The organism is Bacillus sp. FSL W7-1034 (genome assembly GCF_038593365.1).
Classification (GTDB): Bacteria; Bacillota; Bacilli; order Bacillales; family Bacillaceae; genus Bacillus; species Bacillus altitudinis.
The window spans coordinates 3,283,094-3,340,764 of sequence record NZ_CP151989.1; the positions used below are offsets into that span (position 1 = coordinate 3,283,094).

The window sequence follows — 57,671 nt, forward strand, 5'->3', positions numbered from 1 at the left end:
GTTTTGATCAATTGGCACATTGATCGGCTGTTCAATCACGCGATGAAACAAATGGTCTGGAAAGAGCGCCCGCATTGTGTTTGGTGTGAAAAATCTCATATGTGTTCGATCTAAAATCCCCACATCTTGATACGTAAAATCACCTGCCATTAAAGGCAGCAGTACTTCCGCATGCATCATATTAGGTAAGCAGCAAATGATCACGCCTCCTGGTTTTAAAGACGCATGCGCTTGAGCAATCATCTGCCATGGGTCTGACACATGCTCTAACACATCAGAAAAGATCACAGCATCAAAAAAAGCTTCTTTCTCTGACCAAGGATACGCCTCCGCTTTTGTCTCAATCACTTCTTTGTAATACGCCTTTGCCATCTCTGCTTTTAATGCATCCGCCTCTACTCCGTACATGTCAACGGACTGCCGGTTGATCAGTTCAAGTCCTGTCGCCCCAGCACCACAGCCAACATCCAGCACACATCCGGCATCCTCAGGGAGCAGTGTTGCAAAATATGGATGGGGCGTTATCAGATTTAAATCAATGCCCCATTTATCTAAAAAACGAAGCCTGTTTTCCGCAAACAACGTAGAGATGTTCGTTTCTTCATTGGCATTGAAGGTAGCATGACCGTGATGATGCACAAAAGAATCATGGACGATTTGCAGCTGGTATCCCTTCAGCAACGAACGCAGACAAAGGTCATCATCCTCAAATGATCCATATACAAATCGCTCATCAAATAACCCTACATCCTCGATCAGCTCTCTTTTGACCAGCAGACAAAAACCAACAAGTCTATGCACATATGTTCTTTGACCTTTTTTCGAAGCCGTATATGCCTTCGCAAAGGCAGGAAGCTCCTTCACATCTGTGTAAGATGGCTGAACGAGCTGAGGACCACTCACATAATTGGAGACAGGGCCTACCATGCCAATACGATCTGATGCAAAAAGGGCTTCTCTTAAAGGCAAAAGCCAGTTTTCGGTCACAATCGTGTCGTTATTTAAAAAAAGAAGACTATCTCCTGTTGCTTTTTTCGCCCCTTGGTTACAGCCCTTGGCAAAGCCTTGATTCTTCTCGTTGTCAATCAACACGACATCTTCCAGTTGTCTCACATATTCCTTTGTTCCGTCTGATGAAGCATTATCCACGATAATGAGTTCATATTCATCACGCCGAGTATGCTTCTTGATACTGTCGATACATTTTTTCGTTAGGTGCAGTTCATTGTACGTCAGCATCACAATGCTCGTTTTTCCTTTCATCTCATTTCCACCTTTCGCCCGCCTGTTCCATATGTATGTCATAGGCAGCACGTTCAGAAGATGAGTGATTGTCCTTTCTTGATTAAACGTTTGTTTAACAAAGGAAGACCAGCTGCCTCATGCAGCTGGTCTTTTTTCATACCGTTTCCCCTTCGTCATTCACGACGGCACGGTTTCTCTTTTTTAAATCTTCTTCAATCTCTTCAAGACTTTTCCCTTTCGTTTCTGTGACTAAATATTTCACAAATAAGAAGGCACCTATGCCAATGGCTGCATAAATAAGGAAAAGGTTACTGATGCCAATTGCACTTAACAAGGTTGGGAATGTGAGCGAGATGATCAAATTCCCTGTATGCAGTAGGAAGGTCGATACCCCCGTACCAATTCCCCGGACATGTACCGGGAACAACTCCGGCAGCATCACCCATACGACCGGGCCCCAGCTGACAGCAAAAATGACGATGAAAAGTCCTAAACATATAATCGTTGTCCACCCTGCAGCTGTTGATCCCTCGAAAAAACGATTGACCACTGCTAGAACAATCAAACTAAGAACCATCCCTACATTTCCAAATAGGAGTAACGCTTTCCGCCCGACACGATCAATGATTTTAATCGCAACAAACGTCATGACAACATTGACTGCACCGATTCCTACAGTTCCTAAAATGGCTGCTGAATCGCCAAAGCCGACACTTGTGAATGTTTTTGGTGCATAATAAATGATCGTATTTGTCCCAATAAACTGCTGTAAAAAAGCTAAGCCGACACCAGCAATTAAAGCGGGGCGCACCCATGGCTCGAGTAATTCCTTAAGACCGCCTTTTTCTTCACTTTCTGCTTTTTGAATATCCGCAATTTCGTCTTCAACTTCTTGCTTACTTTGTCTAAGTTTTGACAATATTTCTTTCGCCCGGTCCGCCTGTCCTTGGACAAACAGCCAGCGAGGACTTTCTGGCATAAACAAAATACCACATAACAAGAGAACAGAAGGAACAACGGCAATTCCAAGCATCAGACGCCATGCCTCTGCATCTGCTAAAACGTAGTTCACAATATAGGCAAGAAGAATACCAAATGTGATCATGAGTTGGTTTAATGAGGAAAGTGCCCCTCTTGATTCCTTTGGCGCAAGTTCAGATAAATATAATGGAACAATCGTCGTCGAGCATCCGACAGCAAGTCCTAGCACGATTCGGAATAAGACCATGACCTCCGTATTCGGTGCAAGGGCTGTTCCAAATCCGCCGATAATAAATAAAATGGCTGCGGCGATTATCGCTTTTTTCCGTCCGAATTGATCTGTCAGTTTTCCAGAAAGAGAAGACCCGAGCATCGCCCCAATTAAGATCGAGCTGACCACAAGTCCCTCTGTAAATGCATTTAAACCTAAATCCTCTTTCATAAATAAGATAGCGCCAGAAATGACACCTGTATCGTAACCATATAAGGCGCCGCCAAGTGCGCCGAAGAAATAAAGCCACCCATTCCGATTTTTCATGATCATAACCCCTCTTTTATCTATGTAATGACTAGATGTTTCTCTATGAAAAATCATTTTCCTCACTTCCTGTCATTTCAAACATTTCGATGTTTTATGACAAATATATTTCATTTGCGTATCATTGAAACTTTTTTAGATAAGGAAACGTCAATTAAGCGTTAGTGAAAAAAATGTCGCACTATATCCCGTTTTAAGGTATATTTGTTTTAGTTTGTAAGCAGGAAGAAGGACATCTTTACTATAAAATCATAGCGAGGGTTTAAATATATGGATCAAACAAGAAGTAAACGCAAAGGCAAAAAGCGTTTAAAACCATGGGTGAAAGTCACTCTTTTTATTTTTGGTATTCTTTTACTGACAACCGCTTCTGTCACCGGCTATGCCTACTATAAAGTGACATCGGCTGCGAAAAAAGCACAAGTCTCTCTAGACCGCGGTGCACAATCTGTCAAACGGATTGAAGCATTTGATCCTGGGAAAGACAGCTTTTCTGTCTTGCTGCTTGGCATTGACAGCAGACCAGGCGAAACCGTCAAACAAGCACGAAGCGATGCAATGGTATTAGCGACAGTAAATCGTACGAATAAAACCGTGAAATTATTAAGTATTCCAAGGGACTCATATGTTAATATTCCAGGTCATGGTTATGACAAAATCACACATGCACACGCATTTGGTGATGCAGACCTCACGGTGAGTACAGTTGAGAATTTACTAGATATCCCTGTCGACTTTGTGATTGAAAGTAATTTCAAAGCATTTAAGGAAATTGTGAACGAATTAAACGGTGTTTCCGTTAACATTAAAGATGAATATGTTGTGAAACAGATTCTTAAAGATACAAAGGGCAAAGTTCAGCTGCAAACAGGTACTCACACACTAGATGGTAATCAAGCTCTCGCTTATGTGAGAACAAGAAAAGCAGACAGTGATCTCATGCGCGGACAGCGTCAAATGGAAGTTTTAAAAGCCATTTTCGATAAATCAAAATCAGTAACGTCTATTCCGTCTTATGACAATATCATAGATACTCTAGGTGATAACGTCTCAACTAACCTGTCAATGAAAGAACTAGTCGGTCTTTTCCCACTACTCACTTCATTGAAATCTGTTGATACGATTCAACTAAAAGGATCTGATTACCAGCCAAATGGCGTTTATTATTACCAATTGGATCAAAACCAACTGAACGAAGTCAAAACGGAATTGAAGAAACAGCTTGAATTATCATAAAACAGAAAGCGTCCTTTTGGGCGCTTTTTATGTGTCGAAAAAGGTGTTTGCGCTTTTTCTTCTTTTAAGCGTGATAGAAAACCTTTGCAGTCTAGGAAGGACGAGCACCGGAGCAGAGCGAATTTGACATTCGTGAGCACCGGAGCGCAGGACTGACAAAGAATGAGAGGGTTTGTCTACACGCTAAAAGCGTCCTTTTGGGCGCTTTTTCTTATATCCTTGATCAATTGACCATTTTTGTTTAGCCTTAAAGAGAGGAATCCACGATCCGACTCTTTCATGAGAATGAAGGAAATCGTACATACTTTGAAGAGGCTATTGCATGAATGAAGGAGGATATAACAGCAATGAAAAAAATGATTGCGATTGATTTAGACGGTACACTCTTAAATACGAAAAGTGAAATATCCGCTCAAAACCGGCAAGCATTGATTCGTGCGAAGGAAGCTGGATATATTGTGACCATTTGTACAGGGCGCGCGACTTTTGATGTAAAAGAGCTTCTTGGGGATTTGGACATTCCCATTATTGCGGCAAACGGAGGAACTGTCCATACAGAAGGGTACAAGCTCTTCAGCAGAATCACCCTTGATCAAGAAGCTGGAAGACGTGCTGCAAAGGAATTAGTGGAACGGAACATTTATTTCGAGGTCTATACAGACGATGCCCTCCTTTCCCCATTTGATGGAAAAGAAAAGCTCAAAGCTGAATTTGATATGATCAAAAGCGCCAATCCTCATGAGGATGTAGCTGATTTATGGGAAGGAGCGATGACTCAATTTAAACAGTTTGGCATCAAACCTGTCGATGACATCCGTCAAATTTTTGAGTCGAATGAACCAACCTATAAATTACTATGCTTCTCCTTTGATATGAATAAGCTGCAAGAAGCACGAGATCTTCTTTCTAAGATGCCTGAGCTCTCCTTGACCTCATCTGGAGAACATATCATTGAGGTACTGCCAAAAGAGTCAGGTAAAGGACATGCCCTCAAGAAACTTGCAGCCCATTATGGCGTAGACCGATCCGATATTTATGCGATCGGTGACAGCCCTAATGATCTATCCATGTTCGATGAAGCAGGACACAGGATAGCGATGGGGAATGCGGTGGATGTCATTAAAGAAAAAAGCACCTATATCACAAAAGGCAACCATGAAGATGGCGTCGCCTATTTTATTGATCTGCTTTTGCAGAATCAATTTCAAGAAAAAAAGACGCTTGTCTGATCAGCGCCTAGTGAGAAGTTGAGAAGTCCGATCCGAGCATTGATCGGGCTTTTTCTTTATTTTTTGATTCTAACGGCCGTCTCATATTTATCCTTCCAATACGTACTTGTTTTCATATTGGTAATGACAACGCCATTTGAAACCGTCACATGAATGACTTGATTTGAACCAGCATAAATGGCTGGCATCAACGAAGTCCCTTTAAAAAAGACAAGATCTCCTGGCTTTAGTTCCGATCGTTTCACAGGTGTACCTGCTTTAACTTGTCCCGGCGCATAGCGAGGCATCTCAATTCCAAGCACTTCTTGATAGATATACTGCGTGAATCCTGCTGTATCAAAGCCTTGCTTTGGGCTCGCACCACCTTTTACATAAGGTACTTCTCCAATATACGTAGCGGCTTTTGATACGACTGGGTCTTCTTTCGCTAGTTTCAGCTCAGTTAATCGTTTCGCACCTGTCCATTTCTCACGCCAATACGATTCAGACAAATAAGAAATCGTCACACTTTCCGAACGGCTCGCATGAATAAAGCGGTCTCCTCCGATGTACATTCCTACATGTGAAATTCCTTTTTTATACGTGTTGCTAAAAAAGACAAAGTCTCCAGGGCGAATATCGTCTCGTGCTACTTTCTCTCCAACCATCCATTGCTGCTCAGCACTTCTTGGTAAATAAATCCCAAGTGATTTTTCAAATAAATATTGTAAAAAACCTGAACAATCGAATCCTACTTTTGGATCTGATGCCCCGAATACATAAGGGATTCCTAAATATTTCATCGCATCTTTCACCAGTTGATCATCCGACATCTCTTGGGAGACAGGCAGCCGTTTGACCGCATAGAACCGATCGGTCCAATATTTACTTTTGCTGACATCTGTTTTCACCACCCCTTGACTGAGTGTGATGTGGATCACTTGATCATTTCCAGCGTACAAAGCAACGTGTGTCGGGATGTCTTTTGTTTCTTCAAGACTGCGAAAATAGACAAGGTCTCCGGGCTTCGCTTTTCCCCATGATACGTTTTCACCGATTTGGTATTGATCGATCACCTTTCGCGGCAAATCAAATGCACCTGTTGTTTTGTATACATATTGTATAAAGCCAGACGCATCAAAGCCCGTTTTCGGATCGATTCCTCCTTTATGATAAGGCGTACCTATCAGCGTTTCCGCTTGTTTTAAAGGAGTTGTTGTTTGAGCAGACACCTCTGTTTGAGACATAAACATGAGTCCTACAATGGCACATCCTCCAAGCAGTATTCCTTTCCATTTCATCCTCTCTTCCTCCTTTCTTTTATAGTTTCGACATGACCCCTTTCATTTTACACCTTTTTCCGTCAAAAAAGAGCACGCCTCGCGTGCTCTTTTCATCATCATTTCTTTATTTACTCGCTTCCGCTTTTGACTGCTTTTGCTGTTCAATTTTCTGCATTTCAACCGAGATCTTTTGTTTCTCATGATCTGTGAGGCTGTCACTAAATTTAAAAGCAGACATAAAGACAAAGACTAAAATTAACGCAACAAACGGCCAGCTTGCTTTAAGGAATTTCATTTTTTATCCTTCCCCTCGTTTTCTTTTAATGTTTGAACTTTATCAGAATGATCGACTTCAAAGAAAATATGTCCGTCTTTTTCTTTCCAATCCGCATTCGTGCCATTTGTCAGCATACGGATAATCGATTTTGATTCAAGAGATCCTGCTTTGACTGGAGCAGGTGTCGCTTCTTTGATGTACATTGGAACCACTTCAAATGTCGCTTTTCCATCTTCATTCAGATGATACTGAACAATGGCAGAATCACGTGTTCTTGACCAGCCTTGGTCAAAAATAAAGTTCCCCAAGCTATAGAAAATCGCTGTTCCGTTATAGACTTCCATCGGCTCAAGAACGTGCGGGTGTGCACCGATAATGATATCAGCACCAGCCTTTGACATCGCTCTTGCCAGCTCTCTTTGTCTGTCGTTTACTTCATTGTTATATTCCTGTCCCCAGTGCGCATGAACAACAACGATATCTGCCTTTTCAGCAGCTTGTGAAATCATCGGAATAAAGATAGATGGATCAGCTGGCAGAATACCTGCCTTGCGATTTGTTGCTTTAAAATCTTTTCCATATACATCTGTAAAACCAAGGGTAGCGATTTTAACGCCATTCACTTCTTTGTATGAAATGTTCTGCTTCGCATCTTTGACGTTGCGCCCTGCCCCTGTATAATCCATGTCAGCTTTTTCAAAGGCATCAATTGTGTTATTTAAGCCTTTTTCACCGTAGTCTGCTGCATGGTTATTCGCAAAGTTTAGTACAGAGAAATTCAAATCTTTTAACGCTTGTACAGAATCTTCATCTGTTTTCAAATGAATATTCTTTTGTGCTGCCTGTTCCTTATCTGAAGCCACTGGATGCTCAAAATTCCCAGTTACATAATCTGATACATCAAAATACGGCTTCGCATAGCGGAACAGGTGCTGCTTTCCATAGCGGTCTGTGACTTTCTCTACATTTCTTCCAAACATAATATCTCCGACAAACGAAGCGGTCAGGATGTTTTCTGGATTCTTTTCTACAGTTGGTACTTGTGCTTTCCCGATAAATGTAAATAGAAATGTACAAGCAATGACAATCGGTAAAGCAATCAGTACGTGTTTATTCGTCTTTTTCTTTTGGTTCTTTGTGATTTTCAGCAGCTTTTCCTGAAAGCTCAATTTTTTATTCATCATTGGACACACCTTATCTTAAAATAGATAGTAAACATACATGATGGCAAATGTTGCACCACTTAGAAGTAATGTGCTTCCAAGGGTAATCGTAAGACCTTGCTTTTGAATCGTATTCGCAATCAATCCAGGCACGATGATTCCAATTCCACGGAATTCTGCTATTTCAAACGGAACCACTGGATAGAAGAAATCAAATATGAGCTTTAGGGCAATTCCTGTAATCAGCATCGCCGCAAACTTTCTGCGTCCGTACAAAATCATAAATTTCGATAGACCAAAACGAACGATCACATATGTCAGCAAGCTGACAGATAAAACAACTAAAATGAAGACTGGCTGGTTAAAGACGAGCGCCAGATAACCTGGAACAACCAACCCAGCTGGTACGATTCCTGTTTTTTCTGCAAAGATTAAACTGAGTAGAACACCTAAAATTAACGAGATATAAAGATCTGATCCGAACATTTTCTATATTTCCTCCTAGCTGACAAGCTGCTTAATTTTGTATTCTTGAATTTTTTCGATTAAAGGTTCAGCGGCGCCGTGAATATTGCCGACTCCATAAACCACTCGATTATGAAGCTTTTTCTCAAGCATGTTCATAATTTGTTCTGTAGATTGATATTCAAGGTTGTGTAAGTGGTCAGCCGGAATTTTTCCATCCTCAAATGCCTTCACAATTGGATCTGTCGTTTCACCAATTAAGACAAGATCACTTGCTTCAATATAAGGAAGTACATCCTCCGCAAACTGGATCGTTCTATCTACGCGATCCGCACGACAGTTCATGATAATAATCGGTTCATCTGTTGGATATCCAATTTCCTTCACACGCTTCCAAATGTTCAATGTAGATGCTGCGTCATTAGCCGCAAATCCATTTACAAAATGTCCAGGTGTTTTTGCGTCCATTAATGGAAGAATTCTCATCGCTCCTGGATCAGGCGGCGCATTTAACATGCCTCTGAATGCCGTATCTTCATCAATTCCCAATGCTTGTGCGACACCAAGTGCAAGTGAAGCATTATCCGGGAACACCATGTACTCAAATTTCCGTAAATACTCATCGGTAATCTTGGAATTATCTGCAACAATCACTTCAGTATTGCGTTTTTTCGCAATCTCTTTAAAGAAATCTGTATATTCACTATCCGTAATAACCAAGTGCCCATTGTAAGGAATTGTCGCTGTAAAGGCTTCAGCTATTTCATCAAGAGTTGGCCCCATCACATCCATATGATCTTCAAGAACGTTTACGATCACGCCAATATTCGCTTGAAGCAGCTCTTCCTGAAAGATAATTTGGTAATCTGGATTCACCGCCATACATTCACTGACGATGGCATTTGCTCCTCTTTCAACGGTTTCTCTCATAACTTCTTTCTGCTCTCCGATATTTGGTCCTTGCGGTTTCCTTTTAATCGGTTTTTCTTCTGGCGTATCCCAATAAATCATTCTTGCATCCGTTCCTGTTGTTTTGCCGACAGTTTTATAACCTGCCTCCATTAAGATACCGGTTGTCAATCTTGTAACGGTAGACTTTCCGCGTATACCATTAATATTGACGCGTACCGGCAGGGCATCGATATTTTTCTGATGACGCTTCTTTTCAATAAAGCCAATCCCTAACATGATGACACAGGCTATAACGATTAACCACATCGCTTATCTACATCTCCTTTTTTTATGAGTGTGATATGTAAATTCAATCAACAGTATATAGGTTCAGCATAAAATCACAATCGGTATTATGTAACATAATCTTTCACTTCCTCGTATGCCAAATTCCTCTAATCAGAAGGCGTATTTGCCTATCTCACGCTCAAATGAAAAGGCCAAAAGACGGACAAAATGACGACTGAATTTCTGCTTCAAACAAGAGAAAGCGTTACCATCAAACAGTGAAAAATCTTTTGTCCTTTTCTCCCTAAATTTTTCGACAATTATTAAGATGTATTTTGAATCAATGTTTTAAAGCCCTCTCATCTCTACGAAATCAGTCATATCAGCGCTTTAAATGAATAGTGCGTGTTTTAGAATATTTTATATTTTTAAATGAACAGGTTAGAAAGTCATCCTCATTGGTCAGAACGCTATGTGTTGACCTATGACAAAGGTCACCTCTCAAAAAATCAAGTCATCTGCTTATTTTCAGGTCACAAAAAATTGGGATAAGATGTCAAAGATTAATCATTTTGTTATAGCCTCTTTTTACGATATTCACTCCTTATGACCTAAACAATGAAACATTATTCATTTCTTTTTATCAAGATTCATCATTTCTTAACATTTTTAATGTGATTTTAGTTGAAAGTTGTCGGTGCGTGTCATGCTTTCCCCAAAGATGACGCATAAAATCATCTTCTCGGCTTACACTATGGTTAAAAAATCTGTGAGAGGAGGCTAAAGATGCCAAACACGAATGAGCAAACACGCTTACACTTTTTATCAGGCGGTTTTGAGGAAAAGATTCGGATTCTGAAAAAAGCATTTCAGCAAAGCGCTGATTTTGAATACCGGGAATTAATGGTGAATGAAACGAAATCAGTGCTGTTTTATATTAAAACAAGAGTTGAAGAAAGCAAATTAAACGACTTCATTATCGGCAACTTGCTCGGTCCTCCTGGAGAGCAGAATTATACAAAATCACTTAGTACACTCGAAACAGGAGACTTGACGCTGATTGTCGACAGCATTATTGCAGGAAGCATTGCTTTCCTTGATGAAAAATCCTCACAGATCAAAATATTTGCCGTTGGACAGCCGCCGCTGCGTTCCATTTCTGAACCTTCTTCTGAAAGTATTATTGCAGGCGCACATGATGGGTTTGTTGAGAGTTTAGATACCAATTTATATTTGCTGCGTTCACACTTAAATGATCGAAAACTTGCAATCCAGTATCATAAGGTCGGTACAAAATCTGAAACAAAGGTTGCGACGGTTTATATTTCTGATATTGCCAATCAAGAAAAGATAGATGAGGTTAACAAACGAATTTCTTCTATTAAAGTAGACACGCTGCTTAGCCCCGGTTCTATTGTAGAGGCGATTGAGGATGATTCGTATTCCATCTTCCCGCAGCTTATTGACACAGAACGACCTGACAAAGTGAGATCTGCCATTCTTGAGGGGAGAATTGTTGTGCTGATGGATGGCAGTCCAATGGCTATCATTCTGCCTATTACATTCTTTAGCTTCTTTCAATCACCAGATGACTACAATAGTCGCTGGATTCCAGCTACGTTTATTCGTATTCTTCGTTATATTGCCTGTATCATCGCTGTGATTTTGCCTTCTTTTTATATTGCAGTCATCGGCTTTCATTATGAGGTAGTCCCGGATGAATTAGCGATTACGATGAAAAATTCCATTATCGGCATTCCTTTTCCGCCTTTAATAGAAGCTATGCTGATGGAGATTACAATTGAGCTCATACGCGAAGCTGGGGTGCGTCTGCCAAAACCAATTGGACAGACCATTGGGATCGTAGGCGGTTTGGTCATTGGAGATGCGGTAGTAAAAGCTGGGCTCATTTCCAATGTTCTTATCGTTGTGGTCGCCGTGACCGCTGTTGCTTCCTTTGTTCTTCCTTCGTTTGAAATGACGTCTACCATCAGGATGCTGCGTTTTCCGCTCATGTTCATGGCATCGATGTTTGGGTTTATTGGCATTTCATTCGGTCTGTCGATCGTCCTGATGAATTTATGCCGCCTTGAATCACTAGGTGTCCCGTATTTATCTCCAGTAACTCCATTTAACTGGCAGGATTTAAAAGACACTGTGATTCGATTACCAATGTGGATGTATAAAAATCGCCCTGTTTACTTAAACCCAAAAAAGAAAGAGCAAATTGAAAATTTGAGAGGATGGAAAAATCAAGATGAAAAATAAAATATCTCCATCTCAAGCTGTCTTTTTTATCATTCAATCTCAAATTGGTGTCGGTATTTTAGCCCTGCCTCATTTGCTCATGAAAGATATGGGGCATGATGGCTGGATGGCTATCATTTTGGCCTGTTTTTTTATCCAAATCATCAATACCATTTTTATATATATCATTCACAAATATCCTGAGACATCATTTTTCGAGGCGTTAATTGAGGTTTTTGGAAAATGGATTGGGCGAATCTTAGTGGCTCTTTATACAATTTATTTCGCCTCAGTCTGTATTGTCGTTCTATCTATTTTCACGAGAATTCTGGGTATATGGGTTTTACCACTTACACCCAATTGGGTCATCAACCTACTACTCATGATATCCATCCTTTACATCGCCAAGGAACAAATTACTGCGATTGTCAGATTCAACTTTATTCTGACTCCTTTTTTACTCTTGTTGTCTCTCATCATGCTGTATTCATTAAAAGGAACCAATATCGACTACCTTATGCCTCTTTTCCAAACGGACTTCTCTCAATTTCAGCTTGGATTGAAGGATGTTGTATTATCTATGAATGGATTTGAGATGGTTCTGATCATCTCTCCACTGATGAAAGGAACCATTAAAGCGCGATACAAGGTCATGACCATTGCCAATATATGCACGACTCTTTACTATCTATTTATCACAGTGATTTGTTTTATGTTTTTCAGCCCGATTGAGCTTAAAATCATTCCAAATCCTGTTCTTTATCTGTTAAAAACCATTTCGTTCGGTGTGATTGAGCGGACGGATTTAATTTTTCTTAGTTTCTGGGTATTTGTCATTTTAGCTACTCTCAGTAATTACCTTTACTTTTGCGCTAATGGCGTGGCAAGTATTCTTAAGAAAAAAGAACACAAAAAATATGTGTTATATTTTGCCATTTTGATTTATGCGGCTAGCTGTTACCTTGCAACCGATAATTTTAGAATTCAGCGTTTTAATGATTTTACCACCATCGCTCAATATTCATTTATTTACACACTCCCAATCTTTATGGCCATTATCATCTTTATCAAACATCGCAAAGGGAAGGTGAAATCACATGCGTCATAAGTACATACTGACGTTGCTCATGTGTGTTTCTCTCATATTCATGCCTGGCTGCTGGGATCAAAATTTATTAAAGAACATCTCTCTTGTGTTAACCTCCGCTGTTGATCAAGGAGAGGATGACAATGCGAAATACTCAATCACTTATCGAAAAGTGCAGCAATCTCAAAGTATGGAGCAAGGAAATACTGGCAGCTTTTTAACCACTCTTCTCACAACGGAAGCACCTACTTTAAGAAAAGCAAGAACCAACTTCAGCCGGATAGTGGATCAAAAAATAGACATGTCGAAAATGCGGGTGATGCTGATCGGTGATGAATTTGCCCAAAATCGTCTTCTTCCCTACTTAGATATGTTTTATCGTGATCCAAAAAGCCCCCTCCTCGCAAATCTCGCCGTTGTTCAAGGAGGGACCTGTGAAGAAGTGATTAACTCGCTGCTGAAGGAAAAGCTCATTGTGAGTGACTATTTAAATAACTTGATCACAACCGCATCACGCTCATCCCAAGTAGCACCTAAAAACATTCAAAGTATTCGATCTAAAATGCTCCAAACTGGAGAGGACTTCACATTGCCCTTAATCCATTTTGATCAATCGAAGAAATTAATCAGTGTAAAAGGTGTTGCCCTATTTGATAATGAGAAGAAGAAAGGCGAGTTGTACGGTCAAGATGCGATCTTACTCACCGTCATGGACGGAAAAATGGGCAAGTATGCCAACTTCACAAAAAAAGTGAGAAGCGACATGAAGTCAAAAGAAAACAATTACATTACGATTCAAGTCACTGATGTAAAGAGAGACATTGAGATTCTAAATCCTGATCATCGAAACTTAACATACTCACTCAAATTTGAATTTAATACTTCTGTCATTGAGTACCCAAAAGATAACCTTGATACTGACAAAAAAATTGAAATGCTCAACAAAAAGCTATCAGTCATTTTGACAAAAGAAGCAGAAAAAATTATCGCTGCCCTGCAAGATGCGAATTCCGATGTGCTAAGCCTCGGCAGAAAATACAGAGTCAGACATTATGATGAGTATATGAAAATGAATTGGGTCACCGATTATCCAAAAGTGAAAATCATTCCAAAAATCAAAGTGAACATTACACAAACAGGCATTATTAGTTAAGAAAAGGAAGACGTCCTCTTTCTTTTCTTTTTTTATTTTTTTAAGATTGTTTTTTCAATGCTTTCGTGATAATCTATCTGTGTAAACGGTTACACATCAAAGAAGGGAGGCACTCCATTGGCTACAATTAAAGATGTTGCAAAAGCTGCTCAAGTGTCTGTTGCAACTGTTTCACGCGTGCTCAATGATACTGGATACGTCCATATTGATACGAAAACCCGTGTGACACAAGCGATGCAGGAGCTCAACTACTTCCCCAATGAAGTGGCACGATCCCTTTTTAAAAGAGAATCAAGATTAGTTGGTCTCATCTTACCTGATATCACAAACCCCTTCTTCCCTCAGCTGGCTAGAGGCGTTGAGGATGAGATTCATGCAAACGGTTTTCGCTTATTATTCGGAAACAGTGATGAAGATCGGGAGAAGGAAATGGCCTATTTACAAACCTTTAAGCAAAACCAGGTGGTCGGTGTCATCGCTGTCACAAACGAACCTGAATCGGATTTGTACAATGATGATGAACTGCCTGTTGTCTTCTTAGATCGTACCGTTCCAAATGCGCCTTCTGTGTTTGCAGATGCTACGGCAGGCGGGAAAATGGCTGCAATGGAATTAATCAAACGCGGCAGTCAGCAGATCACATTGCTAAAAGGGCCCGCTCATCTTCAAACGGCGCGGCAAAGATTCAAAGGCGCACTTGATGTTCTGACTGAAGAAGGTGCTAACTTTCATGTGATGTCTAACGCTTCTTTTTCTTTTCAGGAAGCCCGAAAAAGCGCCAAGGCTCTTTTCAAGCTGTACCCTGAAACAGATGGCATCATTGCCAGCAATGACATCGTCGCAGCAGCCGTCGTACACGAAGCGCTTCGTATTGGAAAAGCCATTCCAGAAGACGTCCAAATCATTGGATTTGATGATATTCCGCAAAGCGAACTGCTCTTCCCTTCTTTATCAACGATTCGGCAGCCTGCCTATGATATGGGGAAAGAAGCCGCAAAGCTGATCATTAAAGCCATTCAAAAACAGCCAATAGATCAAGCAGTTATTCAAATGCCCGTCTCTTTTATTGAACGAGAGACCACAAGAAAGGTGGATTCACAATGAGTCAAATAGTTGTCGTAGGAAGTTGTTCCATGGATCTAGTTGTCACATCGAATAAGCGTCCCAATGCAGGAGAAACCGTCCTAGGTGAATCATTTAAAACGGTTCCTGGGGGAAAAGGAGCCAATCAAGCAGTAGCAAGCGCAAGGCTCGGTGCAGATGTATATATGATCGGCCGGGTTGGGGATGACGCATATGGTCAGGACATTATGAGCAATTTGCAAGCACAAGGTGTTCGCACCACCTATATGAAACCGGTTACCGAAATGGAAAGCGGAACAGCTCATATCATTTTAGCTGAAGGGGATAACAGCATTGTTGTCGTCAAAGGAGCAAACAATGAGGTAACACCTCATTATGTAAAAGATGCGCTTTCTTCTATTGAAAATATCGGAATCGTCCTCATCCAGCAGGAAATTCCTGAAGAAACAGTCGAAGCCGTCTGCGCCATTTGCAGCGAAAAAGGGATTCCAGTCATCTTAAATCCCGCACCAGCTCGCAAAGTCTCTCAGCAAATATTAGATCAAGCTGCCTACATCACGCCAAACGAACACGAAGCAGCTCTTATGTTTGATGGACTCACCATAGCAGAGGCTTTGCGCCAATATCCAAACAAATTACTCATTACAGAAGGAAAAAGTGGTGTTCGATACTTTGACGGATCAAAAGAAGTGTTGGTACCGGGCTATCCTGTGAAAGCCGTCGACACTACAGGCGCTGGCGATACTTTTAACGGCGCTTTAGCTGTAGCACTAACAGAAGGAAAATCCCTATACGACGCACTTGCCTTTGCTAACTTAGCCGCATCTATCTCAGTCACAAAATTTGGTGCCCAAGGCGGCATGCCAGCAAGAGAAGAATTGGAGAATAAGAAATGAAGAAAAATGGTATTTTAAATAGTCATATCGCCAAGGTGCTTGCTGACCTTGGTCATACAGATACGATTGTCATTGCAGACTGCGGCCTGCCCATTCCAGAAGGCCCGGTCAAAATCGACCTTGCATTATCCATCGGCACACCATCCTTTCAGGAGGTTACTTCCCTTCTTCTTGAGGAAATGGCCGTTGAACACATCACGATCGCCAGTGAAATCAAAGAAGCCAATGAGAGAGATCATTTATTTCTAAAGAAAGCGTTCTCACATCCGTTAGATGAAGTCGATCACGAGACATTTAAAGACATGACCAAGCAGGCAAAAGCAGTGATTCGAACGGGTGAAGCCACCCCATACGCAAACTGCATTCTTCATGCCGGTGTCATCTTTTAAAAGGAGGAGCCACTTATGAACATTGAAATGCATAACATCCATAAGGCCTTTGGAAAAAACACCGTTCTCGCCGGGGTCTCCTTTGACCTCGTCACAGGTGAAGTCCATGCACTAATGGGTGAAAACGGGGCAGGAAAATCAACGTTAATGAATCTGCTGACAGGACTCTATTCCCTGGATCAAGGAACGATTCAAATCGACGGAAAAGAAACCGCTTTCAAGAATCCGAAAGAAGCCGAGCAGAACGGGATTGCCTTCATTCATCAGGAGCTGAATATATGGCCTGATATGACGGTACTCGAGAATTTATTTATCGGGAAAGAAATCTATACAAAACTTGGTCTCCTAGACACCAAGAAAATGAAAACCCTCGCCCAAGCGCAGCTCGACCGATTGTCTGTCAACCTCTCGCTCGATCAAGAGGCAGGAAGCTGTTCTGTCGGCCAAAAGCAGATGATTGAGATTGCGAAAGCGTTAATGACCGATGCAAAGGTCATCATTATGGATGAACCAACAGCTGCTCTCACAGATCGTGAGATTGAAAAGCTATTTCAGGTCATTGAATCACTCAAAAAAGAAGGCGTTTCCATCGTTTACATTTCTCACCGGATGGAAGAAATCTTCGCCATTTGTGACCGGATTACGATCATGCGTGACGGAAAAACGGTCGATACGAAAGCGATACCGGACACGAATTTCCATGAAGTCGTCAAAAAAATGGTCGGCCGCGAATTAACCGATCGTTACCCTGAACGCACACCTTCTACTGGTGATACCGTCCTAGAAGTGAAGCAAGCAACGAGGAAAGGCCGCTTTCAAGATGTCAGTTTTTCCGTCAAAGCTGGAGAAATTGTCGGTGTTGCAGGCTTAATGGGTGCTGGCCGGACGGAAATGATGCGGTCGCTCTTTGGACTCGATCCCCTGGATCAAGGAGAAATTTGGGTTCATGGGAAAAAGGCTGTCATTAAAAAACCAAGTGATGCAGTCAAACTTGGCATCGGTTTTATCACGGAGGATCGTAAAGATGAAGGACTGATGCTAGATGCATCCATCCGGGAAAACATCGGGTTACCTAACTTAGATAGCTTCTCTCCAAAGGGGCTGATTGATAAGAAAAACGAGCAGGACTTTGTTGATCTGCTTATCAAACGACTCACGATCAAAACCGCTTCATCTGAAATCTCTGCACGCAGCTTGTCCGGTGGAAATCAGCAAAAGGTCGTCATCGCCAAATGGATCGGCATTCAGCCGAAGGTGCTGATTTTAGATGAACCGACAAGAGGTGTCGACGTCGGGGCGAAACGAGAAATTTATCAGCTCATGAACGAGCTGACGGATCGAGGCGTTGCCATTTTGATGGTCTCCTCTGAGCTCCCAGAAGTTCTTGGGATGAGCGATCGAGTGCTTGTCATTCATGAAGGAACCATCAGCGGAGAATTAAGTAAAACAGAAGCTACACAAGAACGAATTATGACACTAGCTACAGGAGGGAAGTAACATGAAACCACTTACTTCAAATGGACGATTTGACAACATCATGCAAAAGCTTGGGCCATTCTTAGGACTCATCATCCTTGTTGCCATTGTTTCTATTTTAAATCCGGCCTTTTTAGAACCATTAAACATTTTAAACTTACTCAGACAAATCTCCATTAACGCCCTCATTGCCTTTGGCATGACGTTTGTTATTTTAACCGGAGGAATTGATTTGTCTGTCGGTGCCATTCTAGCGCTGTCTAGTGCTCTGACTGCCGGCTTTATTGTATCTGGTTTGGACCCGATTCTTGCCATCATCGTTGGATGTATCATCGGTGCCATCCTTGGAATGATCAACGGTCTTTTAATCACAAAAGGAAAAATGGCTCCTTTTATCGCAACACTTGCGACGATGACGATTTTCAGAGGATTGACGCTTGTTTATACAGACGGAAACCCAATTACAGGGCTTGGCTCTAACTATGCATTTCAGCTATTTGGTCGTGGATACTTCTTAGGCATTCCTGTTCCAGCGATCACCATGCTTCTCACCTTTATCGTTCTTTGGGTCTTGCTTCATAAAACACCTTTTGGCAGAAGAACGTATGCCATTGGCGGAAATGAAAAAGCAGCCCTCATCTCAGGTATTAAAGTACCACGCGTCAAAATCATGATTTACTCATTAGCCGGCTTTATGTCTGCTTTAGCAGGTGCGATCTTAACATCTCGTCTCAACTCAGCCCAGCCAACAGCTGGTACGTCGTATGAACTTGATGCAATTGCTGCCGTTGTACTTGGCGGGACAAGCCTATCCGGCGGAAGAGGGCGAATTGTCGGCACACTCATCGGGGTACTCATTATCGGGGTCTTGAACAATGGTATGAACTTACTTGGTGTTTCATCATTCTATCAGTCTGTTGTGAAAGGGATTGTCATCTTGATTGCAGTCCTACTCGACAGAAAGAAATCTGCTTAAGGAGGCAGCTGCTATGAAAAAATATGTAATCTTGATCGTGACTCTCTCATTATTCATGCTTTCTGCCTGCTCGCTCGAACCGCCAGAGTGGGCCAAATCAACAAAGGATGGCAAGAAAAAAGACATTAAAATCGGACTGTCGATCTCGACTTTAAATAACCCATTCTTCGTTTCTCTTAAAAACGGTGTGACAAAAGAAGCGAAAAAGCTTGGCATTGAAGTTGTCATTGCCGATGCACAAAATGATTCAGCCAAACAAACAAGTGATGTAGAAGATTTAATTCAACAAGGGGTCGATGCATTACTCATTAACCCAGCCGATTCCTCTGCCATATCAACGGCTGTCGAATCTGCGAATGCTTCAGACATACCGGTCATCACATTAGACCGTTCGGCAGAAAGCGGAAAGGTCGAAGCGCTCGTTGCTTCCGATAACATCAAAGGCGGCGAAATGGCAGCTAACTTTATTATCGACAAAGTCGGTAAAGGAGCAAAAGTGGCTGAACTGGAAGGTGTACCAGGTGCTTCTGCGACACGTGAACGAGGAAAAGGTTTCCATCAAATTGCAGACAAAAAATTAGATGTCACAGCAAAACAAGCCGCTGACTTCGACCGGACAAAAGGGCTCAACGTGATGGAAAACCTTCTTCAAGGAAACCCTGACATCAAAGCCGTTTTTGCCCACAATGATGAAATGGCGCTTGGCGCACTAGAGGCCATCCAAAGCTCTGGAAAAGACATTCTTGTCGTCGGTTTCGACGGTAATGAAGATGCACTCAACTCGATCAAAGCAGGAAAACTATCTGCAACAGTCGCGCAGCAGCCAGAGCTGATCGGTCAACTGGCAGTCGGCGCTGCTGACGATGTATTAAAAGGGAAAAAGGTAGAGAAAAATATCGCCGCTCCATTGAAACTAGAACAAAAGAAATAAACACTAAACCCCCGATAGCCTCGGGGGTTTTAGATTGTAGACAAAGGCTGAAATGAACTTTATTTTAGCCTTTGTCTTCTTTTCAGCGTGATAGAAAACCTTTGCAGTCTAGGAAGGACGAGCACCGGAGCAGAGCGAATTGACATTCGTGAGCACCGAAGCGCAGGACTGACAAAGAATGCGAGAGTTTGTCTACACGCTGGACCCCCGATAGCCTCGGGGGTTTTAGATGTTATTCCGGCCTCTTCAGTACAAATGGCGTGCCTAAATGGGCATAATCATTACCTGCTAGGCGCGCGACTGGCTTTAATTCATTCGTAAAAATATATCCTTTTTCCGCATCATAGACGGATTCATCTAAATGCGCACACACCACCCGGCCAATGATATGATCGACTGTGATCTCCCCTTCATCATTTTGAAAGGTCAGATGTTTTTCCAGCTGACATTCAAAGCGAATGCGTGCTTCCTTGATTCCTGGCACTGACACCACGCTGCTCTTCACTTGATGAAGACCGGTACGAGTCAGCTCACTCTCTTCCTCTGGCAAAGTAGCAGCTGTTTCATTAATATCTTCAATCATCGCTTCATCACTCACATGGACAACAAATTCTTCCCTGTCGATGATATGTTTTGCTGTATCTTTCATCTCTCCTTGACGACGTCCAATAGAAACAGCGATCAGCGGAGGATGGCCGCTGATGACATTAAAGAAACTAAATGGTGCAGCATTGACGACTTCTTCTTTAGAAAGGCTTGTAATAAATGCAATGGGTCTTGGAACGACGGAACCAGATAATACTTTATATGCTTCTTTTCGTGACAACTGATCCATTTGTAATGTAATCACTTCAGACATGCCTCCTCTTGTATGTAACGACATCATACCATACCCCGTTCTCTCTTCCCTTATTCCGGCTCACCGCGATGGAGAATATGATGGACAAGATGAAACAATGCCGGATTATGATTTTCTCGTCTATAAGAAATGGTCCATTCCGCGAGTAGCTCCTCACCTTCAATTGACCGATACACCACATCTAAATTAAATAAACGCCGGGCCGATGTTGGAATGATAGCAATTCCGATTCCCGCTGTGACAAGCCCAATGACCATTTGATATTCTGCTGCTTCCTGCACGATATTGGGTGAAAATCCGTACTTTTCACAAAGTAGGACAAAATGCTGATAAAGGGACGGCCATGATTCCTTTGATAAAGAAATAATCGGCTCATCACGAATATCTTCAATCGTGACCGCTTCTTTTTCCGCCAGCGGATGGTTTTTCGGAATCGCAAAAATACATTCACTTTGCTTCATTAAACGACTGACCAATTCTTCTTGCGGTGATGTAGGATGCAAAAACCCAATATCAATCTCACCATTCAAAAGCGCCTCAAGCTGCTGCGGGACAGAGAGCTGTTGCAGCTCAATACTGACAGAGGGGTACCGCTCTCTGAATTCACGGACAACTGGCGGCAGAATATCATATGTCGCTGTACCAACGAAACCGATGATAATCTTCCCAAGCTCCCCTCTTGCCGTATGCCGGGCATGATCAACGGCTTTATCAAGCTGATGCAGCACCCCCCGGACCTCATGTAAAAAAACCTTTCCAGCAGCTGTTAACTCCACCACCCTTTTAGACCGGTGAAACAAAGGAAATCCCAATTCTTCCTCAAACTGCTTAATTTGCTGACTAAGTGGAGGCTGTGTCATGTTCAATCGTGCGGCCGCTCTGCCGAAATGTAGCTCCTCCGCGACTGTGACAAAATACTGCAAATGTCTCAGTTCCATCCTTTCACTCCTCAAACACTTATTCGTGAAACATATTAAAACTACGTTAAACATATATTGGAAAATTTATTTTGTGAAATGTATAGTAAATCATATCATGAAAATATATTTTCATAAAAAATTTTACTTACCGAAAGGAGTGCGGGGTAAATGAATTCTCAAACACAACCCCTAACAAAACGAGGAGCAGAGTTGATTGTCGATACGCTCATTGCCCAAGGTGTGACCCATGTTTTTGCGATTCCAGGTGCAAAAATTGATGCAGTATTTGATGTATTAAAAGACAGAGGTCCAGAGCTTGTGCTATGCAGACACGAACAAAATGCGGCATTCATGGCAGCAGCTGTCGGTCGTTTAACTGGCAAACCAGGCGTTTGTCTCGTTACATCAGGTCCTGGCGCATCCAATTTAGCGACAGGTCTATTAACAGCCAATACAGAAGGTGACCCTGTTGTTGCAATCGCTGGAAACGTCATCCGTGCGGATCGGCTCAAACGAACACATCAATCACTCGACAATGCGGCATTATTCAAACCAGTGACAAAATATAGCGTTGAAGTACAAGACGTAAACAATATACCAGAAGCCTTAACAAATGCTTTTCGCGCGGCACAAAGAGGTCAAGCTGGGGCAGCATTTATCAGCTTTCCACAAGATGTCGTGACCGAACACACCACACAAACACCAGTGTCTGCTCACCCTTCTCCAGAACTAGGTCCTGCACCGGATGCTCTCATCAGTTCGGCCATCGCCAAGATTCAAAATGCGCACTTACCTGTTGCAATTGTGGGAATGAAAGCTAGCCGTCCAGCTGCGGCAAATGCGACAAGAACATTATTAAAAACACTTGGTATCCCATTTGTCGAAACGTACCAAGGAGCCGGTGTTCTCTCAAGAGAGCTTGAGGCTCAATATGTGGGCAGAATCGGCTTATTCCGTAATCAGCCAGGCGACCTTCTCATTGAGAAAGCGGATGTGATTTTAACTATTGGCTTTGATCCAATCGAATACGATCCGAAGCATTGGAATTTGAAACCGCAGCAGCGTCAAATCATCCATGTGGATGACATGCAGGCAGATATTGACCATTTCTATGAACCGACGCTTGAGCTTGTGGGCAATATATCTGAAACGGTGCAACATCTAGCCCATGACAGCGTTCCACTTTCATTATGCAAAAAGAACGTAGATCTCGTCACAGAATTACAAGAGCTGTTAAGTGATATCGAAAAAACACCAGAAAGAGAAAGTCATTTATCACACCCGCTGGATGTCATTCATACGTTGAGACGTATCATCCCAGATGACACGAAAGTGACATGTGATATCGGATCGCACGCCATTTGGATGTCTCGCCACTTCCGTGTTTATGAACCGAACACGTTCCTAGTAAGTAACGGAATGCAAACACTTGGCGTGGCATTACCATGGGCGATTGCAGCCTCCATATTAAATCCAGATGAAAAGATCATTTCAGTCTCAGGTGATGGCGGTTTTCTCTTCTCCGCCATGGAATTAGAAACAGCCGTGCGCATGAAAACAAATCTCGTTCATCTCGTTTGGAACGACAGCACATACGATATGGTGGCATTCCAGCAGGAAATGAAGTATGACCGTACGTCTTGTGTTGAGTTCGGTCAGATCGACTTAGTGAAATATGCAGAAAGCTTTGGAGCAACTGGATTACGTGTCAACTCACCTGAAGAGCTTTCAACTGTCCTTCAAAAGGGTATAAACATAGAAGGGCCCGTTATTATTGATATACCGATAGACTATCAAGACAACCCAGACCTCGCCAGTCAAAAATGGCCAGAAGTCTTTCGTGAAAAACACACAACGAACGTCAGATAAGACTTCGATACATTACGTTAAAGGAGTGAGCGGACATGGGTATGATGCACCCAATGAATCAACAAAACAACACAATACCGCAGGACAAAAAGCAAGAGGTCTATCAAGTATCAACCATGACCTCCTTGCTGGAAGCCGTATACGATGGAGATTTCTCCCTATCACATATTCCCGAGCACGGTGATTTTGGCATTGGCACATTCAATCAATTAGATGGGGAACTAATCGGCTTTGACGGCGCTTTTTATCGACTGCGCTCTGATGGAACAGCCACACCAGTAACCGATCAAGATTATTCACCATTCTGCTCTCTAGCATTTTTTGAAACGGACATCGTTCATCGAATTGATGCACCGATGACGTCCAAAGAGCTAGAGGAAGAAATCGACCGAATCTTACCGAGCAAGAATGTCTTTTATGCGATCCGCATCGATGGGTCATTCAAAAAGGTTCAAACCCGTACGGTTGAAAAACAGGAAAAACCTTACGTTCCGATGGTAGAGGCAGTCAAGTCACAGCCTATTTTCGATTTTGAAAATATTCGCGGGACGATCGCAGGCTTCCGTACACCACAGTACGCACATGGCATTGCGGTAAGTGGATATCATCTCCACTTTATTGATGATGATCGAAGCTTAGGCGGGCATGTATTTGATTACACTGTGGATCAAGTGACCATCCGAATTTCCCAAAAACGTCACATGAATTTACACCTGCCAAATACGCAGGAGTTCTTCCAAGCAGACATTGATCGTGCTGACCTTGCACAGCAAATTGCCAGTGCGGAAAGCAGCCCAGAAAAATAAAATGAACACACCCCGGTGATACCGGGGTGTTTTTTTATACAAAAAGATATATTATCTTCTTTTATTATTTCATTTCGTTACTCAATTAAAAATCAAACATTCTATTCGTAATAAAATATGATAGAATATCAACAGAAGAAAGGTGGTTATACGGTGGCACATGAATATCGCATTCCAAACTTAACATTAGATGAAAGAGATAAACAAATTCTTTCCTTATTACACGAGGACGGGCGTATGTCCTACACGGATCTAGGGAAACAAGTCGGCCTTTCCCGTGTTGCTGTACAAGCCCGTATTCAGCAACTCATTGAAGCAGGTGTCATTGAACGATTCACCGCTGTCATTAATCCAGCAAAGATCGGCATTCATGTCTCTGTCTTTTTTAACGTAGAGGTTGAGCCGAAATGTTTAGAAACAGTCGCCCTTCAGCTTGAGCAGGAAACAGCCGTCACAAGCCTTTATCATATGACAGGACCAAGCAAGCTGCATATGCATGGCATTTTTCAAAATGAACAGGAAATGGAGACGTTCCTGACAAAGAAGCTGTACCCGCTTGAAGGCGTCGTCAGTGTTGACTGTCAAATGCTCATTAAACGATATAAAAGCCGAATGGGCATGAAATTGTAGATAGGAGTTGAACCACTTGCAATCATATCTTGAACTCATGATCGCCATGGTACGAACCGGTATTCTGGGATTTGGCGGAGGACCTTCTGTCATCCCGCTCATTCGCCATGAAGCGGTCGTCAAATACAAATGGATCAATGATGACGAATTTGGAGAAACACTCGCCATCGCCAACGCATTACCCGGACCGATTGCTACGAAAATGTCGGCATACCTCGGCTATCGATTAAAAGGTGTATCTGGCGCCATTGTTGCAACAGCTGCACATATTTTACCGACATGTCTCGCTATGGTGGCACTTGTTACACTTGTCAGCGTCTTAAGCTCTTCAGTCATCATTCAAAATATGATCGGTGCTGTGACACCAGTAATTGCCGTTCTGTTAGGAATCATGGCATATGAATTTGGACAAAAAGCGTTGAAGGGCTTCGGCATGATCTTCGGAATCGTCCTATTCCTTTTGGCATTTGTCGGTCTTCAAGTACTCTCGATTCATCCAGGAATCATTGTCATCATCTTTTTATGTTATGGTGCCTTTCATTTCAAACTGAAAGATCGCTGGACTCGAACAAATAAAGAGAAAGGAGTGTCTTCGTGATGCTGATTCTCTTTTTATTCTGGGCATTCTTCTTATCCAATCTGTTAGGGTATGGCGGAGGACCTGCCTCCATTCCGCTCAATTATGAAGAAATCGTCAATCATTTTCATTGGATGACGAACGAAGGGTTCTCCAATATGCTCGCATTAGCCAACGCACTTCCAGGTCCAATCGCTACAAAAATTGCGGCTTATGTAGGCTATGATGTCATGGGATGGCCAGGCTTTATCGTTGCACTGCTTGCCACGGTCCTGCCGTCTGCTATCGGATTGATCTTACTGCTAAAACTCATTGACCGTTTTCGCCAATCTTCTGTCGTCAAAGGCATGACTTTATCTGTGCAGCCTGTCATTGCGATGATGATGCTTTTATTAACATGGGAAATTGGCGGAGATGCCGTGAAAGCCATTGGCTGGACACAATCACTTGCCATTGCCGCCATTTCATTTTTCTTTATGACCAAATTCAAATTGCACCCTGCCTTTCTGATTGTGGCTGCATTTTTATATGGCGGATTCATTCTTCCGCATTAACGCAAAAACCGATAACACGTGAAGTTATCGGTTTTTCTCATTACATATAAATAGGAGAGACAGACCTGCGTCCAATAGAATGATACTCGACACCAGCTACTTCTGCCGCTTCAAGCGTATGACAATTCCGGCCATCAAAAATGATCGGCTGCCTCATGAAATCTTTATAAGCTGAAAGTGGAAATGACTGAATATCCGCCCACTCAGTTAATATACAGACAGCATCAGCATCCTTGATCGCCTCTTCAATCGTTTGAGCAAAAAGGACTTGATCAGGCAGTTCTTGAGCTGCATTGCGAGCGGCAGCAGGATCATAGGCTACGATCTCCGCTCCTAATTGATGGAGCTGATGAGCGATCGGGATTGACGGCGCCTCTCTCATATCATCTGTATTCGGCTTAAAGGAAAGGCCAAGAAGAGCCATTCTCTTCCCTTCCAAGTTTTCTCCCATCCGCTCCTTCACACTTCGAATAAAACTTGCTCGCTGCTCATTGTTGACTTTGATGACAGCCTTCAATAGCTCAAAATCATGGGACACATGCCCTGCAATTTGGACAAGGGCATTAGTATCCTTCGGAAAACAGGAACCTCCGTAACCAATGCCTGCCCTAAGAAACGAAGCACCAATCCGCTGATCGAGTCCCATCCCCTCTGCAACTCTCTCAACATCAGCTCCCGTTTTTCCACAAATCGAAGCAATTTCATTCATGAAGCTGATTTTTGTGGCAAGAAATGCATTTGATGCGTATTTGATCATCTCTGCACTTTTCCGATCTGTTCTCACGAATGGAATGTGGAAATCCGCATACATAGACTCTAGCTGATCTAATCCGTTCTTCGTTTCGGCTCCAATCACCAGCCGATCCGCTCGCAGCGTATCTGAGATGGCAGAGCCTTCTCGTAAAAATTCTGGATTCGATGCGATAGATAATGGCTCCTTACGACCTAACACGTGATGAATCAAATGATCAATTTGATCGCCCGTTCCGACAGGCACTGTACTTTTCACGACAAGCACTGCGCCTGGCTTTGCTTGTAAGCCCATCTCCTTTGCCGCTTGAAAGACATACTGCAAATCAGCTTGACCGTCTGCCTGCTGCGGGGTACCGACAGCAATCATTAACACGTCAGCCTGCGAATAGGCTGACGCTCCATTAATGTGAAAACGAATGCGTCCTTGCTCCATATTCCGTTTGAGCAGTTCTTTTAATCCCGGCTCGTACATCGGAGGATTCCCTTGCTTCAGCTGCATGACCTTCCGCCGGTCAATATCCATACATGTCACATCATGTCCCGCTTCTGCTAAACACACCCCTGTGACAAGCCCTACATACCCACAGCCTGCAATCGCAATCTTCATGACACATCAGCTCCCCATACTCCTTATGCTTGTAATGTCATCGTATGCCGGGAATTTTCGTTCCATTCATAAAAGCATACAAAAACCCCCTGCTGAGAGAGCAGGGGGCTACTTTTATGAAACAAGGCCATTTCGAATATGAGCAATCAGATTTTCAAGCATTTCTTTTGTTGTGACATCATTGGAATTTTCACCAATATCATGAGCGTACATCAAAATCTTTAAAAACTCTTCTTGATTTAAACCCTTATTATCCATGTCTGTATCCTTTCGATTCCACTAATTTCATTATTATATGCTGTATGGTTGGTTTATGCAATACTCTATTACATCATTCGACAGCTTTTGAAATTTATGACCATTTTCATGAAAAACTTTTTTATAAATCACCATTGAGCTATAATAAAAGAATTGGAATCTTTTACTTGGTTAGGAGCGGGTCAAATGCTTCAGCACAACATCAACGAAGAAGAAATCAAACAAACAGCCGAACAGATCAAAGAACTTCTTCCTTCAACAGATGAAAACAAGCAACTCATCAAAAAAGCATTGATTACTTATAGACAGGACAGCGTATATCGGCTCAAGCAAGAGTCTGATACCGAATGGTCAGCTTATGTACATGATGTCGTGGCAGCAAGAGTCCACCTTCATGTGCTGTTTCCAGTGGGAAGCAGCTGTTCATGTCCAGCTGATGGACTATGTAAACACATCCTCGCTGTCTTCTTTTCGCTATACGCTCAAGTAGAGAGTGTGACCGGCTTTACAGAAAATTGGTCAGAGAAGGATGAATTACAGCGCAGCAAAGAACTCATTCGTCAGCACTTCCAAGTGAAGCGCCCAGATGAACAATCACTTCAGAGCTGGCTGAATTTTTTCCAGGAGGAATTTCACCTCTGGCTGAAACGGACACCGAAGCACCAGCAAACGCCACAGCATTTGTATTACGGCTATTTATCGATCCTGAAAAAACACGCACCCACTTCACCTGAATTCAAGAGTTTGTATGCGATTCATACGTCCATCGATGTGTGGTTAAGGCTCCATGAGCTAATCGATCTCGGCCGTCTTGATGCCGAAAAAGACTTTTATTCGATGAATCCATATGTAGAACAGCTCATGAACACCATTTTTGATTCAGTGGATCATTTGAGGACATACGCCCTTTCCTTTTCCCTCGATCCGTTTCTTGAAAACACACCAACTGCCGTTCGGACACTTCTTCAAATCAGCGGACCTTTCCAGCATGAACGAGTTGCGGTCTTTATGGAAATGTGGGGAACTATATTAAATAGAGGGAAATGGGTCAAAAAAGAAACAGAATTACTCAAGAGCGCCCAACAGCAGGAGCAAACGGTTGAACGCACCATTGGGCTGATGCATATGGATTATTTGCTAAAAGAAGACGAAAGACTCTTCCAGCAATTAAAATTGCTCAATGCAGATATGCTGCCGAATGTGCTCAATTGGCTAAAGGATCTCACAAACCGCAAGGACTGGAAGCGTCTCAAACTTTGGTATCAAGAGATCACATATGTATTAGAAGAATATTGCCAGCTTGACCTATCTTATAGAGAACTGCGTGGAGCCGTCAGCGATTTCTTCTTTTATTTAGACGCGTACTTTAAACAGACGAAAGATCATTTCTTGTATGAACGCTATCTCCAAATCTGTATGCCTTATGCATTTACTGAATATAGTCAGCTCTTATATGCACAAGAACGCTATGCAGAATGGATTGAAATACACAGCCTCGTTGGTTTCTCCATCAGTGAATTGGAGAAAGAACTGATCAAACAGATTGCAAAGGAAGAGCCTGAAGCACTCATTCCTTCGTACCACCGGGAAATCTCACTGCTTCTCGATCAAAAGAATCGAAGTGCTTACCGGGAATCTGTGAAAATGCTCAAAAAACTGCGTACGCTTTATCATAAAACGAAAAAAACCGCGGTGTGGGAAAGATATGTACAGCAGCTGCAAGATTCAACAAAACGGCTGCGTGCGTTCCAAGAGGAAATGAAGAAAGGAAAATTAATTGATGACACGCCATAAACAAATTGTCATTCATGCAAAACAAACCGAAGATTTCTCTTTCACCATTTCAGCGCAAGCAGAGGACGGACAGCCTGTACCGCTAAATGAAATGAAGAGGCAGCTTTTCCAATGGCACGAATCATCTTTTTACGGAACATTCTTAGAAGATGTGAGCTTTATTGGCACACCTGCCTTCCTGTTAAGTCCTTGGATGACCGTTGAATTGCTAGGGAAAAATTCATTCAATACTTTCAGCCATGTGACGTTAACGGATGAAACAGAGCCGCTTATGAAAACAGCCTCAACCATTTACGAATTCATCGAGGATGAAGATTTTGTCCCAGATTTCGAGGCATGGACAAAAGGCATGCTTCGCTTTAAAGACAAAGAAGGCCTATTAGATGGCTACACAGCTGATTGGTTCTCCTTTGCCGTACAGGATTACATTCAATATGATGATGCCTTGCAGCACAAATGGAACCGAATGACTGCACAATCGCCTGCTCTTTCCTCCTTCCAGGGACATTTTTTAGATGAACAGGATTTCTTGGAAACGATCGGCTGGATTGATGATGAGACGCCTTTCACTGTCGGCTTGCGTTTAAATGAGCCTGATTTCGACGGGGATGATTGGAAAATTGAATTGTTTTTGCGTGATAAGAAAAACAGTGATCTGCATTTCTTTGAAGGCATCCGTTCTTTAAAAAAATCATGGCGTCCGTTTCAAGAAAAAATCACCAGAGAGCTGGAGCGGTTCGGTCAGATTGTCCCTTGGCTCTCATTTACATCTGGTACCACCCTCATGTCAGAAGAAGAAGCGTGGCTCTTCCTATCTGAAGCGAGTGAAACACTTGTGAACATGGGGATTGAGATCCTGCTCCCATCATGGTGGCAGATCGTCAAAGAAAGCACCATGATGCTAAAAGCACGGATTTCCTCCACACCACGAGGCGAATCGCACGTTGGAATGGATGCCCTTATGGACTTTAATTGGCGCTTTGCCACAAACGGGATTGAGCTGACAGAAGATGAGTTCAACGAGCTTGTTCAAAGTAAACGTCGTCTTGTCAACATTCGTGGACAATGGATTAAAATCGACCCGACCTTTATCCAGCAAATGAAGAAATGGATGGAGCGCGCTGAGAACGAAGGACTTCATATGTCGGATATTTTATCACGTGAACTCGCAGACCAAGAGGCCTCCTCTGAGTCGATTCCTGAGTTGCTAGACAGTTCGGCCTTTGCCCATATTCAATTTGAACTTTCGTCTCAATTACGAGGGCTTGTTCATCAGTTAAATGATACACAAGAGCTGCCATCCTATGAGATGAGTGAGTCCTTTAAGGGCACACTGCGCCCGTATCAGCAGCACGGTGTCAACTGGCTTCTGTTCTTAAGGTCTCATGGATTCGGGGCTTGTTTAGCAGATGATATGGGACTTGGAAAAACGATTCAAATGATCGCTTATTTCACCTATTTGAAGGAGCATCAACAAGACGCCGCTCCATCTCTCATCATTGCACCGACTTCCGTATTAGGGAACTGGCAAAGAGAGCTTGAAACATTCGCACCACATTTGAATGTCGCTCTGCATTATGGACCGTCACGTCCACAAGGTGAGAACTTTACAAAAGCGTACGAATCAACAGATATCGTCCTCACTTCGTATGGTCTCTCACATTCTGACCGTGATGAATTAACAGCAGCCAAATGGAATACCATTTGCTTAGACGAAGCCCAGAACATTAAAAATGCCCATACGAAACAATCGAGAGCCATTAGGCAATTAAAAGGACAGCACCACATTGCCCTCAGCGGGACACCGATGGAGAACCGCTTGACAGAGCTTTGGTCTATTTTCGACTTCGTGAACAAAGGATATCTCGGCAGCCTGACCAGTTTTCATAAAAAGTTCGTCCTTCCGATTGAAAAAGACCGTGAAGAAAAAAGAATCCAACAGCTGCAGCAGCTGATCAAGCCATTCTTATTAAGACGAACAAAACAAGATGAAGAAGTCGCACTCAATCTGCCAGAGAAACTAGAAGAAAAAGAATTCATCCCGTTATCTGCAGAGCAGGCATCTTTATATGAACAGCTGGTCAAAGATACATTCGAACATATGGCCTCATTAACAGGGATGCAGCGGAAAGCCATCATTTTAAGTATGCTTGGCAGACTCAAACAAATTTGCGATCACCCTGCTCTTTATTTAAAAGAGAGCGGAACAGATGTGAAATTGTTGAAGCGTTCATTAAAAATGGATAAATTAGCAGAGCTGTTAAAAGCCATACACGAACAAGGAGAAAGCTGTCTCATTTTTACGCAGTATATTGAAATGGGCAACATGATCAAACAGCTCGCCGAAAAGATGTTTGGAGAACCAGTTCAATTTTTAAATGGGAGCTTATCAAAACATGATCGGGACAAAATGGTGGAACGTTTCCAGAAAAAAGAGTTCAACATCTTAATTCTTTCTTTAAAAGCAGGAGGAACCGGACTAAACTTAACCGCCGCCAATCATGTCATTCACTACGATAGATGGTGGAATCCTGCTGTAGAAAACCAAGCAACAGACCGTGCTTACCGCATCGGGCAAAAGCGGTTTGTTCACGTCCATAAGATGATCACAACCGGCACGATAGAGGAAAAAATTGATCAAATGCTCGAAACAAAACAAACGCTAAATGATCAAATTATCCAAAGTGAAAGCTGGATTACAGAGCTGTCAACGAACGAACTAGAAGATTTATTCACGTTAAGTGCAGCCGCTCAATCTTCGTAATGACAGCAAAAAGAGGACTTTTCTCAAACTTGATGAAAAGTCCTCTTTATTTCATCACATCTAAAGGAATGCTTAAATTTGCAGCTTTTTCAATGCAGATTTCACATTCATATACGTGTTCAACTCACGGAAGTCCTCTCTCATTTCTCCCATTTTCATCGCAAGATTTGGTTTAATACCTGTCACGATCAGTTCTGTGCCAGTCATTAAAATCAAATCATTCAGCTTAAAGATCGCATCTGCCACAAATGAATCCACCTCTAATAAACCAGACAGATCCACAATAAAGTAATCGTCTTTGGATTGAGAGATATAAGTGGAGACTGTTGAGATGATTTTATCAAATCTTGGCGCTGTTAACGTACCTATGATCGGCAGGACAGAAATACCATCCTTCACCGGAACAATCGGGACAGAAATATTCAATACTTCATCAATGGATTGCTCAAGAAGCTCTTGCTGTTCCTTCTCTTTCGTAACATCCTTTTGCAGACCAACGAAATAAAGGCGTTTCCCTTCATTTTCATCAATCCATAGAGGCGCCACACTTAACTCGTTCCAAAACATTTGACCAGATTTTTTATAGTTTTTCAACTGTACAGTGACAGCCTCTTTGTTTTCAATGGCTGTCCTAATTTGTTTGAGAGCAATCTGTTCAGTTTCATCTCCTTGAAGGAAACGACAGTTCTTTCCTAATACTTCGGTTTCTTGATAGCCTGTCATATCTAAAAAGCCCCTGTTCACATATATTAAAGGATTATCAGGTAAAGACGGGTCCGTCACCGTCAGGCCAACCTGAGTATAGTCTAAGGCTTCCTTGATTAAATGCAGATTGTCGGACTTATAAGATTCCAGCGCCATTCGTTTACTCTCCTTAACTTCCTTACAAGCGGGTTATATTCATAATTAAATTATATGATGTTCCATAGCGGGTGTAAATAGAAGTAGTTCTGAATTCCTCTTTTGTAGAATGCGCTTCATCCTATGTCATTTATACAAATACATACGATTCAATTATTTCAAAAGATGTTGAATCATATGTGCCACACCATGTTCATCATTTGTTAACGTGACGTGATCAGCTAATTCTTTTATATCCTTTCTCGCATTCCCCATTGCAATTCCAACCCCAGCTGCCCGAATCATCGATTCATCATTTAAACTGTCTCCTACAGCCGCTGTTCGGCTTAATGGAATACCGAGCTTTTCTGCCAGCCTGGTTAACGCCTGCCCTTTCGACGCTTCCTTTGCTCCAATTTCAAAATTATGATCAGCCGAACTAACCAATGTTAATTCAGAATCATGTCCAAACGCATCCCATCCGGCTTTCAATCTGTCTTGAAAAAATGAGAAACCTAAGATGTTATAAAACGAAAGATTCTGATCCTCACGAAACAATTCTTGATATGTATCAATATAAGCAAAACCAGACTGGCTGTATTGAACTTCAGCCGCTTTCTCAAGAACACGCTGATCCGTTTCTGGATTTGCACTCTTTAAGCGGTCCATTTCTATCGCCAGCAGCTCTCTGCCGCGGTTTGGTGTGTAAATGGCTTCATTCGTAAACACTTCATAGTAATAATCACGCTCTTCAAGCCATGATAAGATGTGTTTTGCTTTTTCTTCTTCTAGAACAGTCGAATGATATACCTGACCTTCTGGATCATGAATCACAGCTCCATTTGCACTGATGACCCACGTATTCATCCCAAGCTGATCAAAAATAGATTTCACATCAAAATACGCTCTTCCTGTTGAAACGACAACCTCAATCCCACTCGCCGCTGCTTCCTTTAACGCTTGCTCGTTTTCCTGACTCACTTTGTGCTCACTGTTCAATAAAGTTCCGTCTAAATCCGTTGCGATTAATTGAATGTTTGTCATCGGTCTCTCCTTTTTTGCCTGCATTTTCAGTTGACCTTCCGTTTATCAAATCCATCATCATTATGAAATGAGTATCCACTATTTGCAAGGGATGATCGGCTTATCAATGAATATAAGTGTACCCGGTCACGTTACATGACCGGATACGCATAAGGGGATTCACAGGGGACACATGACTGATACAAAGAAACCTTGGTTCTACTATTACGCAGTGAATATGTGTACAAGGCAAAGTCTATCAGCTATAGCTAGAGGAGGGCCACGAGATGCTAGACCTTTGCCTTTTGCCTCCTTTCCTTTCAGCTAACCCTAGTCTACTGAGAAATAGCACAAGAGACAAAAAACGAAAATGACAAAATCGTTCTTCAAATTCTTTATTTCCTCAATCATTTTTACTTTTTACCGCTTGCGTATAAAACATCATCTTATTTTGTTTGACGAAATACTTATTTTTCATAAATTGATAAAAAACATCTGAATGAATCCAATTACTAGAAGGCATGTGAATATAGTCAGACCCGTCCCACGCAAACCAATAAAAACAAAGCCTTCCATCATGAATTGACAATTGAAATTCGAAACAGTCCATTTGATCGTCTGTCACGTATTGAAAAGTGAGGGACTCCCCTTCTTCCATATACACATCACAAAATGAGAGAATGTCTCCCCATGTATAGACCCTCACATTGCTTTCCTTTTCCTCACCAATATGTATGTTTCGAAGTTGATAGGACTCCATAAAACATCTCCTTTCACTTATATGCAGCTAGTTCTGAGTAGGCAGCGGTTTCATTTATACAGATGTTGTATGCTATAATGATACTTACGAATAATGAACGCTTGTGAGGTGATAAATATGAAAACCTTTAGGCTGATTGATTTAAAAATCGAACTTGATCCAAAGCAAGATAAAATGTCCAGCATTCCCCTTCGTGACGGCTTAATCATTAATAAAGAAGATGGCGAAAATCACTGGATGATCGAGGCACTGATTCCAAAGAAGCATAGACAAGTGTTTGAGGTGCTCTTTCAGCAGCATACAGAAGTAAAGATTCTCGTGACGATTACAAAAGAAAACAACCGCCCTGTTCATCTATCGGTCCAAGTCAAAAACATCGTTGCCTTAGAAGAAAACATATCTGTATTACTCGACGGTAAAATGATCACAAATCGTTACAGAACTGAAACCGAAGAAGTATTAAAAGACCTCGTCAAAGAGGGGCTATCAGGAGAAAAACTGCTGGATGCTTTTAAACAGAACACATAAAAAAGAGCGGGATGAGCCGCTCTTAGATGGTTGACAAAGGGCTAAAATGAACTTTATTTTAGCCCTTTGTCTTCCTTTTCAGCGTGATAGAAAACCTTTGAAGTCTAGGAAGGGCGAGCACCGGAGCAGAGCGAATTTAATATTCGTGAGCACCGGAGCACAGCCCTGACAAAGAATGCGAGGGTTTGTCTACACGCTGAGAGCGGGATGAGCCGCTCTTTTTCTATTGCACATCTTTCGATTGGCTTTGTTTTTTCAATAAATCTCTAATTTCGGTTAACAACACTTCGGTTTGATCTGGCGTTTCAACCACTTCTTCTTCCTCTACCTTTTTCCGTTTTAATTTATTTAAATAACGAATAAAGATAAAAATGGAAAAGGAGATAATCAAGAAGTCGACTACTGTTTGAATGAAACTTCCATACAAAATTTGAGCAGAACCGATTTTAATAGACAATCCACTAAAATCATGCCCCCCAACAATAATACCAACAAGCGGCATAATTAAATCATTCACAAGAGAAGTGACAATTTTGCCAAATGCTCCCCCGATGATGACACCGACAGCAAGGTCAATCACATTCCCCTTGACGGCAAACTCTCTAAATTCTTTCAGCATTCTTTATCACCTTCATCTTTTTTTGTCTAATATGACGTTTTTTTGTCAAAAAAGCAAGTCCTCATCCGCTCTGGCTGAATGTTTCCATATAAAAAACGGTTCATACAAGATGAACCGTCAGACACATTACGATACTTTCGGACCGATAGAAAATGTCAGTTCTGCTTCACATGCCACTTCGCCATCTACTGTTGCAACTGCTTTTCCTTTGGCAACTGGACCGCGAAGACGTGTGATTTCAACCTCTAAACGTAGCTGATCACCTGGCTTGACCTGTCTTTTGAATCGGCAGCTGTCAATCCCTGCAAACAAACCAATTTTCCCTTTGTTCTCTTCTTTACCTAACATGATGACCCCAAAAACTTGAGCAAGCGCTTCTACAATAAGCACACCCGGCATGACGGGGTATCCTGGGAAATGGCCATTAAAAAATTCTTCATTTACTGTGACATTTTTGATTCCAACCGCTCTTTTCTCACCATCAACTTCTAAAATACGGTCAACCAATAAAAATGGATAACGGTGTGGAATAATGTCTTGAATTTGCTGAGCATCAAGCATGTCTTGATCTCTCCTTCTTTTCTATATCGCTAATCTTCATTTGATTCCTATTGAAGTATATTATGAATGCAGTCATTTTTCAATGTTCAGCCAACGTTTATGGTAAAAAATAGAATCTATCATTACCTATTGTCATGAAATATAATCCACTCTACACTCATCGTTTTTTCACAAATATGGTAATATATATTACATCATTGATTGAATAAGAGGGTAAAAATGAATTTTATAAGCGATAAATCCATTAAAAAACTTCTCCATTCGTGGTATACAATGCTAAAACATCGACATTTTTCGAAGGCTGAAGAGATCAAAACGTCCTTAACCAAATATAAACGTAGATTGTCAAAGAAACAGGAGCTTCATTTACATTATCAGCTTATGCTTTTTCGGCACCAGCTCTGGATGAACCAAACAGAAGACTTAGAAAAACTGAAGCATGAACTCATGCTCCACAAAGATCAAATGAATGATCAACTGCAATATTATTTTTACTTTTTTCTCGGTTTATACGAATCTTTAAAGAGCGATCAAAATGATGCCATTCACTATCTTGAAAAAGCAGAAGAAAAACTGCCCCTGCTAGACGATGAGCTAGAGGAAGCGGAGTTTCATTTCCGTACAAGTGGTGTTTATTATAACAACCGCTATTCACTGTTATCCATTCGACATGTTGAAAAAGCCATGGATATCTTTGCAAAGCACGGGGATATCCACAGCATTTATCGGTGCAAAATTGTGCTCGCACTTAACTTTAGTGATCAAAAAAAATATGAAGAAGCAGAAGCTATTTTGATTGAAATTATCGAATACGTGAAAATGATTGATGACCAAGAACTGCTTGGTATCGTGTATTATGACGCTGGTTTTATCAAGTCGAGACAGAATCGTCATAAGGAAGCACTAGAATACTTTAAAAAAGCGCTTCGGCTCCCAGCATACCGGAAATCTGCCCACTCCTATGTATCGTGTCTCTATGAAACTGTGCGTTCCTGCTTTAAAGAGAATTTAACTGATGAAGGAATGAAGTATATTCAAAAAGGGCTAAAAGAAGCCGTTGATGCCCAATTTGATCTATTAAGAATCAAGTTCCAAATTTTATTCCTTCTCTACAGCCAAACGCCCAAGGCAGATGAACAGATTGCTACACTCGTCACATGTCTTGAACGAAAAGAAGCCTGGATTGATCTTGAAGATCTGCTTGCAGATGTCTCAGATTTTTATAAAAAAAAGGGCGACTTTGAGCGAGCCGCCTTTTTTATCATGAGAGGCTGACATCCGCCTGCTCATTATCGAATGGTATTAATGAGTCCTAGCATTTGATCGCCCATCGTAATGGTTCTTGAGTTCATCTGATACGAACGCTGTGTTGTCATGAGGTCTGTTAATTCTTTAGACATGTCCACATTCGACGTTTCAAGTGCACCTTGCTGAAGTTGAATGGCCTGACGGTTTGCCCCATTCAGTGCCGTTAAAGCGCCTTGATAGTTGCCGTCGACTGAGAACAAATTTTCTCCTTCAGAGATGAGTGCTGAAGAATTATTCACTTGAACAACCCCAAGATTCACCTGCTGATTCGGTTGATTGCCTCGAGAAATAGCTGTAAGTCGGCCATTTTTATCGATAGAAATATCACGGAAATTTGCATTTAAGACAATCTCATTCCCGTTTTCGTCAAGAATCGGATGGCCTTCGCTTGTCACCAGCTGGACTTGATTCGGATTATTTCCTGGCTGTAAATAAAGAGAGCCATCTCTTGTATACCGGATGTTACCGCCAGCATTGACCTGCAAATACTGAGATGGCGCACCAAATGCAACATCAAGGTCACGGCCTGTTTCTTTAATAGACCCTTGCAATGAGTTAATGGATGCATTGACCATCGTTCCAGTTCCAAGCCTTAAACCAGCAGGTGTCAGACGACTGTTTGCCACCTGCTCATTTTTTTCATCTACTTGATTAAACTGTTGTCTGATCAGCTCTGAAAAACGGGTGTTTTTTGCGCGATACCCTGTTGTTTCACTGTTTGCGATGTTATTACTAATGATATCAAGCTGCTTTTGCACCTCGTTCATCGACACAGCTGCATTGATCATCGTTCTAAGCATGAGAATCCTCCTCTCTCTTTCATTTCTTCATTAATACACTCTTCCGATTTCGTTCACTGCTTTTTCTAAACTTTTATCATATGCCTGAACCACTTTTTGGTTTGTTTCAAATGCGCGGTAGGCTGTTGTCATTTCTGTATATGATTTCGTCACATCAACGTTCGAGAGCTCTGATACACCTTGGCTTAATGTATAGGACATTTGACCGTTATTGACCGCACTTGGAAGAGGCTGATTATCAGCTGTACGGTATAAATCATTTCCTTCACGCGCAAGATTTCTTGTATCCATTGCAACACGTACATCAATTTGTCCAAGGTTTTGTCCGTTTTCACTCACGGTTCCATCTGCGTTGACTTTGAAATTCTCACTTTGAACGGTAATCGGCTGGCCCGTCACGGAAAGAAGGGCACGTCCATTGATCGTCAACTGATTTTGATCATTCAATGTAATGGAACTGCTTTTCGTATAACGAACGCCTTCTGGTGTATTCACAGCATAAAAAAGCGCTGACTTTTGATTTGTCTCCGGGTTGATGGGCACATTATTTTCTACTAATGCAATATCAGTTGTTTGATCCGTTGTTTTTAATGTTCCTTGTGTAAATTGAGGAATCAATTCCTGCATGTATGTTCCCGTATTAATTCCGCCAATCGCCGTTTGCTGCGGGATACTAAAGCCTTTGCCTGAAGATGTTTGGAAACGTCCTGATTCCATTCGGCTTAACAGCATTTCTGGAAATGCGCGCATGGCCCCTTCATCTGCTTTATAGCCTGGAGTATTCGCATTTGCGATATTATTTGAAAGCATTTCTGTCCGCCGCTCTTGAGCGATCATGGCAGATGTTGCGGTGTATAGTCCTTTTAACACGTGCTCACCTCATTCAAATTCTTTCACATGACCTAAAATCATCAGTACACAATCTTCTATGAAATATATCGGCATATTGGCAGGCTTCTTTAATAAAAATCCCCCATTCTTTCTAAAAAGAATGAGGGAAATCATTAGCTGAGTTTACGCTTTGGCAGCTTGTCCATATTATCAAGCATCACGCCAGTACCAACTGCTACACAATCCATTGGATTTTCTGCAACGAAAACTGGTACTTTCAGCTCTTCTGCAAGCAATTGATCAAGCCCGTTTAGAAGCGCTCCGCCACCAGTAATGATGACGCCGCGGTCAATGATATCAGCTGATAATTCAGGTGGTGTTCTTTCAAGAACTTGTTTCGCAGCCTGAACAATGGCAGATACAGATTCACGTAATGCTTCTTCTACTTCTTTGCTTGTGACGGTAATCGTTCTTGGTAATCCTGTCACCATGTCTCGTCCACGAATCGAGATCTCTTCGTGACGTGCGTCTGGGAATACCGTTGCAACTTGGATCTTAATGTCCTCTGCAGTTCGCTCACCGATCAACAGCTTGTACTCTTTTTTAATGTAGTTTAGAATTTCCAAGTCAAATTTGTCTCCAGCCATTTTAATAGAAGAGGCGGTTACAATGTCACCCATTGAGATGACAGCGATATCTGTCGTTCCGCCTCCAATATCTACGACCATGTTTCCACTTGGCTGAAAAATATCCATACCAGCACCAATAGCTGCTACTTTTGGCTCTTCTTCAAGAAATACATGCTTCCCGCCGCTTTTTTCAGCAGCTTCTTTGATCGCCTTCTGCTCAACAGATGTAATGTTTGTTGGGCAGCAGATGAGCATACGCGGCTTAGAGAATAGCCCTTTCACATTTAATGAGTTAATAAAATGCTTGAGCATCGCTTCAGTTACTTCAAAATCAGCAATTACGCCATCTTTTAATGGACGAATCGCAACAATATTCCCAGGCGTACGTCCAACCATACGTCTTGCTTCTTCTCCAACAGCTAATACTTTCCCGCTGTTTTTATCAAGAGCGACAACAGATGGTTCATTTAACACAATTCCTTTTCCTTTGACATGAATCAGTACATTTGCAGTACCAAGATCAATTCCAATATCCCTAGCAAACATCTATATATATCCTCCTTGAAAATCTGTTTCCATAGCAAATACCACATTCTGCCCTAATTATATATTCTATCATAATTTGCAGAAAAAAAGATATTTCTTTACAAAAGTCTTTACAAAATTTGTGGTTAGAAACTACCGATAAGAGGAAGATATATATATCATGTTTATGAACAAAGAACTAAAGCTTACTGTTTTACAGGCTCACCTTCTAAAATTTCTTCTTTTTTATACTTTAACTTTGTGGCTTCTCCCCCTCGCAGGTGACGGATTGATTTATGATAATCCAGTATCTCCTTCACTTCGTTAGCCAGATCTGGATTAATTTCTGGCAGTCTTTCTGTTAGATCCTTGTGTACAGTACTTTTAGAGACTCCAAATTCTTTCGCAATTACACGAACGGTTTTCTTTGTCTCCACGATATACTTTCCTATCTTGATTGTTCGCTCTTTGATGTAATCGTGCACACCACTCGACCTCCCTAAAATGGATGTGAGAAGTGTGAAATGAGATCCGTATCAATATTATCCATTTTCAGCGGCGCTTGTTCGTCTTAATTTCTCATCCATTAGGTAGTAAATGCCAAACACGATCCCTCACCTCAAACACTCTCTTTGTCAGGTTTGTAACAGTGTATTAGCATTGCATAGGGAATATGCTAAAAATGAAGATGGGACAAGGGATTTATCAGAAAAGACAAAACAAAAAATCATTTCGAGTGGCGAAAATTTTCACTTTACAAGCATCGGTGTAACACGTAAAATAGGAAAGGTGAATTTATTTACCTAGATAAATAACGAATAAAGGTGAGCCTATGGATACGTTAAACAGAGAGTGTTTACATCAAATACATCAAAGCGCGCGGCTGCTGTCTAAAAAAGCGAACGAAGCGCTTGCTGCTTATGACTTGTACATGTCCCAGTGGACTGTACTTTTTTGTTTGGATACATTCGGTCCTAAAACGCAAAAAGACATTTGGACCTATTTGAACGTCGAAGCACCGACGATTACCAGAACCGTGACGCGTCTAGAAGCAAACGGCTGGGTGAAACGAGTCCAAGGAAAAGACAAACGTGAGAATCTCATCGTCATGACAGACGATGCAAAAGCAAAGTTTCAAAAAATCAAACAGACGATGGAACAATTTGAAGAAGAATGTCTTTCAGATTTCACCTACGAAGAAAAACAACTCCTCCATACACTTTTACACAAATTATCAACTGAATAGGAAGTGACATACACCATGAACGAACGCATTTGGACAAAAGACTTTATCATGATTGTCCTGGTGAATTTATTTACATTCACCTCTTTTTATGCCCTTTTGACACTACTCCCCATTTACACAATGGATGAATTAAATGGAACAGAATCACAGGGCGGCCTCCTTGTGACGGTCTTCTTATTATCAGCAATTGTGACAAGACCATTTTCAGGGGCCATTATTGAGAAATTCGGCAAGAAACGCATGGCGATTTTTTCTTCAACGGCTTTTGCCCTGCTCACTTATTTATACATTCCAATTGATCAATTTCAAACACTTCTCATGCTGCGTTTCGTACAAGGAATCTTCTTCAGCATTTTGACAACCGTAGCAAGTGCTATTGCAGCTGATATGATTCCGAAACATAAACGAGGAGAGGGTCTTGGATACTTTGTGATGTCAATGAACCTCGCTGTGGTTATCGGTCCGTTTATCGCACTGAATCAAGTCGGAAAAGTAGGATTCCATTCTTTATTTCTTCTCTTTTCGATCATCGTCTCTATCGGTGCAGCTTTCACGATGCTGATTAGACAGCCAGAGCCTGAAAACGGCGGAAGTGTCATCTTTCGATTCACTTTTTCTCACCTGTTTGAAAAAGGTGCTTTAAAAACGGCAGCAGTTGGAATCATTATCTCCTTCTGTTACTCGCCGATCATTTCATTTATTTCAGTCTATGCCAATTCACTTCACCTGATGGGTGCAAGCAGTTATTTCTTCATTGTTTTTGCAGCTGCGATGCTTGGATCACGTCCATTTACAGGCAGACTGTTTGACCGAGTCGGGCCTCATATTGTGATCTATCCATCGATTGCTCTCTTTGCGATTGGTTTATGGATGCTGACCGCTACCCAAACAGCCACCATGCTTCTTTTATCCGGCGCTGTCATCGGTCTTGGCTACGGCTCTTTGGTGCCATGTCTACAAACACTTGCGATACAGCACTCACCAGCACACCGTACAGGCTACGCCACAGCAACTTTCTTTACCCTATATGATACGGGGATTGCCGCTGGATCATTTGTCTTCGGACTGCTTGTCAGCTTCACAGATTTTTCAAATGTATATCTCATTGCTGGCGTTGTCGTGTTACTCAGCATGGGTGTTTTTTATTGGAGCGAACGAAAACCGCAAGAAGCAAAAGCACAAAAGGTTTCCCTATCAGAATAGGATACTGTTTTAAACTTCACTGAAAACATGCTAAAATATAGGATATTTCAAATGAACAGATAGGTCTTTTGAAAAATAGTTGGCGTTAAGCGAAAGTATAGGTGATGTTTTGAATTACGAATTGTTTAAAGTCATACACGGGATGGCTCATCATTCTGAGTTTTTAGATCAGGCCATGATTTTCATTACGAAAAAAGCCATTCTCGTATATGCCCTCGTCTTATTGATTTGCTGGTTTTTAGGTAATCACAAATTTAAGAAGCATGTCTTCTTTTCTGGTGTAACAGGCATCGTGGCACTCATCGTCAATTTTGCCATTACGCTGTTTTATTATGAAGAGCGGCCGTTTGTGGCGCACAAAGTCGACACACTCATCCCGCACTCAGCAGACGCTTCCTTCCCAAGTGACCACACAACAGGTGCACTGGCTCTTTCACTAGCCATTCGATCCCGTAATAAAAAACTCGGCAATATTTTGCTTGTTTTTGGATTACTGACAGGGTTCTCCCGCATCTGGGTCGGTCATCATTATCCATTTGATGTATTAGGCAGCTTGATCGTATCGATTGTGGTTGTCTTTATCATGAATAAATTATGGAAGTTCTTTGACTCTCCAATTGACCGTATCGTGACATTTTACGAGAACATTGTGGGCAAAATTTTCAGAAGGAAGCAAAAGGACCAAGGATCAGACCTGTCCAACTCTTAAGCGGCTGGGATAAAGTATGGAAGACCTCTCTTCTACTTTATCCCAGCCGCTTTTTTCATTGTTTGTTTTCCTCTGACCATACTCGAAAAATAAAGGCTGACGCTAATGCCGACAAGGGAAATCATGATCAATGTCCAGCCTAATTGTTCAAAATGAGAACCTGCAATTTCCTCACCAAACAGCATGCCAAGCACGGCAGATGACAGAATGGAACCAAGGTACCTGCATGTTTGAAAAAGCCCAGAGGTCGTGCCAATCATTTGTTGAGGGCTCGCTTTTAACATCGCAGCTTGAAGCGCAACATTTCCAATCCCGTAACTGAGTCCAAGCAAAGCAAGAACCAGTCCTTTCCCCCAGAATGGCGCAGGAATAAAAAAGAAAGTCATTGCGGAAGCACCGGCCAGCATCAGCACAGCACTTGCCAAAACAGGATGCCGTTCATCGCCGCGATCTACCCACTTGCCAGTCAGCGGCGATACCATTATGCTCACGCCAGACATGCAAAGCATAAAGAGACCTGTCATCTCCACACGCCAGCCCAATTCATCCTGAAAATAACTTGGCAAGCCAAAAAAGAGACAATAGAAGAAAATATTCAAAATGATAAATTGCACATACACAAGCGAAAGCCGTTTCTCCTGCCTGAACATCCGAATTTGGATAAATGGCTCATCCACCTGATATTCCCACCATATAAAAGCACCCGCACTCACAAGACAGAGAATGCCCTGTACATACTGAATACCATCAGATAGTGATAATAAAAAAGAAAGCAAAAGGACAATACAAACTGTAAATAGAAACATCCCTGGCAAATCAAGCTTTCGGACAGTGTCTCCGATACGCAATTTTTTCTTCTTCTCCTTAGGAAACAAGGAAAGGCCTAGAAAAAAACTGATCAATATGAATGGCAGATTCACTAAAAAGATCGCCGGCCAGCTGCCGATCGTCATCAAAAACCCGCCAAGTGTCGGCCCGAGTGCTGTCATCGCTGAAGCAAAGATGGACAATACCGCTAAAGCAGAAGCTTGTCGTTCCTTCACATGATCCCGAATCAGTCCAACACCTGAAGGATAGATCGCACTGCTTCCAATCGCCTGTAGAAGCCGGATCACAATCAGCACCGCAAAAGTCGGGGCAAACGGCGCACAAATGGCTGAGACTGCCACTAGAACTAGTCCAAATAAAAATAAGGTTCTCCGGCTCATCACATGATCTCCAATTCGTCCACTCACCGGCTGCGTGACCGCACTGGCCAAATAAAAGGTTGAAATGAGCCAAGATACCGTCGTAAACGACAAACCGAACTCATGCTGAATTTGATGCAAGGCTAAAGAAATCATTGAGGAATTCAATGGATTTAACATCGTTCCAAAAGCAATCGCCGTTAAAAAGACTTTTCGGTTGTTTTTCCATTTGATCATACACCCGCCCCCTTCTTTTGACATACACGTTCTTTGTCTATCTCCTCGTTATTATTAGATTCATTTCCCTTTTTTACCCTGATCAATTCAAGTTCTCTCTCCGAAAAGCAAGACATACATTTTAAAAAGGGCAAGTGTTGGAAAAGCGCATATAAAATTGAGAATATGAGGAACAAATGGTAAGATGCTACACATATTGAAAAGCCTACTTTCTCCTTATACGGAGAACGGCTGAAAAGGAGGAGAAGCTTATTATTAAAAAAAGACGGTTTTGGGTCCCAGCCCTTTTCTCGGTTGCAGTATTACTTCTGTCTTCGTGTGGTTCAAATGAAACAAATGGGAACGGAGATAAACGTAATTCTACAGCGAAAGGGTCGCCGATTTTGGAGGATGGGAAATTTATTTTTGCAGCATCAGGTGAATTCCACCCATTCAGTTACATGGATGGAAACCAGATGTCCGGCTTTGATATTGATGTCGGCAATGCGATTAGCGACAAGATGGGCCTAGAGCCTGTACAGAAAAAATATAAATTCGCAGGCATCGTCGAAGGCGTCAAAGCAGGTAAATTTGATGCGGCCGTTGCAAGTCATACCATCAACGAGGAACGAAAAAAACACGTCCTTTTTTCTCAACCGTATTACTACTCCGGTCCGCAAATCTTCACAAGACCCGGCGCAGACATTCACAGTGCAGATGACTTAAAAAACAAAGAAATCGCTGTCTCTAAAGGTTCGTCTTATGCGGATATTGCCAAAGAACATAGCGGTCAGGAACCGAAATATTACGACAGTGATGTTGTCGCTTTAGAAGCACTAGCCAATGGCAAACACGATGCGGTCGTCACTGATTTTGCCACAGGGGCAGAAGCCATGAAGAAAAAACTAAAAATTGAAGCACAAGAAAGACTCGGGCAAAGTGAGCAAGCAATTGCTGTCTCTAAAGACAATAAAGAGCTCATAAAAGAAATCAACGATGCGATTGATGCACTCAAAAAAGACGGAACATTAAGACAAATTAGCGAAAAGTATTTTGACGAAGATATTACGGTCAAACAGGATTAAAACCACGATTGTGCGCCTTTCTCTAGGCGCACTTTCTTCAAATGGAGATGATTGTTTTGCCTACCTTATCACATTTTTTTCAAACGCTGATTGATTCTAGAGGCGTTTTCTTAGAAGGAATGCTGCTCACCTTACAACTCACTGTCATCAGTATTTTCATCGGCATGTTCATCGGGCTTTTCTTTGCCTTACTAAAAATATCCCGCGTGGCCGTTTTCGGTTATATCGCAAATTCCTATATCTTTCTTGTACGCGGGACACCACTCATTGTGCAGATTTTCATCCTGTATTTTGGGCTGACAGAATTAAATATACCCGACTTTTGGGCAGCCTCTATTGCGCTTGCCTTCCATAACGGTGCCTATATAGCAGAAATATTCAGAGGGGCGATTCAATCAATCGATCAAGGTCAAAAAGAAGCAGGACGTTCTCTTGGCATGGGGCGATTTCTAACCATGAGACGTATCATTCTCCCGCAAGCGATGCGGCGTGCCCTCCCCCCTCTCGGCAATCAGTTTATTATCGGTTTAAAAGATTCATCACTTGCTGCCTTCATCAGCGTCAATGAACTCTTTAACATAGCCACCACTCAAGGCTCCAACAGTTTTGACAACATGACGTACTTACTTGTCGTGGCTGTCTATTACTTAGTTCTTGTCCTGCTGCTAACATTCGCTGTGCAAACCGTTGAGAAGAAACTATCAGTCAGTGATCATTAGGAGGAGAAGCATGACAGAATCAAAAGAGATCATTCGCGTTGAAAAACTGAATAAATACTTTGGAGAACTGCATGTCTTAAAAGATATCGACCTCACTGTATATGAAAATGATGTCGTCGTCTTAATTGGTGCAAGCGGCTCTGGGAAAAGCACCTTGCTCCGTTGTATGAATTTTTTAGAAATAAAAAATGACGGTCAGATCATCATTGATGGCAGTCCCGTTCATCCAAAACGAGATCAATTAAACGAAATGAGGCAGAAAATAGGCATGGTGTTTCAGCATTTTAATCTCTTCCCGCACAAAACCGTGCTTGAAAACATCATCGAAGCACCGGTCATGGTGAAAAAAACAAAGAAAGCACAAGCGATAACTGAAGCCAATGTCTTATTAGAGAAAGTCGGACTTGCGGATAAAGCAAAAGTGTACCCTTCAAAGCTATCAGGCGGTCAAAAACAGCGCGTTGCCATCGCACGAGCTCTCGCCATGAAGCCCGATGTCATGTTATTTGACGAGCCCACTTCTGCGCTGGACCCAGAGCTTGTAGGCGAAGTGCTGCAAACCATGAAAAGTCTTGCCAAAGAAGGCATGACAATGGTCATCGTCACTCATGAAATGGGCTTCGCAAAAGAAGTAGCTGACCGAGTTGTTTATATGCATGAAGGACGAATTGTCGAACAAGGTACCCCATCAGAATTATTTGATTCCCCTCAAGAGGAGCGAACCAAATTGTTTCTCAGTTCGATTTTATAGGTCAAATGCCCTTTATTTTTCGTCGTTCATACACGTTTATTCTCATTTTTTACGAACTTTTCATCCATTTATATTGATAATGACCAAAAAACCATGTTAGATAAACTTACATTAATATGTTATATATGACTTTTCTCTCTATAATGAAGAATTAAGAAATCTATTAATTCTGAATGATTCGGGGGAATGCAGCATGCAAATGGGTGATACAGTATTTATGTTCTTCTGCGCACTACTCGTGTGGTTAATGACACCGGGTTTAGCCTTATTCTACGGAGGACTTGTGAGAAGTAAAAACGTGTTAAGTACGACAATGCACAGCTTAACCTCACTAGCCATTGTCTCTATCGTCTGGATCGTGTTTGGCTATTCACTGGCCTTTGCGCCAGGCAATGCATGGATCGGAGGCTTTGACTGGGTTGGACTAAAAGGAGTTGGCTTTGAACCTGGTTCATATAGTGATACGATTCCACATTCATTGTTCATGATGTTCCAAATGACCTTTGCTGTCCTCACAACAGCCATTATCTCTGGTGCCTTCGCTGAACGTATTCGTTACTCAGCGGTGGTCGTGTTTACGCTCCTTTGGGTCACATTTGTATACGCTCCAGTCGCACACTGGGTATGGGGTGGCGGCTGGATTGGCGAAATGGGAGCACTTGACTTCGCCGGTGGAAACGTCGTCCACATATCATCCGGTGTGGCTGGTCTAGTCGTAGCCATTGTTCTCGGGAAGCGAAAAGAAGCGGCAAGTTCTTCTCCGCATAACTTGATCTACACACTTCTTGGCGGAGCTGTGATTTGGTTTGGCTGGTTTGGGTTTAACGTAGGAAGTGCCCTCACATTAGACAGTGTCGCCATGTATGCCTTCATTAACACCAATACAGCAGCTGCTGCAGGAATCATCGGCTGGCTGTTAGTCGAATGGATGATCAACAAAAAACCAACGATGCTAGGTGCAATCTCTGGAGCCATTGCAGGCCTAGTAGCGATTACACCTGCCGCAGGTTTTGTCACACCATTTGCTTCGATTATCATCGGAATCATCGGCGGAATCGTTTGTTTCTGGGGCGTCTATTCACTTAAAGCCAAGTTCGGCTATGATGATGCACTGGATGCATTCGGTCTGCACGGAATCGGCGGTACGTGGGGAGGCATTGCTACAGGCCTTTTCGCCACTACATCTGTCAATGATGGCGGAGCCAACGGCTTATTTTACGGCGATCCAAGCTTACTTTGGAAACAAGTTGTCGCCATCGTGGTCACATACGTCTTTGTTGCAGTTGTCACATACGTGATCATCAAAGTCGTCAACATCTTCTTCAAGATTCGCGCAACTGAAGAAGAAGAATCAGTCGGTCTTGATTTAACGATGCACGGCGAAAAAGCATATCAAGATTAAAGAAAAAGGGGTGTCTCTATGAGCAAAATGTATAAAGTGGAGATTGTCACACGTCCAGCTAATTTTGAAACATTAAAGGTGGAGCTTGGAAAGATTGGTGTCACCTCGATTACCTTTTCCAATGTGCACGGCTGCGGATTACAAAAGGGACATACGGAACTATACCGTGGCGTCAAAAAGGAAAGCAATGTGTACGAACGTTTAAAGATTGAAATCGTCTTAAGCAAAGTACCTGTTGAACAGGTCGTGGAAACAGCACAGAAAGTACTGCGTACAGGCGAACCAGGGGATGGGAAGATTTTTATATATGAGATAGAAAATACAATCAACATTCGGACAGGTGAAGAAGGACCTGCCGCCCTATAGCATCCCTCCGCCATATGGCGGAGGTTTTTTTAAAGACAGAAAAAAACCTCTGTGCATTTATCTACACAGAGGACATGACATTAAGATTGTTTTGTTTCTTCTGACTGACTGCGGTCTTTAGAGGAATCAGAAGACTTTTCTTGATCAGAGGATTTCCCCTTCTCATCAGACTTATCTTCAGATTTTTCTTCAGATTTTTCTTCAGCTGGCTCTTTAGCCTTATCGTCAGCAGCAGGTTCCTTCGTTTTTTCATCAACCTTTGGCTGAGCAGGTTCTTTTGCTTCTTCCGTCACTTCTTGCGCTGCTTTTTCAATGGAAGAAACAGGCTTATCAATGAAGCTAAGTGGATTAAGCGCTAAACCTTCCATACGAATTTCAAAGTGAACATGGTTGCCGCTTTCAGCACCATATAGATTCTTACCAGAAGCACCGATGACATCATTCTGCTTTACTTCATCGCCTTCTTTTACACTCACTTGAGACAACGATTGATAAACAGTAGACAATCCATCTTCATGTTCAATTTCAACAACGTGACCGAGAACTGGATCTTTTTTCGCCTGAACGACTGTTCCACTAAGAGCAGCTGTGACATCAAACACTTTGCCATCTTTATCTGCAAGATCAATACCTTTGCTTAAGGTATAGGTGTTATTATAGTTTACAAGTGCTGCTTCTTTTTCTTTTTGATCAGCATCTGCTTCATAGAACTTTTTCACGACAGAAACATTCTCAGAATTCTGGACCGGCATAGCGACATTTTCAATTGGCTTTCCAACTTCAACGGCATCATCACGCTGTTCTTGTCCTGTTTGATTTCCATCAGATAGTTGGTCTTTCACATCTTTCGATACAGCTTGATACCAAAGAACGGCTGTTAACACGACCGCTGCGCTGACCAAGTAAATAGCAGGGAATACCCAGCGCTTACGGAAAAATTGCTGAACTTTTGTGATTTTGGAAGTACGTTTCTTTTCTTCCTCTCTCATTTTTCATCACCTCAGCAACATTCTGAACACTTTTCAAAAAATATATACACACGAAATCATTTTTCTTTTTATTTTGCGCAATCGCATCAATAATATGTATGATGAATGAAAAAAGATGGGGGTACATATGGTGAAAACTTTCAACCGCATGGCAACAGAAGATGACCTCAAAGAGATCGTCGATATCTACAATTCTACGATTGCTTCAAGAGAAGTAACGGCCGATACAGAACCTGTTACAGTAGAAGACCGCCGTCAGTGGTTTTTGAATCATTCAGAGAAACGTCCTCTCTATGTGAAAACAGATGAGGAAGGAAATATCTACGGCTGGCTCAGTTTTGAAACGTTTTACGGCAGACCTGCATACAACGGTACTGTTGAAATGAGTATTTATTTGAACCAAAACTATCGTGGAAAAGGTTTAGGGTCATTGTTCTTACAAGAGGCGCTTGAATTGGCACCCTCATTAGGCATCCGAACGTTACTTGCCTTTATTTTCGGCCACAACGAAGCCAGCATCAAATTATTTAAGAAGCACGGCTTTGAGACTTGGGGACATTTGCCACGCATCGCGGAAATGGACGGCAATCGGTACGACTTAGATATTTTAGGAAAAGAGTTATAAACGGAGCGTCTCTTGAAGAAAGAGACGCTTTAGATTGTTGACAAGGGGCTAAAATGAACTTGATTTTAGCCCTTTGTCTTCTTTTCAGCGTGATAGAAAACCTTTGCAGTCTAGGAAGGACGAGTACTGGCGCGGAGCGAATTTCACATTCGTGAGCACCAGCACGCAGGACTGACAAAGAATGCGAGGGTTTGTCTACACGCTGGAGCGTCTCTTGAAGAAAGAGACGCTTTTTTATGAAGCATGCACCAACTGCTCAAATTGCTTCGCATTTTGAAGCGATTTTCTTTTCAGAATGATACCATGTTCATCAATCAGAAGCGCTTGCGGAACAACTGTTACTCCATACAACTCCATAATTTGTGATGAGCGCATATAAACAGCTTGCTCCGGCAGCAATTGAAGAAGCGAGGCATCATCGGCTTGTTCATCTCCATTAATAACAATCACATGAGCATCATCATGTGAAGTTTGAGGCTGCACATCAGACAAAATACTTTTACAAGTCATACAAGTAGAATTCACAAATAACAGCATCACAGCTCGCCCATTTTGCAAATACTCCTTCAAGATCACCTTTTCACCTACATGCGAATAACTGCGAAATAACGGAGCCGGGTCACCAATATCCGCTTCCTTCAATTCAATTCCATCAAGGGACTTTATTTTATTCATAAATCTCCCGATAAAACGGGCAAGCAAAAAAACGACAGCCAGCTGGGCAATGACAATTAATAACACAATGATTAATAAAATATCTGTCATTTCATTTTATCTCCTTCTATAATTGATTCATCTGCAATCTGGAATGAGTCGATCCACTTTCGCTTCAATAGCACAATTTCTTGGCTGACCGCTATGATCAAACATACAGCCGCTGCAATGAGAAAACAAATCATTTTCAACCGCAATGAAATCATTTCAACACTAGGATGTACATAAAATAACCCTGCCACAAGAGTAAGCATCAGCAGATTACGAATCACAATCCCCCAATGCAGGCGATCGTTTTCCAGTAACCCTCCACAACCGCACGAAATATCACGATGCCCCCTAATTAAATTGAACGTAACCGCTCCAGTATAAATACATAACAGGGCTGTAAGGCCAATTGCAGGCAGGACAGACATGTTCCATATAAACAAATGAACCGTACAAACCAATTCAATCAACAAAAATAAATAAAACATAGGTGCCGCAAAAGAAGGCGGCAACAACCGATAAGCATTGATCTGCTGGACATGTGCCTTCTGTTTCCTTGCTTTATCGAGCCATGCACCCGCAAAAATGATTCCTAGTAAATAGACGCCTATGAAATAAAAGACACTCACCTTACACCATCTCCTTTTGTTGAAATAGTTGAGATTGTGCCTCGTAAAGCCTTCTGTACTCTCCGTGCAACGCCATCAGTTCATCATGGTTGCCCTCTTCAATAAAAGCACCATCTTTCATGACGATGATACGGTCTGCTAAGCGGGCCGCTCCCATACGATGTGTAATAAACAAAACCCCTTGATCCTGCGTATGATCGAATAACTTTCGAATGAGCGAGATCTCCGACAGCGGATCGAGAGCAGAGGTCGGTTCATCTAAAATAATAAAATCACTTTCTCTAAAGAAGGTTCTCGCCATCGCAAGCTTTTGCCATTGTCCGCCAGACAATTCATGTCCCTCTTCAAAAAAGCGACCTAGCTGCGCATCATATGTGTCTTCCATTTGATTAATTCTTTTCTCTATACCTGCTTGGCGGGCGGCTGAAATCAACCGCTCTTCCTCTTCTATATCATCAATACGGCCAAACCCTATGTTTTCTCTCACAGTGAATTCGTACTTCATAAAATCTTGAAAAAGAACAGCCATTCTCGCATGATAGGTCTTTTTATGGATGGTGGAAATATCCTCTCCATTGACTTTGTGCATATTCTGTTGATCTGGATCATATAAGCCGGTTAAACATTTGATTAAAGTGGTTTTACCGGACCCATTATCTCCTACTAATGCAATTCGTTCACCTTTATTCATATGAAAATGAATATGCTCAATCGCTGGTTTTTTCATATTCGGATAAGTAAAAGAGAGATTGTCTAATGTAATGGACTGGATATGCTCAATTCCCTGAAGCGACGCTGCCTCTTCTGTCTGTTCATGTTCATGCATTTCCTCTTCTCTCTTTTGAAAAGCTCTCATTTCATCAACATATAGGCTTGTTTCATATAAACTAGAACATTCTCTTGTTAAATCTTGAAACCCACTTTGAATGTTTTGTACAGCTTGCAGCACTGCAACAAACGTACCCGCTGCTAATTTTTTTTGAAAAATAAGAAAGACAATCAATAAACCACAGCACACATAGGCCAATGTCATAAGCAACCCGCCTGCCATCTCCCAGCGCACTTGGCGTTTCAGCAAATTATATTTTTCATCTGCACTTTTAACGTAGTGACCTCTCCACTTTTGAAGAAGATAATTCCCTATTCCATATAAACGAACTTCCTTTAAAGAATCTCGCTGCGCGACGAGATCAGATACATACATTTCTCTTCGATCATTAGCCGTTAACAAACGATTTAATCGATAACGTGCGCCTCCAAAAAAAAGTTCAATCCATAATACAGGCAAGGTAAACAAGAACAATATGACCGCTAAGCCCCAATGAATACCGATCATATAGATAAGAAGTGATACAACAGTAATCAACGCGCTCATCATTGTAAAAATACTTCTCACCATACTGAGAACATGCTGATGACTGTTCATCACACGTTGACTTTCATTGTAAAATGACGGGTGCTCAAACGTAATAAACGGCAGTCTTATCGCTTTTTGAAGCAATTCACCTTTCAAATGCAGACCAATCAGATTTGTTGCTTTCTGTTGACTAAGCTGAAGAATGAATTGAAGCCCATATCCTAAAATCACAATGACCATTTGCAGTCCAAATAACCACAAAACCTTTTGGATGTCACCTGAAGACGTCATAAATAAAATAATTTCATTAATCAAAGTTTGAATAATCCAGACACTAGCCAAAGGCATAAAACCAACGATCACTTGAATGAACAAAGTTAAAAGAAGATAAGAACGACTTTTTTTCCAAGTATAGGAGATTGCATATAAACAATGGTTCACTGTACTCATGAGATGCTCCACCTTACACCATTTAGTATAATTGACATATTTTTGATATTTGTAATATGATAGCTTTGCGTAACTTCACTTTGAGAGGACGATATACGATGAATTCAATTTTTCTTTTACAGCTCGCTCTTATGATTTGCAGTCTTCTATTAACGGCTGGAATTATCATCTATTTAAAACAACAGATGCAGCTTATCATCTTACCTATAGAACACGTGGGGCAGAAACTTGCGCATCCACTTCTCGAACAGCCATCACCCATTCACATGAATGATCTGCTGCAAACAAATCGTACACAACAATTACTGATCTTCACTGACACAGCATGTCCGCACTGCATTCCATCACTCGAACAATTCCTAGAAACAAAAAAGCAGCGTAAACTAAACGTTTCATTGAGTATTTTGTTGAAAAACGGGCAAAAAAAGGACCAAGAATTATATCGTGATAACGAAACAAACTTGCGGATTATTCCGGTAGACGAACAATTGATAAACGCATTCCAAATTCAGGAGTTTCCTTTCTACATCATGGTAGAAGACAATGATACCATCTCATATGCAGCACCTTTTCCAGACGGTCTTTATTCAAGACTAGCTGCAAACTAAAGATAAATGAGGCATGTGAAGAGCATAAACACATGCCTCATTTTTTATTATTGTGAATTTGGCTGAACATCCTTCCCTTTTTCCTCTGCAGCGATATCATTAGCTTCGCTTGAAGCGGATGTTTGTTCCTCAGCTTGTTCAAACTCACTGCGAGCTTCATTTGAAATGTCAACTTGATCACCGTGCTGATTCACAGTAACAGAAGAAGATCCCTCTTTTTGAACCTCTTTCTCTAGTTCCTTTAATTTAGAAACATGAAGCTCTAAATCTTTTCCTTGCTGAACTAAAGTCAGTTGTTGAAATAACGCCTTTCTCTCTTCTGGAGAATGGTCGCCTTGAACAATTTGCGCTGCTTGGGTCAAAAAAGAATTTGATGTATGGCCTGCTTGACGCTTATTTGACGTCTGCATAGCATTTGTTACTAATGAAATTGGAGTTATGCTCATGCGTTCACACCCTAATAAATAAGATACTTAGATTTAGCAGCCACATTTAACGCGTTCTTGGCTAGTACAAATCTCACCTGTGTCACGATCCACATAGTAACGGAAAGTTCCAACGCCTTGAAGGAAACAAGTTGGTGCTGATTGGCAAGAAGTTACCAATCTTTGCAAAATACATCTAGCAGCTGCAGGTTGAACATTGGTCATTTTGTTTAAAATTCGATCTAACATATGAATTCCACCTTCCAATTTTTATGGTAATACAATACAATAATAACCAATTGATAGACAACTAACAACATATTTTGATAAATTTTCTAATTACTTCAAACTACTTTTCTTATTTATGACAAAATTTATCGATTAGAATTGTAGTAATTGCTACTTTTTTCTTATTCAAAAATAATTTATTTATCCATAAAAAGTAAATAAAAGATAGAAAAAAGGTCAATTCACTCTTCCTAAAGTACTACTTGCTCAAGTATGATATAGAGTGAATACATAAAGGAGTGAACACAATTGCAACAAACTGAGAAAATCATTCAATCTCTTCATTCAATAACAAAGTGGGGAAAGGTTGGGAGCATCTTTCTCTATATTTCAGGTGGTTTATCCATCCTCAGTGGGTTTTGGCTTGTTCTTCCTGCTGCCATTGGCGTTTTTCTGATTATGATGGGAATACATGTCCAAAAATCCGTGAAAGCAGCTGAACAATTGATTCAAGCGCCTGATACTTCTTACGAAGAATTATTGGAACAATATGCTAAGATGATGAAAATGCAAACACTGTTTGCGATTTCAAGTATTGCCGCCGTTATTCTCTCATTCATCGCGATCGTTTTGATGTTTATACTAGGCGGGCTAGCCTTTCTCCAAGAGCTTCCTACTGATGTCCAACAGTACGAAGATTATTACGAAGAAGAACTTGGTGACTTTTATTAATGAAAAGGGGTATCAATGAAATACGATACCCCTTTTTTATTTGAGTTGGCATAGACTTGATACTAAACTTGACAATCAGCCTTTATCATTTTAAAATACAAATCGTAATCATTACGAAATAAAGGAGGATTATATCAATTATGCGCGTGAAAATCACCTTAGCCTGTACTGAAACAGGTGACAGAAACTATATCACTACAAAAAATAAACGAACGAACCCAGACCGATTGGAGTTAAAAAAATATTCTCCACGATTAAAGAAATACACCCTTCATCGGGAAACAAAATAATTTTTAAGATTTAAATCGTAATCATTACTATATAAGTGAGGCGGCATACAAAATGAGCATGTTCAAAAGGACTAAATCAAATGGATAAAAGAATACCTGTCACAGTTCTAAGCGGCTTTTTAGGAGCTGGAAAAACCACGATATTAAATCATGTTCTTCAAAATCGTAAAGGCCTAAAAGTAGCTGTTATTGTCAATGACATGAGTGAAATAAACATTGATGCGGAATTAGTTAAGCAAGGCGGCGAACTCTCTCGATCAGATGAGAAACTGGTTGAACTATCTAATGGTTGTATTTGTTGCACATTGAGAGAAGATTTATTAATTGAAGTAGAACGCCTTTGTAAGGCTGGGAATATCGATTATATTGTCATTGAATCTACAGGTATTAGTGAACCAATTCCTGTCGCTCAAACTTTCTCTTACATTGATGAAGAAATGGGCATAGACTTGACACGTTTTTGCAGATTAGACACGATGGTAACGGTGGTAGATGCAAACCGTTTCTGGACAGATTTCCAGTCAGGAGAAAGTTTATTGGATCGTAAAGAAGCAGTTTCAGATGATGATGAACGAGAGATTTCCGATTTACTTATTGATCAAATTGAATTTTGTGATGTGCTCATTATCAACAAATGTGATCTTGTATCAGCATCAGAACTAGATCGGCTTGAGCACGTGTTAACCAAACTTCAACCAGAAGCAGCCATTATTAGAACCTCTAAAGGTAACGTACAACCTAGTGATATTTTGAATACTGGTTTATTCGATTTTGAAAAATCTAGTGCTTCTGCGGGCTGGATCAAAGAAATTAATGCTGGACACTCTCAGCATACGCCTGAAACAGAAGAATACCAAATATCATCTTTTGTTTATGAAAGAAGGCTCCCTTTTCATACTGGCAGACTGAATGCATGGTTAGATCAAATGCCAGAGCAAATCGTTCGAGCGAAAGGATTTACATGGCTAGCGACACATCATGATTTAACCATTTTAATTTCACAAGCTGGAAAATCTGTGGCAATTGAACCAATCGCATACTGGATTGCTGCCTTGCCTGAGCAAGAACGATCACGGATCTTAAATCAGGAACCAGACATTCTAGATGAGTGGGATGCAGAGTTT

59 protein-coding genes (2 of these 59 running past the window's edge) are annotated in these 57,671 nt (G+C 41.6%); 33 read left to right on the forward strand and 26 right to left on the reverse strand.

The window, feature by feature from the left end; translation table 11 throughout:
* Positions 1-1,263: the 5' portion of a bifunctional glycosyltransferase family 2 protein/class I SAM-dependent methyltransferase gene (locus NST73_RS16930; protein ID WP_096881948.1), read on the reverse strand. Its footprint begins 135 nt before the window's first position; only the first 1,263 of its 1,398 coding nucleotides appear in the window; the start codon lies at positions 1,261-1,263; its stop codon lies beyond the left edge, outside the window.
* Positions 1,264-1,399: 136 nt separating this feature from the next.
* On the reverse strand, positions 1,400-2,764 hold the full coding sequence (locus tag NST73_RS16935; RefSeq protein WP_089374136.1) for a sugar porter family MFS transporter: 1,365 nt from the start codon (positions 2,762-2,764) through the stop codon (positions 1,400-1,402).
* A gap of 270 nt (positions 2,765-3,034) precedes the next feature.
* On the opposite strand from NST73_RS16935, the gene NST73_RS16940 reads away from it, so the two are divergent.
* On the forward strand, positions 3,035-4,000 hold the full coding sequence (locus tag NST73_RS16940; protein WP_017360001.1) for an LCP family protein: 966 nt from the start codon (positions 3,035-3,037) through the stop codon (positions 3,998-4,000).
* Between the two features lie 347 nt (positions 4,001-4,347).
* Positions 4,348-5,229 carry a Cof-type HAD-IIB family hydrolase gene (locus tag NST73_RS16945; protein WP_173408353.1) on the forward strand — a complete coding sequence of 294 codons (882 nt, stop codon included), beginning with the start codon at positions 4,348-4,350 and terminating at the stop codon, positions 5,227-5,229.
* Between the two features lie 56 nt (positions 5,230-5,285).
* Here the strand turns inward: NST73_RS16945 and NST73_RS16950 are convergent, their stop codons facing one another.
* The 5 genes from NST73_RS16950 to pgsB form a co-directional block, all read right to left on the reverse strand.
* Positions 5,286-6,509 (reverse strand): C40 family peptidase, encoded by a 1,224-nt coding sequence (locus NST73_RS16950; protein WP_144679115.1) that lies wholly within the window; start codon positions 6,507-6,509, stop codon positions 5,286-5,288.
* A gap of 106 nt (positions 6,510-6,615) precedes the next feature.
* Positions 6,616-6,786, reverse strand: a complete 171-nt coding sequence (locus NST73_RS16955) for a hypothetical protein (RefSeq protein ID WP_008343253.1) — start codon at positions 6,784-6,786, stop codon at positions 6,616-6,618.
* Entirely contained in the window at positions 6,783-7,949 is a 1,167-nt protein-coding gene (locus tag NST73_RS16960) for a CapA family protein (protein WP_024718710.1), read from the reverse strand. Before NST73_RS16960 ends, NST73_RS16955 begins: the two co-directional genes overlap by 4 nt.
* Positions 7,950-7,967: 18 nt before the next feature.
* Positions 7,968-8,417 carry a poly-gamma-glutamate biosynthesis protein PgsC gene (gene pgsC / locus NST73_RS16965; RefSeq protein WP_007497520.1) on the reverse strand — a complete coding sequence of 150 codons (450 nt, stop codon included), beginning with the start codon at positions 8,415-8,417 and terminating at the stop codon, positions 7,968-7,970.
* 15 nt (positions 8,418-8,432) lie between these two features.
* Positions 8,433-9,614 (reverse strand): poly-gamma-glutamate synthase PgsB, encoded by a 1,182-nt coding sequence (gene pgsB, locus NST73_RS16970; RefSeq protein ID WP_007497522.1) that lies wholly within the window; start codon positions 9,612-9,614, stop codon positions 8,433-8,435.
* A gap of 747 nt (positions 9,615-10,361) precedes the next feature.
* On the opposite strand from pgsB, the gene NST73_RS16975 reads away from it, so the two are divergent.
* The 9 genes from NST73_RS16975 (at position 10,362) to rbsB (ending at position 19,813) form a co-directional block, all read left to right on the forward strand.
* The gene (locus NST73_RS16975; RefSeq protein WP_058337015.1) at positions 10,362-11,843 is read left to right on the forward strand and encodes a spore germination protein; all 1,482 of its coding nucleotides are present in this window, start codon (positions 10,362-10,364) and stop codon (positions 11,841-11,843) included.
* Positions 11,833-12,930, forward strand: a complete 1,098-nt coding sequence (locus NST73_RS16980; RefSeq protein ID WP_058337016.1) for a GerAB/ArcD/ProY family transporter — start codon at positions 11,833-11,835, stop codon at positions 12,928-12,930. The genes NST73_RS16975 and NST73_RS16980 overlap by 11 nt, the downstream gene beginning before the upstream one ends.
* On the forward strand, positions 12,920-14,062 hold the full coding sequence (locus NST73_RS16985; RefSeq protein ID WP_039165342.1) for a Ger(x)C family spore germination protein: 1,143 nt from the start codon (positions 12,920-12,922) through the stop codon (positions 14,060-14,062). The genes NST73_RS16980 and NST73_RS16985 overlap by 11 nt, the downstream gene beginning before the upstream one ends.
* 117 nt (positions 14,063-14,179) lie before the next feature.
* Complete coding sequence (locus tag NST73_RS16990; protein ID WP_008343265.1) at positions 14,180-15,166, forward strand: LacI family DNA-binding transcriptional regulator; 987 nt, start codon at positions 14,180-14,182, stop codon at positions 15,164-15,166.
* Entirely contained in the window at positions 15,163-16,041 is an 879-nt protein-coding gene (rbsK, locus tag NST73_RS16995; RefSeq protein WP_096881952.1) for a ribokinase, read from the forward strand. Before NST73_RS16990 ends, rbsK begins: the two co-directional genes overlap by 4 nt.
* Positions 16,038-16,430: a D-ribose pyranase gene (gene rbsD / locus NST73_RS17000; RefSeq protein WP_017360008.1), complete on the forward strand. Its 393-nt coding sequence runs from the start codon at positions 16,038-16,040 to the stop codon at positions 16,428-16,430. The genes rbsK and rbsD overlap by 4 nt, the downstream gene beginning before the upstream one ends.
* A 15-nt stretch (positions 16,431-16,445) precedes the next feature.
* On the forward strand, positions 16,446-17,927 hold the full coding sequence (locus tag NST73_RS17005; RefSeq protein WP_048002956.1) for a sugar ABC transporter ATP-binding protein: 1,482 nt from the start codon (positions 16,446-16,448) through the stop codon (positions 17,925-17,927).
* A gap of 1 nt (position 17,928) precedes the next feature.
* A complete protein-coding gene (rbsC, locus tag NST73_RS17010; protein ID WP_007497532.1) occupies positions 17,929-18,882 on the forward strand; it encodes a ribose ABC transporter permease RbsC in 954 nt (317 codons plus the stop codon).
* 13 nt (positions 18,883-18,895) lie between these two features.
* A complete protein-coding gene (rbsB, locus tag NST73_RS17015) occupies positions 18,896-19,813 on the forward strand; it encodes a ribose ABC transporter substrate-binding protein RbsB (RefSeq protein WP_017368181.1) in 918 nt (305 codons plus the stop codon).
* Positions 19,814-20,045: 232 nt separating this feature from the next.
* Here rbsB and NST73_RS17020 read toward each other — a convergent pair whose 3' ends face one another.
* Positions 20,046-20,663 (reverse strand): flavin reductase family protein, encoded by a 618-nt coding sequence (locus tag NST73_RS17020; RefSeq protein WP_024718717.1) that lies wholly within the window; start codon positions 20,661-20,663, stop codon positions 20,046-20,048.
* A 59-nt stretch (positions 20,664-20,722) separates the two neighbouring features.
* A complete protein-coding gene (alsR, locus tag NST73_RS17025; protein ID WP_045033949.1) occupies positions 20,723-21,610 on the reverse strand; it encodes an acetoin biosynthesis transcriptional regulator AlsR in 888 nt (295 codons plus the stop codon).
* A gap of 150 nt (positions 21,611-21,760) precedes the next feature.
* On the opposite strand from alsR, the gene alsS reads away from it, so the two are divergent.
* The 5 genes from alsS (at position 21,761) to NST73_RS17050 (ending at position 26,028) form a co-directional block, all read left to right on the forward strand.
* Positions 21,761-23,461 carry an acetolactate synthase AlsS gene (alsS, locus tag NST73_RS17030; RefSeq protein WP_039165330.1) on the forward strand — a complete coding sequence of 567 codons (1,701 nt, stop codon included), beginning with the start codon at positions 21,761-21,763 and terminating at the stop codon, positions 23,459-23,461.
* A gap of 53 nt (positions 23,462-23,514) precedes the next feature.
* A complete protein-coding gene (budA, locus tag NST73_RS17035) occupies positions 23,515-24,267 on the forward strand; it encodes an acetolactate decarboxylase (RefSeq protein WP_234710284.1) in 753 nt (250 codons plus the stop codon).
* 153 nt (positions 24,268-24,420) lie between these two features.
* On the forward strand, positions 24,421-24,897 hold the full coding sequence (locus NST73_RS17040) for an Lrp/AsnC family transcriptional regulator (RefSeq protein WP_017360010.1): 477 nt from the start codon (positions 24,421-24,423) through the stop codon (positions 24,895-24,897).
* Positions 24,898-24,934: 37 nt separating this feature from the next.
* On the forward strand, positions 24,935-25,495 hold the full coding sequence (locus tag NST73_RS17045) for a chromate transporter (RefSeq protein WP_135009809.1): 561 nt from the start codon (positions 24,935-24,937) through the stop codon (positions 25,493-25,495).
* A complete protein-coding gene (locus NST73_RS17050; protein ID WP_007497548.1) occupies positions 25,495-26,028 on the forward strand; it encodes a chromate transporter in 534 nt (177 codons plus the stop codon). The genes NST73_RS17045 and NST73_RS17050 overlap by 1 nt, the downstream gene beginning before the upstream one ends.
* Before the next feature lie 40 nt (positions 26,029-26,068).
* On the opposite strand, the gene NST73_RS17055 is transcribed toward NST73_RS17050, so the two are convergent.
* Positions 26,069-27,388, reverse strand: coding sequence for a UDP-glucose/GDP-mannose dehydrogenase family protein (locus NST73_RS17055; protein ID WP_326242620.1), 1,320 nt, complete (start codon positions 27,386-27,388; stop codon positions 26,069-26,071).
* Positions 27,389-27,502: 114 nt separating this feature from the next.
* Positions 27,503-27,646 carry a hypothetical protein gene (locus tag NST73_RS17060; RefSeq protein ID WP_003214884.1) on the reverse strand — a complete coding sequence of 48 codons (144 nt, stop codon included), beginning with the start codon at positions 27,644-27,646 and terminating at the stop codon, positions 27,503-27,505.
* 186 nt (positions 27,647-27,832) lie between these two features.
* Between NST73_RS17060 and NST73_RS17065 the strand changes: the two genes are divergently transcribed.
* Both NST73_RS17065 and NST73_RS17070 read left to right on the forward strand, forming a co-directional pair.
* Positions 27,833-29,440 (forward strand): SWIM zinc finger family protein, encoded by a 1,608-nt coding sequence (locus tag NST73_RS17065; RefSeq protein ID WP_327871963.1) that lies wholly within the window; start codon positions 27,833-27,835, stop codon positions 29,438-29,440.
* On the forward strand, positions 29,427-32,204 hold the full coding sequence (locus NST73_RS17070) for a DEAD/DEAH box helicase (RefSeq protein WP_144679108.1): 2,778 nt from the start codon (positions 29,427-29,429) through the stop codon (positions 32,202-32,204). The genes NST73_RS17065 and NST73_RS17070 overlap by 14 nt, the downstream gene beginning before the upstream one ends.
* A 72-nt stretch (positions 32,205-32,276) precedes the next feature.
* On the opposite strand, the gene NST73_RS17075 is transcribed toward NST73_RS17070, so the two are convergent.
* The 3 genes from NST73_RS17075 to NST73_RS17085 form a co-directional block, all read right to left on the reverse strand.
* Complete coding sequence (locus tag NST73_RS17075) at positions 32,277-33,065, reverse strand: STAS domain-containing protein (RefSeq protein ID WP_047945719.1); 789 nt, start codon at positions 33,063-33,065, stop codon at positions 32,277-32,279.
* 153 nt (positions 33,066-33,218) lie between these two features.
* The gene (locus tag NST73_RS17080) at positions 33,219-34,079 is read right to left on the reverse strand and encodes a Cof-type HAD-IIB family hydrolase (RefSeq protein WP_222128250.1); all 861 of its coding nucleotides are present in this window, start codon (positions 34,077-34,079) and stop codon (positions 33,219-33,221) included.
* Between the two features lie 391 nt (positions 34,080-34,470).
* Entirely contained in the window at positions 34,471-34,827 is a 357-nt protein-coding gene (locus NST73_RS17085) for a hypothetical protein (protein ID WP_008343305.1), read from the reverse strand.
* A gap of 117 nt (positions 34,828-34,944) precedes the next feature.
* On the opposite strand from NST73_RS17085, the gene NST73_RS17090 reads away from it, so the two are divergent.
* Positions 34,945-35,355 (forward strand): YwpF-like family protein, encoded by a 411-nt coding sequence (locus NST73_RS17090; protein ID WP_003215215.1) that lies wholly within the window; start codon positions 34,945-34,947, stop codon positions 35,353-35,355.
* Positions 35,356-35,578: 223 nt separating this feature from the next.
* Here the strand turns inward: NST73_RS17090 and mscL are convergent, their stop codons facing one another.
* On the reverse strand, positions 35,579-35,974 hold the full coding sequence (gene mscL / locus NST73_RS17095; protein WP_008343317.1) for a large conductance mechanosensitive channel protein MscL: 396 nt from the start codon (positions 35,972-35,974) through the stop codon (positions 35,579-35,581).
* A gap of 126 nt (positions 35,975-36,100) precedes the next feature.
* Positions 36,101-36,535, reverse strand: a complete 435-nt coding sequence (gene fabZ, locus NST73_RS17100; protein WP_024718731.1) for a 3-hydroxyacyl-ACP dehydratase FabZ — start codon at positions 36,533-36,535, stop codon at positions 36,101-36,103.
* Positions 36,536-36,754: 219 nt separating this feature from the next.
* On the opposite strand from fabZ, the gene NST73_RS17105 reads away from it, so the two are divergent.
* Positions 36,755-37,810: a tetratricopeptide repeat protein gene (locus tag NST73_RS17105; protein WP_045033942.1), complete on the forward strand. Its 1,056-nt coding sequence runs from the start codon at positions 36,755-36,757 to the stop codon at positions 37,808-37,810.
* A 14-nt stretch (positions 37,811-37,824) separates the two neighbouring features.
* Here the strand turns inward: NST73_RS17105 and NST73_RS17110 are convergent, their stop codons facing one another.
* The 4 genes from NST73_RS17110 to spoIIID all read right to left on the reverse strand — a co-directional run bounded on the left by NST73_RS17110 (position 37,825) and on the right by spoIIID (position 41,113).
* Complete coding sequence (locus NST73_RS17110; protein WP_024718733.1) at positions 37,825-38,643, reverse strand: flagellar hook-basal body protein; 819 nt, start codon at positions 38,641-38,643, stop codon at positions 37,825-37,827.
* 30 nt (positions 38,644-38,673) lie between these two features.
* Positions 38,674-39,513, reverse strand: a complete 840-nt coding sequence (locus NST73_RS17115) for a flagellar hook-basal body protein (RefSeq protein ID WP_017360018.1) — start codon at positions 39,511-39,513, stop codon at positions 38,674-38,676.
* Between the two features lie 134 nt (positions 39,514-39,647).
* A complete protein-coding gene (mbl, locus tag NST73_RS17120) occupies positions 39,648-40,649 on the reverse strand; it encodes a cell shape-determining protein Mbl (protein WP_012011515.1) in 1,002 nt (333 codons plus the stop codon).
* A gap of 185 nt (positions 40,650-40,834) precedes the next feature.
* Positions 40,835-41,113 (reverse strand): sporulation transcriptional regulator SpoIIID, encoded by a 279-nt coding sequence (gene spoIIID, locus NST73_RS17125; RefSeq protein WP_008343327.1) that lies wholly within the window; start codon positions 41,111-41,113, stop codon positions 40,835-40,837.
* Positions 41,114-41,460: 347 nt separating this feature from the next.
* Here spoIIID and NST73_RS17130 point away from each other — a divergent pair, with 347 nt between their 5' ends.
* The 3 genes from NST73_RS17130 (at position 41,461) to NST73_RS17140 (ending at position 43,786) form a co-directional block, all read left to right on the forward strand.
* The gene (locus tag NST73_RS17130) at positions 41,461-41,874 is read left to right on the forward strand and encodes a MarR family transcriptional regulator (protein ID WP_008343328.1); all 414 of its coding nucleotides are present in this window, start codon (positions 41,461-41,463) and stop codon (positions 41,872-41,874) included.
* A 15-nt stretch (positions 41,875-41,889) separates the two neighbouring features.
* Positions 41,890-43,077 (forward strand): MFS transporter, encoded by a 1,188-nt coding sequence (locus NST73_RS17135; protein ID WP_024718734.1) that lies wholly within the window; start codon positions 41,890-41,892, stop codon positions 43,075-43,077.
* A gap of 109 nt (positions 43,078-43,186) precedes the next feature.
* A complete protein-coding gene (locus NST73_RS17140; RefSeq protein ID WP_008343330.1) occupies positions 43,187-43,786 on the forward strand; it encodes an undecaprenyl-diphosphatase in 600 nt (199 codons plus the stop codon).
* Between the two features lie 32 nt (positions 43,787-43,818).
* Here the strand turns inward: NST73_RS17140 and NST73_RS17145 are convergent, their stop codons facing one another.
* Entirely contained in the window at positions 43,819-45,210 is a 1,392-nt protein-coding gene (locus NST73_RS17145) for an MFS transporter (protein ID WP_035389771.1), read from the reverse strand.
* A 218-nt stretch (positions 45,211-45,428) separates the two neighbouring features.
* Between NST73_RS17145 and NST73_RS17150 the strand changes: the two genes are divergently transcribed.
* From NST73_RS17150 to NST73_RS17170, 5 genes are all read left to right on the forward strand, one after another.
* On the forward strand, positions 45,429-46,274 hold the full coding sequence (locus NST73_RS17150) for a transporter substrate-binding domain-containing protein (protein WP_234805312.1): 846 nt from the start codon (positions 45,429-45,431) through the stop codon (positions 46,272-46,274).
* Between the two features lie 41 nt (positions 46,275-46,315).
* On the forward strand, positions 46,316-46,993 hold the full coding sequence (locus NST73_RS17155; protein ID WP_081105461.1) for an amino acid ABC transporter permease: 678 nt from the start codon (positions 46,316-46,318) through the stop codon (positions 46,991-46,993).
* Between the two features lie 10 nt (positions 46,994-47,003).
* Entirely contained in the window at positions 47,004-47,744 is a 741-nt protein-coding gene (locus NST73_RS17160; protein WP_008343342.1) for an amino acid ABC transporter ATP-binding protein, read from the forward strand.
* 193 nt (positions 47,745-47,937) lie between these two features.
* Positions 47,938-49,146: an ammonium transporter gene (locus tag NST73_RS17165; protein WP_342499240.1), complete on the forward strand. Its 1,209-nt coding sequence runs from the start codon at positions 47,938-47,940 to the stop codon at positions 49,144-49,146.
* Positions 49,147-49,164: 18 nt separating this feature from the next.
* Positions 49,165-49,512 (forward strand): P-II family nitrogen regulator, encoded by a 348-nt coding sequence (locus NST73_RS17170; RefSeq protein WP_007497589.1) that lies wholly within the window; start codon positions 49,165-49,167, stop codon positions 49,510-49,512.
* A gap of 80 nt (positions 49,513-49,592) precedes the next feature.
* Here the strand turns inward: NST73_RS17170 and NST73_RS17175 are convergent, their stop codons facing one another.
* Positions 49,593-50,501 (reverse strand): M23 family metallopeptidase, encoded by a 909-nt coding sequence (locus NST73_RS17175; protein WP_144679103.1) that lies wholly within the window; start codon positions 50,499-50,501, stop codon positions 49,593-49,595.
* A gap of 127 nt (positions 50,502-50,628) precedes the next feature.
* On the opposite strand from NST73_RS17175, the gene NST73_RS17180 reads away from it, so the two are divergent.
* Entirely contained in the window at positions 50,629-51,126 is a 498-nt protein-coding gene (locus NST73_RS17180; protein ID WP_008343345.1) for a GNAT family N-acetyltransferase, read from the forward strand.
* 234 nt (positions 51,127-51,360) lie between these two features.
* Here the strand turns inward: NST73_RS17180 and NST73_RS17185 are convergent, their stop codons facing one another.
* The 3 genes from NST73_RS17185 to NST73_RS17195 are packed head-to-tail and all read right to left on the reverse strand — an operon-like array spanning position 51,361 to position 54,264.
* Positions 51,361-51,891 carry a thioredoxin family protein gene (locus NST73_RS17185; protein WP_007497592.1) on the reverse strand — a complete coding sequence of 177 codons (531 nt, stop codon included), beginning with the start codon at positions 51,889-51,891 and terminating at the stop codon, positions 51,361-51,363.
* Complete coding sequence (locus NST73_RS17190) at positions 51,888-52,457, reverse strand: MauE/DoxX family redox-associated membrane protein (RefSeq protein WP_024718741.1); 570 nt, start codon at positions 52,455-52,457, stop codon at positions 51,888-51,890. The genes NST73_RS17185 and NST73_RS17190 overlap by 4 nt, the downstream gene beginning before the upstream one ends.
* 1 nt (position 52,458) lies before the next feature.
* Positions 52,459-54,264, reverse strand: a complete 1,806-nt coding sequence (locus NST73_RS17195) for an ABC transporter ATP-binding protein (protein WP_144679101.1) — start codon at positions 54,262-54,264, stop codon at positions 52,459-52,461.
* Positions 54,265-54,362: 98 nt separating this feature from the next.
* Here NST73_RS17195 and NST73_RS17200 point away from each other — a divergent pair, with 98 nt between their 5' ends.
* Positions 54,363-54,872: a hypothetical protein gene (locus NST73_RS17200; protein ID WP_017368198.1), complete on the forward strand. Its 510-nt coding sequence runs from the start codon at positions 54,363-54,365 to the stop codon at positions 54,870-54,872.
* A gap of 47 nt (positions 54,873-54,919) precedes the next feature.
* Here the strand turns inward: NST73_RS17200 and NST73_RS17205 are convergent, their stop codons facing one another.
* Positions 54,920-55,318: a hypothetical protein gene (locus tag NST73_RS17205; RefSeq protein ID WP_039165303.1), complete on the reverse strand. Its 399-nt coding sequence runs from the start codon at positions 55,316-55,318 to the stop codon at positions 54,920-54,922.
* Between the two features lie 516 nt (positions 55,319-55,834).
* On the opposite strand from NST73_RS17205, the gene NST73_RS17210 reads away from it, so the two are divergent.
* From NST73_RS17210 to NST73_RS17220, 3 genes are all read left to right on the forward strand, one after another.
* Positions 55,835-56,257 carry a DUF5362 family protein gene (locus NST73_RS17210; RefSeq protein WP_007497598.1) on the forward strand — a complete coding sequence of 141 codons (423 nt, stop codon included), beginning with the start codon at positions 55,835-55,837 and terminating at the stop codon, positions 56,255-56,257.
* A 140-nt stretch (positions 56,258-56,397) separates the two neighbouring features.
* Complete coding sequence (gene rpmG / locus NST73_RS17215) at positions 56,398-56,547, forward strand: 50S ribosomal protein L33 (RefSeq protein WP_003214771.1); 150 nt, start codon at positions 56,398-56,400, stop codon at positions 56,545-56,547.
* Between the two features lie 80 nt (positions 56,548-56,627).
* Positions 56,628-57,671, forward strand: the 5' portion of a protein-coding gene (locus NST73_RS17220) for a GTP-binding protein (RefSeq protein WP_041091417.1). 153 nt of this gene lie beyond the right edge of the window; only the first 1,044 of its 1,197 coding nucleotides appear in the window; its start codon is at positions 56,628-56,630; its stop codon lies off the right edge, out of view.

Coding starts and splice junctions, on each gene's coding strand:
- NST73_RS16935 (WP_089374136.1), bottom strand. CDS start 2,764: ATGAAAAATCGGAATGGGTGGCTTTATTTCTTCGGCGCACTTGGCGGC.
- alsR (WP_045033949.1), bottom strand. CDS start 21,610: ATGGAACTGAGACATTTGCAGTATTTTGTCACAGTCGCGGAGGAGCTA.
- NST73_RS17130 (WP_008343328.1), top strand. CDS start 41,461: ATGGATACGTTAAACAGAGAGTGTTTACATCAAATACATCAAAGCGCG.
- pgsB (WP_007497522.1), bottom strand. CDS start 9,614: ATGTGGTTAATCGTTATAGCCTGTGTCATCATGTTAGGGATTGGCTTT.
- NST73_RS17155 (WP_081105461.1), top strand. CDS start 46,316: ATGGAGATGATTGTTTTGCCTACCTTATCACATTTTTTTCAAACGCTG.
- rpmG (WP_003214771.1), top strand. CDS start 56,398: ATGCGCGTGAAAATCACCTTAGCCTGTACTGAAACAGGTGACAGAAAC.
- NST73_RS17105 (WP_045033942.1), top strand. CDS start 36,755: ATGAATTTTATAAGCGATAAATCCATTAAAAAACTTCTCCATTCGTGG.
- NST73_RS17060 (WP_003214884.1), bottom strand. CDS start 27,646: ATGGATAATAAGGGTTTAAATCAAGAAGAGTTTTTAAAGATTTTGATG.
- NST73_RS16985 (WP_039165342.1), top strand. CDS start 12,920: ATGCGTCATAAGTACATACTGACGTTGCTCATGTGTGTTTCTCTCATA.
- NST73_RS17180 (WP_008343345.1), top strand. CDS start 50,629: ATGGTGAAAACTTTCAACCGCATGGCAACAGAAGATGACCTCAAAGAG.
- NST73_RS16960 (WP_024718710.1), bottom strand. CDS start 7,949: ATGAATAAAAAATTGAGCTTTCAGGAAAAGCTGCTGAAAATCACAAAG.
- NST73_RS17165 (WP_342499240.1), top strand. CDS start 47,938: ATGCAAATGGGTGATACAGTATTTATGTTCTTCTGCGCACTACTCGTG.
- NST73_RS17045 (WP_135009809.1), top strand. CDS start 24,935: ATGATCGCCATGGTACGAACCGGTATTCTGGGATTTGGCGGAGGACCT.
- NST73_RS17135 (WP_024718734.1), top strand. CDS start 41,890: ATGAACGAACGCATTTGGACAAAAGACTTTATCATGATTGTCCTGGTG.
- NST73_RS16950 (WP_144679115.1), bottom strand. CDS start 6,509: ATGAAATGGAAAGGAATACTGCTTGGAGGATGTGCCATTGTAGGACTC.
- NST73_RS17075 (WP_047945719.1), bottom strand. CDS start 33,065: ATGGCGCTGGAATCTTATAAGTCCGACAATCTGCATTTAATCAAGGAA.
- pgsC (WP_007497520.1), bottom strand. CDS start 8,417: ATGTTCGGATCAGATCTTTATATCTCGTTAATTTTAGGTGTTCTACTC.
- alsS (WP_039165330.1), top strand. CDS start 21,761: ATGAATTCTCAAACACAACCCCTAACAAAACGAGGAGCAGAGTTGATT.
- rbsC (WP_007497532.1), top strand. CDS start 17,929: ATGAAACCACTTACTTCAAATGGACGATTTGACAACATCATGCAAAAG.
- fabZ (WP_024718731.1), bottom strand. CDS start 36,535: ATGCTTGATGCTCAGCAAATTCAAGACATTATTCCACACCGTTATCCA.
- NST73_RS17050 (WP_007497548.1), top strand. CDS start 25,495: ATGCTGATTCTCTTTTTATTCTGGGCATTCTTCTTATCCAATCTGTTA.
- NST73_RS17175 (WP_144679103.1), bottom strand. CDS start 50,501: ATGAGAGAGGAAGAAAAGAAACGTACTTCCAAAATCACAAAAGTTCAG.
- rbsB (WP_017368181.1), top strand. CDS start 18,896: ATGAAAAAATATGTAATCTTGATCGTGACTCTCTCATTATTCATGCTT.
- NST73_RS17205 (WP_039165303.1), bottom strand. CDS start 55,318: ATGAGCATAACTCCAATTTCATTAGTAACAAATGCTATGCAGACGTCA.
- mbl (WP_012011515.1), bottom strand. CDS start 40,649: ATGTTTGCTAGGGATATTGGAATTGATCTTGGTACTGCAAATGTACTG.
- NST73_RS16980 (WP_058337016.1), top strand. CDS start 11,833: ATGAAAAATAAAATATCTCCATCTCAAGCTGTCTTTTTTATCATTCAA.
- rbsD (WP_017360008.1), top strand. CDS start 16,038: ATGAAGAAAAATGGTATTTTAAATAGTCATATCGCCAAGGTGCTTGCT.
- NST73_RS17005 (WP_048002956.1), top strand. CDS start 16,446: ATGAACATTGAAATGCATAACATCCATAAGGCCTTTGGAAAAAACACC.
- rbsK (WP_096881952.1), top strand. CDS start 15,163: ATGAGTCAAATAGTTGTCGTAGGAAGTTGTTCCATGGATCTAGTTGTC.
- NST73_RS17085 (WP_008343305.1), bottom strand. CDS start 34,827: ATGGAGTCCTATCAACTTCGAAACATACATATTGGTGAGGAAAAGGAA.
- NST73_RS17170 (WP_007497589.1), top strand. CDS start 49,165: ATGAGCAAAATGTATAAAGTGGAGATTGTCACACGTCCAGCTAATTTT.
- NST73_RS16955 (WP_008343253.1), bottom strand. CDS start 6,786: ATGAAATTCCTTAAAGCAAGCTGGCCGTTTGTTGCGTTAATTTTAGTC.
- NST73_RS16940 (WP_017360001.1), top strand. CDS start 3,035: ATGGATCAAACAAGAAGTAAACGCAAAGGCAAAAAGCGTTTAAAACCA.
- NST73_RS16945 (WP_173408353.1), top strand. CDS start 4,348: ATGAAAAAAATGATTGCGATTGATTTAGACGGTACACTCTTAAATACG.
- NST73_RS17145 (WP_035389771.1), bottom strand. CDS start 45,210: ATGATCAAATGGAAAAACAACCGAAAAGTCTTTTTAACGGCGATTGCT.
- NST73_RS17160 (WP_008343342.1), top strand. CDS start 47,004: ATGACAGAATCAAAAGAGATCATTCGCGTTGAAAAACTGAATAAATAC.
- NST73_RS17065 (WP_327871963.1), top strand. CDS start 27,833: ATGCTTCAGCACAACATCAACGAAGAAGAAATCAAACAAACAGCCGAA.
- NST73_RS17195 (WP_144679101.1), bottom strand. CDS start 54,264: ATGAGTACAGTGAACCATTGTTTATATGCAATCTCCTATACTTGGAAA.
- NST73_RS16975 (WP_058337015.1), top strand. CDS start 10,362: ATGCCAAACACGAATGAGCAAACACGCTTACACTTTTTATCAGGCGGT.
- NST73_RS17070 (WP_144679108.1), top strand. CDS start 29,427: ATGACACGCCATAAACAAATTGTCATTCATGCAAAACAAACCGAAGAT.
- budA (WP_234710284.1), top strand. CDS start 23,515: ATGAATCAACAAAACAACACAATACCGCAGGACAAAAAGCAAGAGGTC.
- NST73_RS17185 (WP_007497592.1), bottom strand. CDS start 51,891: ATGACAGATATTTTATTAATCATTGTGTTATTAATTGTCATTGCCCAG.
- mscL (WP_008343317.1), bottom strand. CDS start 35,974: ATGCTGAAAGAATTTAGAGAGTTTGCCGTCAAGGGGAATGTGATTGAC.
- NST73_RS17055 (WP_326242620.1), bottom strand. CDS start 27,388: ATGAAGATTGCGATTGCAGGCTGTGGGTATGTAGGGCTTGTCACAGGG.
- NST73_RS17110 (WP_024718733.1), bottom strand. CDS start 38,643: ATGCTTAGAACGATGATCAATGCAGCTGTGTCGATGAACGAGGTGCAA.
- NST73_RS17090 (WP_003215215.1), top strand. CDS start 34,945: ATGAAAACCTTTAGGCTGATTGATTTAAAAATCGAACTTGATCCAAAG.
- NST73_RS17200 (WP_017368198.1), top strand. CDS start 54,363: ATGAATTCAATTTTTCTTTTACAGCTCGCTCTTATGATTTGCAGTCTT.